We start from the raw sequence: 55,421 nt of genomic DNA, 5'->3' as shown, positions 1-55,421 counted from the left end.
CGCGCGACGGCGGCTTTCGCCTGTTCCCTGACGACCTCATTCGCGCCACGCTCCAGAGCCTCTTGAAACTGCGCGCTCTGCTGCGCGCTCAGAGGCCGCAACAGCCGGACATGATGTCTCGGAGCCTGTCCGAACTCCGCCGCCCATTGCTCCGTCAAACGCTTGGCCGCGCCCGGCAAAGGGCCAAAGGCGCGACCATAGCCCTCCAGCAAGCGACGCAGCATCCATTCGTCGAGCCTTCGCCCCATCTTCTCGACGACCATCAGATCCAGCGGCGTGACGGCCAGACGTCGATCCGAAGATTCGTCGTCCGGCGCGCCGGGCCAGCAGAGAAGGCGGCCCTCCCCCGGAGAAGCCTCTCCCGGAGGATCGGCGTCGAACCATGCGATGGGGATGAAGGTCAGGCTCGCCTCGTCGGAGGCCCGAAGGATCCAATCCTGATCCTGAAGCCGCAGCGCGAATTCGAGTCCGCCCCATGAAAACATGAGCCCTTCAGCCTCCTCGCGCGGATCATAGCGTTCCAGAGCCCGGCGCAGGACGAGCCCGACGTAATCGACATAGGCGCGCTGAGTCTCCAATCGCCGCTCCAGACGCGCCTTAGGAGACTGCGCTTCGCCGGAGAGGCTCTGCGCCTTCTCCCACAGCGGCGGCAGACGCCGGTAATGGGGATCATGCATGAGGATGTTCGTCCGATGCGATTTCGGCGCGGCGGAGGCGGCGGCGGGCAAATGCGGATATAATCCCTCGCGCCGCAAGCCGCGAATCGCGCGGAGCAGGCGCTCCAGTCGATCCGCCGCATTCCGGCCCTGCGTCCGCATGGCCTCCTGATCGATTTGCGCATAGGCCTCGCCCCAGAGGACGCAGACGGCCTCATGGAGCCGATAATGAACCTCGGCGGCGCCTTCGAACTCCAGAGCGCGCCTGATCTCGGCGTTGACGCGCCGGACCTTCGCAAGCCTTCGCGCAAGACGGCGGTCCAGACGATCCAGCAGATGCTTATAGAGGCGGTTCTCGTAAGTCGCGTAATCGTCTTCGCTGAAGCGGGCGAGGATCTTGCGCGGCTCGACGCCGCTCAGCGTCCGGCGCTCCCAGCAATCCGAATGAGACGCCAGATGAGTCAGGGCTCCGGCCGCCAGACGGCGCGCCCGCGCCACGGGCGTCGTCATCGCCTCATAACGAAGATCGATCCGCGGCCGGGCGGAGATCGCATGCAGATGCCCTTCTTCGAGCGTCTCCGCCAGCATCTCCTCCAATTCGTCGAGGGCGAAGCTCTCGGCCATTTCAGGCGGCAGCATCGGAGACGGCCGCTCCGCGCCCGCCCGCCCGATTTTGGAGGCGATCAGCCGGATCGCCTCCTCGGCGACCTCGGCCTCCGCCTGCGCCTCCGGCTTCTGCTGGAGCAAGGCGAAACGGCTGACGCCGCCGCCCTCCCGCCTCACGACGCCCGAACCATCGTCGAGCAGCGCTTCTCCCGGCTGGATTCGGCTCTGGGCGTTCAGCGCGAAGGGCGCCGTCGCGACGTAGCGGCCGGGCGTGAGGCTCTCCGGCAGGGCCTTTAAAACCTCGCCCGTGAAGCGGTCGAGGAAGCTCATGCGCCCCGCTCCTTCTTGCGCAGATCCCCCTCAAGAAGCTCCATGGACAGCTCCGGAAGCGTGCTCCAGCCGCCTGCGGTCCAGAGATCCTCAAGCGCGCGCTCGACCTCCCGCAGATCCTCGACTCCGGCGTCGTAACGCGCCGTCACTTTGCCGCGCCGGAAGACGCGGCTCGCCAGCAGATGGTCGAGGCCGTCGCCCAAGGCGCCGCCCGCGGCCATGAAGACCGGGAGGAACCGCTTCGCCTGCCGCTCGAAGCGGTTGCCCCATCCGAAGCCGAAGCGCTGTCGCAGAACGCCGGAGAGCTCGCCCCCCGCGAGCAGGTCAAGCGCCGCGCCGACCTCCTCGCCGTGATCCTCCACGGCCTTTTGAAAGCGCTGCTCAAGCGAGCGGCGGCTATAACGCGCCGGAGTCTTTTTCTGAATCCGGAAAACCTCTTCATGACGCGGCAGGGTCATGACGTGCGCCCGGTCATAGGTCTTATCGGCGAATTCATTGGTGGTTTCGTCGTGATTGGCGGTGCCGATGAACCAGACGTTTTCCGGAACGCGGAGCTTGCGCCCCTCCACGAGCAGTTTCGGAGCTTGCGGCAGCGCGCTCTCAGACAGGCTGACGAGCCGGTCCTGAGGATCGTTCTTCTCCAGCGCGGAGAGGAATTCGGCGAAATACTGCTCCGGGCGCGAGAGGTTCATCTCGTCGAGCAGAATGATGTTGACGCGATCCTCGAAGGGCCTGGTCTGCGCGCGATAGAGGCCCTGAAGGCAATCGCGCTCATAGAAGCGCTTCTCGAAAGCGTTGTAATGGCCCAGCAGATCGTCGCGGTCGCGCCAGCCGGCCTGTACGGCGATGTCCGTGCAATGGCCGTCCACGGCCTTCGCGAAAGCCTTGGCGAGGCTCGTCTTGCCCGTGCCGCTGACGCCCTGAAGGATGTGCAGGCGGCTCATGGCGAGGCCCGCGAGGAAAATCCGGACGTCTTCGGAGCGGAAGTAAAGCTCCGCCGCGCCCTCCGCCTGAGCGATGCGGTGCCGGAGATCCTCCACGAAATCCCGCAGCTCCGGAATCAGCTGCGGCTTGGCCTGCGGCTCTCCGGTTCTGATCGCCTCTTCGCGCTCTTCGGCGTCCGCGTCCAGCCGGGACATCTCCGGGAAGGGATGAGCCGCTTGCTGTTTCCGCGTCAGATCCTCCACATCCCCCGCCAATTGGTTCAGGCGGGCGCTCAGAAGCTGATTGTTCTTTTCAAGCGCCCTTTTCTCTTGCTCCAGCGTTTGTTTCGCGCCGACGCCCTGACGCAGCGTCGCAAGCTGGCTCTGATCGGCGTTCAATTGCGCCGTCGTCTCCTCAAGCTTCGCCTGCAAGTCCTCGCATGTCTTGCGCAGGGCGGCGTTCTCGACGGCGCCCCCCTCATGACGCGCCCGCGCGGCGGCCTCCTCCAATTCCTCGCATCGACGCTTGAGCGCGCGCCTCTCCTCTTCCCAGTCCTCCGGCGAGCGGCCCGCGAGAAGCTCGGAGAAGCGTCGATGGCTCTCCAGCTTGGTCCTCAGCTCGTCGCGGTCGTCCCAGGCTTTGATCAGGCTTGTGCGCTCCTCGTCGCGGGCGGCCTCCAGACGTTTGATTTCGCGATCCGCTTCCTCGCGCGCGTCTCGCGCGATCTCCTCGCGCTCCTGATCGAGACGCCGCTCGTCGGAGTCCAGACGCTGGCGCTTTTTATCAAGCTCCTTCCTCCTCAGTTCGGCGGCCTCCTCCTTCCGCCTGATCTCCTCCTCGCGTTTGTAGAAGACTTCGCCCCGCTCTCGCTCTTCGCGCTCGATCCGCCGACGCGATTCCTCTCGCCGGCTTTCGAAATCGAGGATCTCCTGCTTCAGCTCGGAGAGCGAATCCTCCCGCTCCTTGCCGAAGCCGAGCCGGGCGTTGAGCTCGCGCGCCTCCAATCGAGTTTCGCGCTCCGCCAGCTGGCTGCGGAGAATCCCGGCCGCCTCGTGATCGGCCTTCAGTTCGTCCTGATCCGCCTTCAGCCGCCGGGCCTGAACGCTCAGCCGCTCGCGCTCCTCCTCGACATCCTTCAGGCGCGCGGATTTCTTCTCCTCGATGCTCCGGAGCCTGCCGCAGGTCTCCTGCGCCGATCCCCACCACGCGCGCAGCTTCGCGATGAGATCCTCAAGATCCTGAAGTCTTTCAGAGAATTCCCGCGCATTCTCCGGAGTCCGCGCCAGCTCCGCGCGGATCTCCTCCGCCAGAGGCTCCAGCTTCGGCGTTTCATGGCCGAAGGGCCCGAGCGCGGCGAGGGCTTGCTCCGCCTCCTCATGTCGCCTGACCAAAGCGCGCAGACTCGCCTCTGGCGAAGAGGGCGGCGGAAGCGGGCGGATCTCCTCCGCCTCTTGGCCGAGAGACCCGAACGCGCTGGCGGGCCGCTCCGCCGCCTCATCCTCCGCGACCAGGACAGAGGCGCTCGCCGTCGACGCCGCCGCTTTCAGCGAAAGGGGCGCCGGGATCTGCGAGCCATATCGCTGCTTATGGTCTTTTTTAGCCATGTTCGATGTCTTCCTTAAAACGGGCGACCCAAGCGAGGACGAATTCGCCATGGTTCAGAGCGTCTTGTTTTGAAATGCGCAGGGCGCTCGCATGCGCCGCCTTGTTGCGCAGGTCGGCCAGATCGAACAGGCGATCAAGCTCCAGACTTCCGGAGGCGCGCTTGAAAAACGGGTGCTCGTCATGATCGGCGGCGGCGATCAGGCCGGCGAAGATCTGCGCCTTCAGAGAAGCCTCTCCATTCCGGACGGCGGCGCGGACCGCAGGCAGCTTCTGCGTGGCGAGCCGATCGATCTCGCTTTTGGACAGCCGGCCGAGGCCAAGCTTCGACAGCGCGGCCTCCGCCTCCTCCCGCGTCCACTCACGCTTGATCCGCCCATCGGGCAGACGCCGCGCTTGCGGCGGATAGGCGCCGAGCATCCATTGCATCAAGCTCTCCGCGAGCTTCTGGCTCTGGATCAGCAGATTCTCCAGATCCTCCCGCGGCGGATTCGCTTCCCGGCCCGCCATGGCGAGGCCGCGCAAAACCGCCCCGAGATGCTCCGCTAAAAGCGGCTCGCGGCGCGCCCAGCCGTATTCTTCGAAGATTCTCCAATCGACCTCCTCCCGGACCCCCTGGCGGGTCTGGTCGGCGGAGGCCCCTGCCGGGGCGAAGCCCGGAATAGTCCTGAGATATTTCTCCAGCCCTGGGTTCTCCGGCAGAACCTCGTCGAGCAAAGGCTTGCGCAGCCAATCCACGGTGCTTTGCCGGTCAAAAGGATCGGCGATCAGCAGACGATGGACGCGGGACGGATCCGGAAGAGCCCAGGTCCAGATCCACATGGGTTCGCTCTCCCCCGCGGCGAAAGAAAAGGCGTGTTCGGCCGTCGCGGAGGCGCCGCGCGCGTCTTCTTCGGAGGAGCCGAACGAACCGCGCCGATCCCGCGAAGAGCGGCTCCAGGCCCTCAAAAGGCCCGCGAGATCCGCGGAGGCCTCTCGGCGCCCCCGCAGGAGGAACGGAGAATCCGTATAGCCGGAATCCCGGCCCAACCGAAAAACCGGATAGCCCTGCGCCTTGCCGTCTTCGGCTTCGATCTCCGACAGGGACTCGGTGAAGCGGGGCAGCCAGTCGCCTGAAATCGCGTCCTGATACGCGTAGACGAGGATGACGTCCGACCGGATGTCCTCGGCGCCGTCCAGGAGCTCTTCGCCCCGTGCGGTCACCGCAAGGCTGGAATCCAGCCAGCCTTTCGGAATCAGCTGCGCGCGGATGACGAAGGCGACCAGATCCCGATCCAATCCCAGCAGCGCCGCCATCTCCTCGACGTTGCGGAGTCCGGCGCGGGCCAAGCCTAAAATCGCCTCCTGAAAGAGATTGGGCTGCGGACGGCGTCTCGGCTGAAACGTCTTCCAGACATGGACGGGCCACAGCAAAGAGCGCGCGCCTCTGGGCCCGCGGGACCGCTGATCGCCGAAGCGAAGATAGCGCTCAAGAGCCATGAACGGACCTCCTCCGCTCTTCGAGGCACAGCCTCAGGAAAGCGGCCAGAGCCGGAACGCCCTCTTCAGCCTCCGCGCCCTCCGCCATGGCCCGGTCGCCGACGACGACGAGCAGCTTCCTCTGACGGCTCATCGCGACGTTCATGCGGTTGGCGAGGCGCAGATGGCCGTATCGCGTCCGAAGCCTGAGCTCCCGCTCCTCCGGATCCGGCGATTCCGAGGAGGCGGGCCGGGCCGAGCGCACGAGGGAGAGAAAGGTCACGTCGAATTCCTTGCCCTGAAAGGCGTCCGCCGTGCCGACGCGCAGGCGCTCGTCTCCGGCGCTGGTGCGGGCGTAGCCCTCCGCGATGCGCAGCTCGCCGTTCTCCCGCGTCGCGAGCCCCTGTTTTTCGAAGGCGCGCAGAATGCAGTCGCTTTGCGCTTTGTAGAAAGAGATCGCGCCGATGCTGAGATCCGGGCCGCAGGCGTCGGCGAGCCGCTTGACCTCGCGGGCGATCTCCCGCGCCTCGACCTCCCGGATCCAGCTGGAGCCGCTGCGGACCGCCCCTTTCTCCCCTTCGCGCAGAGGCGCGTCCAGCCAGGCGGCGCAGCGGCCCTCATAGCCGGGAATCTCATGGGCGAAATCCGAGGCGGGGCGGCCGGAGCGCACAGGATCGAGGCCCTCCGATTCATAGAACTGCGCGCTGATGAAGGCGCCCAAAGTCGGATGCATGCGATATTGCTCGTCCAGCATGACGACGCGCCGCACGCCGTCCGCCCGCTCCTGCGCCCTTAACTGGCCCAACAGACGCTCGAAGAGGCTCTTGCGATAGAGATTGCGCTCGGCCGTCTCCGCCTGCTCGTCCGTCAGCCCGCGTTCGGCGACAAGCTCGTCCTCCAGATGCTGCTGAATGAGCTGGGGAAGCTGGCGATGATCCCCGACCAGCACGATGCGGCGGCTCGCCATGGACATGGGAATGAACAAATCCAGAGGATTCGCGCGGGCGGCTTCATCCACGATCACCGTGTCGAAGGAGACGCCGTCGCGCGGAAGCGCCTGCGCGCTGAGGCTTTTCACGTCGGCCATGGCCCGGCCCGCAGCCTGCTGACAGGTCGCGCCGACCGTGCTCGCATATTCGGTCAGGGCGCGTTTGGCCTCGTCCGGCGCCTGATCGAGCGCCGCGCAATAGGCGTTCAGAACGCCGAAGACCCCTCGCCTCGACCGGCGCAAGGGCGTCTCGATCCCCCGCTCGATCTCCGACAGCATCTTCAGAGCCTCTTCGGTCAGAGCCTGACGGGAAGGCAGGATTCTGCGGTCGGGCGAGAGTTGGTCGATCAGAGCGTCCCGGAAGGCCGCGAGGCCGAGAAGCTCCTCCGGGGCGGCGGTCTCGCGCTCTCCCAAATCCTCCAGTCTCTCCCGATCCTCATGGCCGAGCGGAATCTTCGCGCCTCTCAGTTCGCGCGCGAGGCGGCGCACGCGCTCCGCGCCGTCGTCGGCGAAGCCGGAGGCGCTGGTCCGCAAGGCCCGCGCCGAACGGATCAATCTCGCGTCGCGCGCCTGATCCAGACGCAGAGCCTCCTCCCGCTCGGCCGCAAGAAACCTCCTCCAGTCCAGCGCCGCCGCCCCGGACAGGCGCAGCCCCGCCTGATCCAGCTCCGCGAGACGTCCGTCGATCTCCTCAAAGCCTTTGCGGCGCGCCTCCGGCGCCATGCGCGCCAGCTTCATGGCGGCGATCCGGCGCTCCAGTTCGATCAGCTTCTCGGCGAGCGGATCCTTGCGGCGGATCTCCTCGACGCGCTCGCCGATCTCCCGGCTGGTCTCCATGCGCCATTTGTCGATCTGATCCGCGCGCGCCTCCGCGCCGCGTCTGCGGCCCCCGATCTTCAGGCCGGGCAGTCCGAACACCTTCGAGCGCTCAAGGGCGTTGTCGACGGCGTCATGCTGGAAGCTGCTGACCAGCACCTGATGGCGCATCTCCTCTTCGCCGAAAGTTTCGGCGAGGCGCCGCTGCAAAGCCGCGATCACCTGAGTCTTGCCCGTGCCCGGCGGACCGACGATCAGCGCCAGATCCGGCGTATTGAGGGCGACCTCGAGGGCCAGCTGCTGACGCGGCGTCGGAGGCCCCTTGAAGCAGGCCAGCGCCGCGCGCGAAACGCCCTGAATCTTCGGCCGCGCGGCGCTCGGCGGATTCAGGCCCTCCAGAATATAATGGAGCTGCGGCAGGCGGCTCCCTCGCTGAATGAGCCGCCAGGCGACTTCCCGACGGCTCTTCACGGCGTGGTCGCCGGAGAGGGAATAGGATAAAAAGCCTGTTTGGGGGGGATCGGGGGCGTCGGCCCCTTCGGCCGTCTGGAAGACGACGCCTCCATCCTGAAAGCGGATCGCGCCGAACATGCGTTCTCCCGCTCCCCGGCGCGCAGGCCCCTCCTCTTCGGAAAGCCCGAAGAAATCCGGCATCTCCTCCGTCAGCTCCATGTCGGCGGAGGCTTCCGAAAACCCGGCCTCCCTCCATCTGCGGCGGAAATCCTGAAGCGCCGCCGCTTCGACTCTGAGAAACCAGGCGCCTTCCCGATCCTCCTCGGGCCGCTCGCCACGCGTGAAGGGAAGCGCGCCGAGCGTCTCCGCGCGCCGCCGCGCCTTGCTCCATTCCAGCTCGCCATAGCGCCGCCAGCTCTGCAGATAACCGCCGTCGCCTCGCAGAGCGGCGTCGAGAAGCGCGACCTGATCCGGGCTTTGCAGAACCGCGGCGACGCTGGCGTCCTGAAAGCGGATCGCGCCGAGGATCGCGGCCGGACGCCCGCGCGGCTCGCGCAGCCGACTGACGCGCTTCAGCCGGAGCGCCCCCGCTTCGCGCCGGATCACCGCCTGCCATTTGGCGCCCATCATCTTGAAGCTGTCGGTGGAGGCGTCTTCAAAACCATCGATGAGGACGCGGTTCTTCTCCCCGACCTCCATCACGAATTGCGCCTTGAGCCAGATCAAGGCCCGCTCCGGAGTCGCTTGGGCGATCTCCTGCTTGTCGCGCAGATGCTCGACGACGGCCTCTTCGACGGCGATGGTCAGATCCAGAGCCATCTCCTCGACGAGGCTCAGCGTCTGGAGCAGCAGGACGTCGCCCCGGCGATCCGCCAGAGACCAGAGAGTCGAATCGCCGTGGGCCTGAAGCCTGATCTGCTCGGGCCGCTCCACAGGGGCGCCGACGCAGAGCAGATCGCCCTGACGGATGAGATAACGCCCATCCTGCGGCGCGACCTGAACGGGCTCGCCCTTGCGCCAGCCCTGCGGCGGGCTTTCGCAGGAGAATCGCGCCAATTCTCTTGAAAGATAGGGGAAATCTCCGAGTTTCATTGCGATTTCACCATCTGAAGCGCCACACGAAGCTCTCCTGTTCGCCCTCCGCGAGATGCAGGGAGAAAATTCGGCCGGAGCGGCTTCCGCTTTTCAGGCGCCGCTCATAAGAGATTTCGAGCCTCTTGCCGTCCTCCTCGCTCTCCAGAGCGACCCGCGCGCCCTCGGCGGGAGAGAACCAAAGTCCGTCCGGCTTCAGATGCAGGCGGCAGAGCGCGGATTCCTCCGCATGAAAGGAGCAGCCCGGCGCGGAGCGCCGCACGGCGGCCGGCTCTCCGCCGAGAACCAGCGCCTTGCCCGTGGGAGTCCAGCGCAGCTCCCGCAACAGCTCCTCGGGATGCTCGCCCTCGGCCGTCCGAAGCTCTTGCAGCGGCGTCTGACGGAACTCCCGCAGCAGGAGCCTCCGGCCGGAGGGATGTTCATGGTCGCAAAAGGGGCAAATCTGCGCCTCCCCGGGAAGGAAGGCGCACGCGCAAGCCGAACAAAACGGACGAAGCTCCGTCAGAGAGGCGAATTCGCCGCCCCATTCCTCGCCGCAGGAGGGGCAGGCGCAGAGATGGAGGAAAGACCCGCCGCAGCCCTCGCAAGGCGCGCAGATCGCGCAAGCCGCCTCGAAGGCCTCGGCCCATGCGTTGAGGCTCGGCCGCGCGCCCGGATCCCCCATCCCCGCCCCGAAGCACTCTTCGAAGAGCCCGCGCAGCTCCCGGCTGAGCGTGATCTCGCGCGGCAGGCCCCGCGACAGGGCGTTGCCGCGGTCATGCGGATCGTCGACCCAAGGCCGCTCGCCGCGCAAGGCGGCCTCCTCCAGCTCGGGCGCGCCGTCGAGGATCCCGTCGCCCTTGAGGGGATGGCCGAGGACGAGAAGCTGATAGGCCAAAACCGCAAAGCTCCAGCCGTCCGTCAGAGCGTCGGTTCCGGCTTCGCCGCGGACCACCTCCGGCGCGCCGTAATCGGGCGTATGAAGGCCGGTCTGCGTCCGGCTTGAGATGTTGTCCGCGTCGATCAGCCAGACTTCGGCGTGTTCCTCGCTCTGCGAGACGAAGACGTTCGCGGGCGAAAGATCGCTATAGGCCAGACCGCGCCCATGCAGATCCGCGAGGCTGCGCGCCAGCCGCGCGAGGATCCTCAAACGACGCAGCAGGCCCCCCGTGCGGATATAGGCGGGCAGGGCCTCCGGCGCGCCGAGAACCTCGACCGTCATGAAGGTCAAAGGCTGGAGCCCATCCATCAGATCCATGACGTAGCCGGGCTTCGGATCGACGATCAAAGCCCGGGGCCGCGCGATGCTCAGCCCGTCGAGCGGCTGGCGCATGACGGCGCGGATTCTGCCGCGCCATTCGGAAAGCTCCGCTTCGCCTCTGAGATTCGTCAGCTTCGCCAGAACGCCGGGCTGGTCGGTCGCCCAGACGGCTCCCTGCCCGCCCTCTCCGACGAGGCTGGTCAGCTTATAGCTCTGACCATGTTGATCCTTGACCTTTTCGGCGCTGTCGCGCGGGGCGTCCGGAGGAATCGCGTTCATGGAGAGATCCTGAAAATGGCGGCGAGGGTCTTGTCGTCCCCATGCAGCGGAGTCGGCCAATGCTCCAAGCGATCCTGAAGCCAGAGCTTCGCGCGGCGGCGGCTGCGCGCCCGGATGGTCGCGTAAACCGCGTCCATGAAGCCGCCGAGATCCTCGGGCCGGAGGTCGTCGGCGACGCCGTCCGTGGCGAGAATCACGCCGTCCCCAGGCTGGGAAAGGCGGTCCCGTAGAAGAATCCAGCGCTCCGGGGCGCAATTCTCCTCCAGCGCCCAAGTCAGATCTCCGAAGCTTGAGCGTTCAGGCGTGAGCCGCCGCAAGAGGCCGCCGCATCTCGCGAGCAGCAGGCCGTCGCCCAATTGCGCGGCCATGACCTCCCCCTGAGCCGTCGCGCGGGCGAAGATCAGCGTCGTCGCCGCCTCCTGAGAGGAGAGCGCGCCGAGCTCCTGAAGCCAGCCCGCGTGGATCTTCGGAATCGCCGCGCCCGGATCGGACTCCGCGGGGGCCTCCCTCAAAACGCGCCGGGCGGCCCGGCAGGCGCCGCGCGATCCATGGCCGCTGAGCCTCCGGGACCCCAAGCCGTCGGCGACGGCGGCGATCCACCCGCCCCGACATCCCCCCACCACGAGAGAATCCTGATTAGGCGCGCCAAGGTCGAGATGGCCCGGCCCGACGACGCTGGCCCCGCACACGGCGAATTTCATGTGAAGTCGAGATCCAGATCGCGCCCGTCCCCGTCTCCTGAAGGCGGAGAGAAGCGCGAGGCTTCGTCAGGATTCCGGCTCGCCGTGCGCGTGGAGACGCTCAAAGTCACGGCGCGGAAGAAGCGATGGACGTCCCGCGCGTTGCGCGCCTGAAACAGAGGCGTCTCAGGATCGTTGATGAAACGCTTGAGCATGGCCTCGTCGGCGTCGGAGCCGATGGCCATCGCGATGCGCGTCGCTTTTTGCGCCCGCTCGGAGGCCTCCAGCGCTTTGAGGGGGGCCTCCCATTCGTCGGTCGGAAATCCGTCGGAGACGAGCGCCACGACGGGCCGATAGGCGCGCGAGGGGATCGTCCCCGGATCCTCCAGCATGCGCAGCAGCAGCTCGAAGGCGCCGCCCATCGGGGTCGGCCCGGAAGCCCGCAGATCCGGGAAGCCCGCCTCGGCGAAGCTCTTCGCGGGAATCAATCCCTGATGCAGGCGCGCTCCGTCTCCGCCGAACCCGATCACCGCGATCTGAAGCTCGGCTCTCAGATTGACGTCTTGGGCGAAGCCGCCGAACATGTCGCGCAAAGCCGAGTTCAGAGTCTCGATTTTGCGATGCTCGGACATGCTGCCGCTTTCATCGGCGAGCACGATCACCGGCAGAGGGCGAGGCGATGAAATGATGAAGGTTTTGAGATCGCTTTTGGACATCGCCCACCTTAACGCGCCAAATGTTTCGGACAGGATCCGCATACACATGCAACCATTGCGATAGTCTTGATTTTCAAAAAGCGTTTCTTGTAAAGAGCTCGGGCCTTCTCCCGGCGGCGAGGCCCGCGCTCCTCGTCTCAGGCAAGCGCGGGAAATGAAACGAGCGTCAAAACTCCACGCCCGGCTGAGCCTTGATCCCCGCGCGGAAAGGATGCTTCACCACGGTCATCTCGGTCACGAGATCCGCCGCCGCGATCAGCTCCGGCTTGGCGTTGCGGCCCGTCAGCACGACATGGGTCATGGGCGGCTTTTCGTCGCGCAGGAAGTCCAGAACCTCCGCGAGGTCGAGGTAGTCATAGCGCAGGGCGATGTTGATCTCGTCCAGCAGCACCATGCGGTTCTCTGGATCGCGGATCAGCGCCTTGGCCTTCTCCCAGCCCGCCCGGGCCGCCGCCTTGTCGCGCGCGAGGTCTTGAGTCTCCCAGGTGAAGCCCTCGCCCATGGTGTGGAAGGCGCAAAGATCGCTGAAGCGCGCGAGGATCAGATCGCGCTCTCCGGTGGTCCGCGACCCCTTCACGAACTGCACCACGCCGCAGCGCATCCCATGCGCCAGACAGCGGAAGATCATCCCGAAGGCCGAAGAGGACTTCCCCTTCCCTGGCCCGGTCAGCACGATGATCAGGCCCTTTTCGCCGGTCTTCTCCTGCATCATGCGGTCGCGGGCGGCCTTGATCTTCGCTTTTTTGGCGGCGTGGGCGGCGGCTTCTTCGGAAATCGGGGCCTCGGGGGACATGAAAGCCTCCTTGACAAGAGGGATAGGGCGTGGCTTGGCTCGCGCCATCGCTGGTTCCCGCCGCAAGGCGGGCGAAGAGGGAATAGCGTCAGGGCCTTCCGGCCTCAAGCGCAGCCGCCCCCGCGACCGTGACCGGAAAGGTCGCCCATCACGCCACTGGCCCGCGAGGGCTCGGGAAGGCCGGGCGCCCGTCGGAGCCGCAAGGCTCCTGAATCCGCAAGCCGGGAGACCTGCCAGCCTCCGCCTCCTGTCCGCAGGGGGCTTCCGTCGTCGCGGCCGGGGAGCGCCGCTGTCGGGAGCGAGGCCGCGCCCGATCCGGCGAGCCTTTTTCCGATCCTCTCCCCGCGCCCATGTTCAAGCCCTTCGGGGCGCGCCTTCGCGGGGAGTCGGGGCCGATGCATCTTAACGCGACGCTGGTGGTCTGCTCCACCTGCCGTCTCCCGGATTCGGACCCGGCCGCGCCCAAGCGCGACGGTCTGATTCTGGCCGAGGCTCTGGAGGCCGCGGGCGCGCCCGTGCGCCGTCAGGAATGTTTGTCGGCCTGTTCGCGAGGCTGCGCCGTGGCCTTCACGGGGCCCAAGCGCTGGACCTACGTGCAGGGCGGACTCGATCCCCATCGCGACCGGGAAGCCGTTCTGGCCATGCTGAGCGCCTACGCCTCGGCTCCGGACGGGCTCGTCCCATGGCGCGAACGCCCTGAAGTCATCCGCAAGAACACCGTCGCCCGCGTCCCGCCTCTGGAGGTCTGAACCATGTCGCTTGAAAAAGTTCCCGTCACCATCGTCACCGGCTTTCTGGGCGCCGGAAAGACCACCCTCATCCGCCATTTGATGCGCAATCCTCAGGGGCGGCGTCTGGCGGTGCTGGTCAACGAATTCGGCGACGTGGGCGTCGACGGCGATCTGATCCGCGCTTGCGCCGACGCCGATTGTCCCGAGTCCAACATCGTCGAGCTGACCAACGGCTGCATCTGCTGCACCGTGGCCGACGAATTCATTCCGACCATCGAAAAGCTCATGGCTCTGGAGCCGCGCCCGGACCATATCCTCATCGAGACCTCTGGTCTGGCGCTGCCCAAGCCGCTGCTCAAGGCCTTTGATTGGCCGGGCCTGCGCTCGCGGATCACCATCGACGGCGTGGTGGCCGTCGCCGACGCCGAGGCCGTGGCGGCGGGGCGTTTCGCCCCCGACGAAGAAAACCCCGGCGAGGCGGGCGAAGCGGGCGCCGATCATGAGACCCCGCTCTCCGAGGTCTTCGAGGATCAGATCGCCTGCGCGGATCTGGTGTTGCTCTCGAAGGCCGATCTCGCCGGAGAGGAAGGCGTCGCGGCGGCTCGTCAGATCATTCTGGCCGAAGCGCCGCGTCCTTTGTCCATTCTGCCCATCCACGAAGGCGAGATCGATCCGCGCGTGGTCCTCGGGATCGGCGCGGCGGCGGAGGCGGATCTCGCCGCCCGTCCCTCGCATCACGACGGCGAAGACGAGCACGACCATGAGGATTTCGACACGGCGATCATCGAGATCCCCGAGCAGAAAGACCCTCAGGCTCTGGCCGCCAAGGTCGAGGCCCTCGCCCGGACTCAGAAGATTTTGCGCGTGAAAGGCCATGTCGCGGTCGAGGGCAAGCCTTTGCGTCTGCTGATTCAGGCGGTGGGGCCTCGGGTGCGCCATCAGTTCGACCGCCCTTGGGGCGCCTCGCCGCGCCAAGGACGCCTCGTGGTCATCGCCGAAAAGGCCGATCTCGACGTGGACGCCCTCCGCGCGGCGCTGGCCTGAGGAGCGGCGGCCCATGCATGTGCTCTTTCGCGAAAGCCATGGTCTGGAGGAATCCGAGGTCCCGCAGGATCTCGGTCAGCCTCCGGCCGATCTCGTGGCGCTGTCCTTCTCGGACAGCGACCTCGGGGCTTTCGCGGCGGGCTGGCGCAGGGCCAAAGCGAGCGGCGCGGCGCTCCCCTCCTTGAGGCTGGCGGATCTGGCGGCTTTGCGTCATCCGCTTTCGGTGGACGCTTATCTGCAAAACACCCTCTGCAGGGCGAAGGGCGTGCTGATCCGGCTGATCGGCGGCGCGCCCTATTGGGCCTATGGGCTGGAGCAGGTCGGGATTCTGGCGCGGACTCAGGGAATCGCGCTGGCGGTTCTGTCCGCCGACGGCCGCGAGGATCCGAGGCTGGACGCGGCCTCCACCCTGCCCGTCTCGACTCTACGGCGGCTGACGGCGCTTTGCGAAGCGGGCGGCGAGATCGCGGCTCAGGCGGCTTTGGCGCAACTGGCTCTGGCGGCGGGGCTCTATGCGGGGCCGGTGGCGGGAGAAAAGACCCTCCCGGATTTCGGCTTCTGGCTGCCGGGCGCGGGCTGGCTGCGGGAGGCTCCGGCGCGGGACGGGCGTCCCCTGATCTTCCTGAGCTTCTATCGGAGCTGGCTCGCCGCCGCCGACGTGGAGCCTCTGGAACGGCTGGCCGAAGGCTTCGAAGCGCAGGGATTCCAAGTTTTGGGCGGCTTCGTCCCCTCGCTCAAGGAGCCGAGGGCGGCTCATTGGCTGCGCGAGGCTTTGGAGGAGCTGCGCCCCGCCGCGGTGGTCAACGCCACGGCCTTCTCCGCTCGGACCGGAGCGTTTTCCAGCGAAGCCTCTTCGGCTTCGCGTCGTGAAAACGCGACCAAACAAAAGACCTACGGATCGCCGCTGGACGCCGCCGGGACTCCCGTGTTTCAGGCCGCTTTGGCCACCTCCTCGCGCAAGGCTTGGGCGGAAGCGGCGCGAGGGCTCTCTCCGGCGGATCTGGCGATGCATGTCGTCTTGCCTGAGGTGGACGGGCGCATCAATGCGGGCGTGATCTCCTTCAAGGCTCAGGAGCCGCGCGACCCCGAGCTGCATTTCGCCCGCAGCCGCCATCAGGCCGATCCGGAGCGGATCGCCGCCGTCGTCGCGCGCGTGGCGGGCTGGATCCGCATGGCGGAGACGCCGCCCGAAACCCGCAAGCTGGCGTTGATCCTCTCGACCTATCCCGGCAAGGCGCATCAGATGGCCCACGCCGTGGGCCTCGACGCCCTCGCCTCCGCCGAGGCGATCCTTGAGGATCTCGGCGCCTCCTCCGAGCCTCTGGCGGGGCCGTTGCAGAACGAAAGCCTCGCATGGCCTCTGGCGGATTACCGTCAGGCGTTGAAGACTCTGCCGGAGAAGCTCCGCGCCGATCTCGCCGAGGCTTGGGGCCGACCGGAGGAAGATTCCTCCGCGCAGGCGGGCGCCTTTCGGTTCAGGGCTCTGCGCCGGGGCGGCGTGATCCTCGCCTTGCAGCCCGAACGCGGAACGCCTCATCTGCGCGAGGAGGAATATCACGACCTCGCCCGGGTGCCGCGCCATGGCTACGTCGCCTTCCATCTCTGGCTCCGGGAGGCCGAGCGGATCGACGCTCTGATCCATCTCGGCGCCCATGGGACGCTTGAATGGCTGCCGGGGAAATCGGCGGCCTTGTCGGCGGAATGCTGGCCGGAGGCTCTGATCGGGCCTCTGCCCGTGCTTTATCCCTTCATCGTCAATGATCCCGGCGAGGCCGCCCAGGCCCGCCGACGGCTCGGGGCCGTCACGCTCGGGCATCTGCCGCCGCCTCTGGCGGAAGGCGGCCTGCCCCCCGCCCTCGCGCGGCTGGAGCGGCTGCTCGACGAATACTCCACCGCCGACGGCCTCGATCCGGCGCGGCGCGGGCGGCTCATCTCCTCCATCCGCGCCGAGGCTCAAGACGCAGGCGTCGAGGAGGATCTCGGCCTGACCTCCGGGGCGAGTCCCGCCGAGGCTCTGACCCGCATCGACCGTTTCGTCTGCGACGTGAAGGAAAGCCAATTCGGCGAGGGGCTGCATGTCTGGGGGCGCGGCTCGCCCGACGGGAAAGGCGGCTTCTCCGGAGACGCGGCCTCCATCGCCGCCGAAAGGGCGGTTCTGGCTCAGGCTCTGAGCGGCGCGCGGATCGCGCCCGGAGCCTCCGGCTCGCCTTACCGGGGGCGCTCGGAGGTTCTGCCCACGGGCCGCAATCTCTACGCCGCCGATCCCCGCGCCACGCCCTCGCGGGCGGCTCATGCTCAAGGCGTCAAGCTGGCGGAGGAGCTGCTCCGGCGCCATCTGCAAGACCATGGCGATTGGCCGCGCGGGCTGGTGGTGGATCTCTGGGGTTCCGCGACCATGCGCACCGCCGGAGAAGATTTCGCCATGGCTCTGCATCTGGCGGGCGCCGCGCCGCTCTGGGACGAGGGCTCGGAGCGGGTTTCGGGCTTCGAGATCATCCCGCTGCCGCTGCTGGATCGTCCGCGCATCGAGGTGAGCCTGAGAGTCTCGGGGCTGTTCCGCGACGTCTTTCCAGATCTGGCGGGGCTTTTCGAGGCCGCCGCCGAGGCTCTGGCCGCCCGGGAGGAGGCGCCGGACCTCAATCCCTATGTCGCCGCCCCGCCGGGGCCGCGCGTCTTCGCCCCCGCGCCGGGGAGCTACGGCCTCGCGCTGGACGCCGAGGATTATTCGCCCGAAGGCCGCGACCGGGCGGGCGAGGCCTGGCTCGCGGCCTCCAGCCATTCGGCAGCGGGAGAACCCGCCCGCGAGGCTCTGGAGATGCGGCTGCGCGGCGCGGATTCCTTCGTCCATACGCAGGATCTGCCCGAAACGGATCTTCTGCTGGCGATGGATTACGCCGCCCATGAAGGCGGATTCGCCGCCGCCATGGCGCGGCTGGGCGCGCCGGAGCCCGCGCTCTGGCGTCTGGATGCGACGCGCCCCGACCAGCCCCGCGCCCGCAGCCTGCCCGAGGAGATCGCCCGCGTGGCGCGCGCAAGGGCGGTCAATCCGCTCTGGATCGGCGGCATGTTGCGCCATGGCTTCCGGGGCGCCGCCGAGATCGCCGCCACGCTGGATCATCTGGCGGCCTTCGCCCATCTGACGCGGAAAGTCCCCGCACATCTCTTCGACCTTTATCACGAGGCCACGCTCTCCGATCCGGAGGTCCGGGATTTCCTCGCCCGCGTAAATCCGGCGGCTCTGGCGGCCATGGAGGCCCGTTTCGAGGCTCTGAGGGCGGCGGGAATCTGGATCAGCCGCTCCAATTCTCTGGCGGCGGGGGCGCGCTGAAATGGCCGGAGAGGTGAAAGGCTGGTGTCCGGGCGCGCGGCGGCCCATGGAGAGCGGCGACGGGCTGATCCTGCGTCTGCGGCCCCATGGCGGACGCCTGACGCCCGATCAGGCGCAGGCTCTGGCCGATCTCGCGGAAACCTACGGCGACGGGGCGATTGAACTCAGCGCGCGCGCCCATCCGCATCTCCGGGGCGTGAGACCTGAAGTCCTGCCGGAGATTCACAGGATCCTCGCCCGCCATGGCCTGCTCGACGCCGAGGCCGATATGGAGGCTCGGCGCAACATCCTCGTCGCGCCGCTCTGGCGCGCGGAGGACCATGCTTTAGAGATGGCGGCGGCTCTGGAGGCGGCCCTCGGCGAAGCCCCGCCTTTGCCCGCGAAATTCGGCTTCGCGCTGGATCTCGGGCCGCAGGCGATCCTCGGCGGGGCCTCGGCGGACATCCGCATCGAAAGAAGCCCTGAGGGCCTGATCCTGCGCGCCGAGGGCATGGCTCTCGGCGAGCCCGTGAGCGCCGAAGAGGCTCCCGCCAAGGCTCTGGCTCTGGCCCATTGGTTCGCGGAGAACCGGGGGGAAGCTGGACGCATGGCGCGTCTGATCGGAAGCGGCCTCCGCCCGCCCCTCGCGGCGGCTCAGACGCCGCTGACCGCCGCCCCGCCCGGCCTCGGCCCGCAGGCGCCTGGATTCCATCTCGCCTTTCCCTTCGGACGCGTGGAGGCGGAGGCTCTGCGGTCGCTCGCCCGCGCGCCTTTGCGTCTGACTCCTTGGCGCTCGGCGGTGGTCGAGGGCCTGCGGGAGGCGCCGGACATCCCCGGCCTGATCCTCGATCCGCTGGACCCGCTCTTGCGCGTCTCGGCCTGCGTGGGCGCTCCGGGCTGCGCTTCGGCGGAGGGCGCGACGCGCGATCTCGCCCGCAGCCTCGCGGCTCTGGTCCCGCAAGGCGCGCGGCTGCATGTCTCGGGCTGCGCCAAGGGCTGCGCCCATCCAAGACCCGCCGAGGCCACGCTCCTCGCGCGGCCGGACGGGCGCTTCGACTTCATCCGCGACGGCTCCGCCAAAGCGCCGCCCCATCTCACGGGTCTGGCCTCAGCCGAGATTCCCGCCATCTTGCGAGGCTCCTTTGCCCCATCTTTATGAAACCGACGGCGCCGCCATTTATCGCGCCAGCTTCGCGACCATCCGCGCCGAAGCCGATCTGGCCCGCTTCTCCGGCGCGGAGGAGGTGGCGGCGGTGCGGATGATCCACGCCTGCGGCATGGTGGATCTGGCGCGCCATATCCGCTTTGCGCCGGGCTTCGCGGCGGCGGCTCAGGCGGCTTTGCGGGCCGGAGCGCCCATCCTCTGCGACGCCCGCATGGTGGCCGAGGGGATCACCCGCGCGCGCCTGCCCGCCGAAAACGAGGTGCTTTGCATGCTCGGAGATCCCGCCGTTCCGGAGCTGGCGGCCCAGATTGGAAACACCCGCAGCGCCGCCGCCGTGGAGCTTTGGCGGCCTCGTCTGGCGGGGGCGCTCGTGGCCATCGGCAACGCCCCGACGGCGCTGTTTCATCTGCTGAATCGGCTGGAGGACCCAGAGTTTCCCCGTCCCGCCGCGATCATCGGCTGTCCGGTGGGCTTCGTCGGGGCCATGGAGTCCAAGGCCGCGCTCATGGCGGCTGATCCGGCGCCTTGGTGCGTGGTCGAGGGCCGCTTGGGCGGCTCGGCGATCACGGCGGCGGCGGTCAACGCCCTCGCGGGAGGCCGCGAATGAGCGCTCAAGGCCGCGTCGTCTGCGTGGGGCTCGGGCCGGGAGACCCCGAGCTTCTGACCCTGCGCGCCCATCGCCTCGTGAGCACAGCGCGGGTGGTGGCCTATTTCCGCAAGAAGGGGCGTCCCGGTCTGGCGCGGCGGATGGTCGAGGGGATGCTCGCGCCGGACGTCGAAGAGCTGGCGATGGAATATCCCGTCACCACAGAGATCCCTTTCGAGGATCCCGCCTATAACGGCGCCCTCGCGCCCTTCTACGCCGAATGGGCGGAGCGCCTGAAAGCGCGGGCCGAAGCGGGCGAAGAGGTGGTGGTGCTCTGCGAGGGGGATCCTTTTCTCTACGGCTCCTTCATGCATCTGCATGCGCGGCTCCCGGCGGAGATGGTCGAGGTGGTTCCGGGCGTGACCGGCATGGCGGGATGCTGGACGGCCTCGGGCCAGCCCATAGCATGGGGCGACGACGTGCTGACGGTCATGCCCGCCACGCTCTCCGAAGCCGAGATGGCGCAGCGCATCGCCGCCTCCGACGCGCTCGTGGCGATGAAGATTGGGCGGAATCTGCCGCGTCTGCGGCGGGCTCTGGCGTCGGCGGGAAGGCTTGAAGCCGCATGGCTCGTCGAGCGCGGGACCATGGAGGGTCAGAGAATCCGCAAAATGACCGAGATTCCCGCAGATGAGGAGGCGCCTTATTTCGCCATCCTCCTTCTGCATGGACAAGGGCGCAGGCCATGAAACCGGGAGGTTGGGTTTCCGTGACGGGGCTTGGGCCGGGGGCTGAAGATCTCGTCACGCCGGAGGCTCGGGCGATTCTGGCCGAGGCCACGGACATCGTGGGCTATGGCCCCTACGTCGCCCGCATCCCGGAGCGCGAGGGCCAGATCCGCCACGCCTCGGATAATCGCGTGGAGCTGGAGCGGGCAGCTCTGGCCTTGAGCCTCGCCGCCGAGGGGCGGCGCGCGGCGGTGGTTTCTTCAGGAGATCCGGGAGTCTTCGCCATGGCCTCGGCGCTCTTCGAGGCCATGGAGGCCGGGCCGGAGGCGTGGCGAAACCTTGAAGTGCGGGTCGTTCCGGGCGTCACGGCCATGCTGGCGGCGGCGGCGGCGGCGGGCGCGCCGCTCGGGCATGATTTCTGCGCCATCAACCTCTCCGACAACCTCAAGCCCTTTGGGCTGGTGCTGAAGCGCCTGCGTCTGGCGGTCGAGGCGGATTTCGCCATGGGGCTCTATAATCCGCGCTCCAAGGCGAGGCCCCGGCAATTCGCCGAGGTTCTGACTCTGCTGCGCGAGATCTGCGAGCCGGAGCGGCTGATCCTCTTCGCCCGCGCCGTCTCGACGCCGGAGCAGGAGATCCGCGTGATTCCGCTCCGCGAGGCCGCGCCCGAAATGGCCGACATGCGCACGGTGGTTCTGGTCGGCTCCTCGCGGACGCGCCGCGTCGGGCGCTTCGTCTATACGCCGAGGTCGGCATGAATCCAGTCCATCGCCTCTTCGACCCCGGCGACTCGCGGGCGCTCGGGCGCCTCGGGCCGCGCGACGAGGAGCACGGGCAGCCCGAGCCTCCGCGCGGCGATCAATTTGGCCTCGGCGCCGGAGCCGCCCGCGTTTTTGGCGAGGATCTTCGTGATCCTCTGGCGGCGCAGAAGCTCAAGATCGCCCTCCGGCGTGAAAGGCCCGCGCGCGATCACGATCCCGGCGCGCGGCAAAGGCGGCGGAGCCTCCGGCGGATCGACCAAGCGCAAGAGATAATCATGCTGCGGCGCCTGAGCGAAAAGCTCCAGATTCTGGCGGCCTATGGCGAGGAAGATCCTTTCGGGCGGAAGCTCGCGCAGGGCTTGGGCGGCGGCGGGCAAGTCAGGGACTTCGGTCCAATCGTCGCCCGGAGCGGGGCGCCAGGGCGGACGCTCGAAGGAGAGCAGCGGAATCCCGGCCTGCGCGCAGACTTGGGCGGCGTTGCGGCTGATCCGGGCGGCGAAAGGATGGGTGGCGTCCACCACGCGGCCGATCCCTTCTTCGCGGAGGAAGCGCGCCAGCCCCTCCGCCCCGCCGAAGCCGCCGATACGGGTCGGGAGAGGCTGAGGGCGCGGCGCCTCCACTCTTCCGGCGTAGGAGAAGAGCGCGGGCGAGCCCCGCGCGGCCATGGCGGCGGCGAGGCGCGAAGCCTCGGTCGTTCCGCCGAGGATGAGGGTCGGACGCATGAGTAAGTGGCTCTCCATCGTCGGGATCGGCGAGGATGGACCGGCGGGCCTCTCCGAGGCAAGCCGCCGCGCGCTGGCGGAGGCTGAGATTCTCTTTGGAGGGGCGCGGCATCTGGCGCTCGTGGAGCATCCGGACAAACGCCCTTGGCCCCTCCCCTTCTCCGCGGCGCCGCTGCTGGCTCTGCGCGGGCGGCGCGTGGCGGCTCTGGCCTCGGGAGATCCCTTCTGGCATGGAGTCGGCGGCGCCCTCGCCGAGGCCCTGACTCCGGGCGAATGGCGCGCCTTCCCCGCCCCCTCGACGCCCGCGCTGATCGGGGCGCGGCTCGGCTGGCGCATGGAGGAGGTTCCGGCTCTGGGCCTGCACGCCGCCCCCTTCGCGCGGCTGAGGCCCCATCTGGCGCCGGGCGGCCGGGTCGTCGCCACTTTGCGCGACGGCGCGGCGGCGGAAGAACTGGCCGCATGGCTGACTTCCCAAGGCTTCGGGGAAACGCGGATGATCCTCATGGAGCGGCTCGGCGGGCCTCTGGAGCGCGTCCGCGAGACCCGCGCGCAGGATTTCACCTTCTCTGAGGCGGCCGCCCCCGTTTCGGCGGCGCTCGTCTTCGCGGGAGAAGGCCCGACGCCTCCGCTTTGCTCCGGCCTGCCGGACAGCCTCTTCGACCATGACGGCCAGATCACCAAACGCCCCCTGCGGGCTCTGGCGCTTTCGGCCCTCGCCCCGAGGCCCTTCGAAAGGCTGTGGGACGTCGGAACGGGATCGGGCTCCATCGCCATAGAATGGCTGCTGGCCCATCCCACGACTCAGGCCGTCGGGATCGAGGCCGATCCGGCCCGCGCCGCCCGCGCCCGCGCCAACGCCGCCGGCTTCGGCGTCGAGCGGCTGGAGATCCGCGAGGGCCGCGCGCCGGAGGCTTTGGCGGGGCTTCCCGCGCCGCATGCGGTCTTCGTCGGCGGCGGCGCGAGCGAAGAGCTTGTGCGGGCGCTGTGGAGTTTGGTCCCGCAGGGGGCGCGGATCGTCGCCCACGCCGTGACGCTGGAGAGCGAAGCGCTCTTCACGCGCTGGCGGAGCGAGGTCGGCGGAAGCCTGATGCGGATCGAACTCGCGGAGGCCGCGCCTCTGGGGCGCAAGAGCGGATGGAAGGCGGCCTATCCTGTGGTGCAATGGAGCGTCATGAAATGAGGGCGGCGGGAATCGGATTCCGCGAAGCCGCGAGCCTCGCCTCCCTGCTCGACGCCCTCGCGCGGGCGGGGGCTCTGGAGGCCGGGCGCGTCGGGCTGCCCGCCGCCAAAGCCGCGCATCCCGCCGCGAGGGCTCTGGAGGAGACGGGGCGCCGCCTCGTCCTCATCGCGCCGGAGCTTCTGGCCGCGCAGGAGACCCTCACGCAAAGCGCCGCCTCCCGCGCGGCCTACGGCGCCGGGAGCGTCGCGGAGGCTTCGGCCCTCGCCGCCGCAGGCTCCGGCGCGCGCCTGACCGCGCCCCGCGCGATTTCGGCGGATCGCCTCGCCACGGCGGCCCTCGCCTTCTCAGGAGACCCTTCATGACCGTTCATTTCATCGGCGCGGGCCCCGGCGCGGCCGACCTGATCACCCTGCGCGGACGCGATCTGATCGCGGCTTCTCCAGTCTGCCTTTACGCGGGTTCGCTGGTGCCTGAAGCCCTGCTGAGCCATTGCCCGCCCGGCGCGCGGATCGTCAATACGGCGCCTTTGGACCTCGACGCCATCATGGCCGAGATCTCCGCCGCCCATGCGGCGGGTCAGGACGTGGCGCGGCTGCATTCGGGCGATCTCTCGGTCTGGTCGGCCATGGGCGAGCAGATCCGCCGCCTGAAGGCCCTCGGGATTCCCTTCACCGTGACGCCCGGCGTGCCCTCCTTCGCGGCGGCGGCGGCGGCCCTCGGGGCGGAGCTGACCCTCCCCGGTCTGGCGCAAAGCGTGATCCTCACCCGAACCTCCGGGCGGGCCTCGCCCATGCCCGAGGGCGAGACTCTGGCGAATTTCGCCGCCACGGGGGCGACTCTGGCTCTGCATCTCTCGATTCATCGCCTGAAGGAGATCGCAGAGGAGCTGGCCGCCCATTACGGCCCCGATTGCCCGTCGGCTGTGGTCTGGCGGGCCTCATGGCCGGATGAGCGCGTGGTGCGGGCGCCCCTGTCCGAAATCGCCGAGGCCGTGGGCGAGAGCATGGAGCGCACGGCGCTGATTCTCGTCGGGCGGGCGCTCTCCGCCGAGGATTTCGCCGAAAGCCGCCTTTACGCGCCGGATTACGACCGTCGATTCCGCGCGGGCCGCGCCGAAGCCGTGAAAGGTTCGTCATGATCCCCGGATTGATCGTCTCCGCGCCGCGCTCCGGCTCCGGCAAGACCACCGTGACGCTGGGGCTTTTGCGCGCCTTCGCCGAGGAGGGCCTGAAGGTCCAGCCCTATAAATGCGGGCCGGACTACATCGACCCCGCCTTTCACAAAGCCGCCTGCGGACGGGAATCCTTCAACCTCGACACATGGGCCATGGCGCCGGAGCTTCTGGCGGCTCAGTTGGCGCGGGGCGGAGACCTCGCCTTGGCCGAGGGCTCCATGGGGCTTTTCGACGGCGTGGCCTTCCCCGGAGAATCCGGAAGCGGCGCCACCGCCGACCTCTCCGCCCTGACGGGCTGGCCCGTGGTCCTCGTGCTGGACGTCTCAGGGCAAGCGCAGACCGTGGGCGCTCTGGCGGCGGGCATGGCGGCCTTTCGTCCGGGGGTGCGGATCGCGGGCGTGATCCTCAACCGCGCGGCCTCGCCGCGCCATGAGCGGCTTTGTCGGCTCGGCGTGGAGGCGGCGGGTCTGCCCGTGCTCGGAGCCTTGCCCCGTCGCGGAGACCTCGCCTTGCCCGAGCGGCATTTAGGCTTGGTGCAGGCGGCGGAGCATCCCGATCTCGAAGCCGCCATCGCCGCCTATGCGGAGTTCCTGCGGGCGCATTGCGACCTCGGCGCCATCCGGGCGGCGGCCTCCTCCCATGCGGCGGAGCTTCCGGCTCCCCGCGCGCCGAAGCCCCCCGCCCAGAGAATCGCCCTCGCGCGGGACGAAGCCTTCTCCTTCGTCTATCCGCATCTTCTGGAGGCATGGCGGGCGCAAGGCGCCGAGATCCTGCCCTTTTCGCCTCTGGCCGACGAAGCGCCTCCGGAGGCGGATCTCTGCTGGCTGCCGGGCGGCTATCCCGAGCTGCACGCCGGACGCCTCGCGGCGGCGACGCGCTTTCTCGGCGGGCTGCGGGATTTCGCGACGCGGCGTCCCGTCCATGGGGAATGCGGCGGCTATATGGTCCTCGGCGAGGCTTTGGCCGACGCCAAGGGCGAGCGCCACGCCATGGCGGGACTTCTGGGCCTCGTCGCCTCCTATGAAAAGCGCAAGATGCATCTCGGCTATCGCCTCGCGACCCTTGCGGCGCCCATGCCCGGCTATGAGCCCGGCGCGCGGCTGAGGGGCCATGAATTCCATTATTCGACCATCCTCGCTCAGCCGGACGCGCCTCTGGCCGTCGTCCGCGACGCCGAGGGCGCGACGGTTCCTGAAACCGGCTCCCGGCGCGGGCTGGTCTCGGGAACCTTCCTCCATCTGATCGGAGAAGCCTCATGAGCGCGGGATTCGTCTCCTTCGTCTCCTCCGGCCCCGGAGATCCCGATTTGCTGACCCTCAAAGCGGCGGATCGCCTCAAGCGGGCGGACGTGGTGCTCTTCGACGATCTGGCGGCGGGTCCGATCCTCGGCCATGCGCGCCCGGGGGCGGATCTCGTCGCGGTGGGCAAGCGGGCGGGCCGGGCCTCGCCGAAACAGGATCACGTCAGCCGCCTGCTGCTCGACCACGCCCGCACGGGCGCGCGGGTGGCGCGGCTGAAATCGGGAGACGCCGGACTCTTCGGGCGGCTGGAGGAGGAGATCTCGGCTCTGCGCGCCGAGGGAATCGCCTATGAGGTGATCCCGGGGGTCTCCTCGGCCATGGCGGCGGCCGCGGCGGCGGGAATCCCTCTGACGCGGCGTCTGGCGGCGCGGCGCGTGCAGTTCGTCACCGGGCATGACGTTTCGGGCGAGCTGCCCGAGGGGCTGAACTGGGCCGCCCTCGCCGATCCTCAGGCGGTCACGGTCGTCTTCATGGCGCGGGCCACCTTTCCGGCTCTGGCGGCGCGGCTGATCGCGGAGGGCCTGCCGCCCGAGACTCCCGCCTTGCTGGCGGAAGGCGTCTCGACGCCTGCGCAGAACATCACGCGCGAAGATCTGGCGCGCCTCGCCGCCCGGCTGGAGGGCGCCCCGCGCGGCGAGGCCCCCGCTCTGATCCTTTACGGAGCCCTCGCGCCATGAATTGGATCTTCGTCTGCCGCGAATGCCGGGAGGGCGGCGCGGCGCTCGCCGAGGCCGCCGCCAAGATTCTGGCGGATCGCCCGAATTGGCGCGTGACGCTGGCGGGCTGCATGTCGGGATGCCGGGGCGGGGCTTCTCTGGCGGCGCGGGCGCCGGGCAAGACGGCCTATCTCTTCAGCCCGGTGGAGCCCGAAGACCTGCCCGGACTCGCCGCCTTCGCCGCGCTTTACGAGGCCAGCCCCGACGGCGCCATCGAGGACGCCCGCCCCCTCGGGAGCCTGCGCCTGAAGGCTCTGGCGCGCATCCCGCCCCACCCTTTCGCGCTTGACCCGGAAGCCTGAAAAATGCGACTCATGCCGCATGTGCGAGGCGCTTCGGAGATCCTTTCCGAAGCTCCGGGAACGGGGTGAGAAACCCCGACCGCCCCCGCGACTGTAAGCGGCGAGCCCTCTCCGACGAAGCCACTGGCGCCCTGCGCCGGGAAGGCAGGGGAAGGGCCGCGACCCGCGAGTCAGGAGACCGGCCCCGCATGACCCTCAAACGCCGTCGGGTGGGACGGCAAGGAGCGATCATGACCATTTCGACCCCTGCGGAGCGCGCGGGCTCCGCCGCTTCGTCTCTCGGCGCGATTCTGGCGGCGGCGCTGCTCGGCGCGGCGCTGATCTTCGCGGCGGGCCTCGCCCAGTCCGAGACCCTGCATGACGCCGCCCATGACGTGCGTCACGCCACCGGCTTTCCCTGCCACTGAGCCATGTTCAAACGTCTGATCTCCAGCGCTTTGCTCGCTGGCGCTGCGGCGGGGCTGATCGCGGCTCTCCTGCAGTTCGTTTTCGTGCAGCCTGTGCTGCTCCACGCCGAGCTTTATGAAACCGGCGAACTCGCGCATTTCGTCCCGACGGATCATGGCGAGGCTTCTGGATCCGGCCATGACCACGGCGCGGCGGCGCCGGCTGCGGAGGCTTCGGGCTCTCCGGCCCATGCGGCGCATCCGGGGATCGACTTCGCCCGGGACGGCCTCTCCGTGCTGTTCTCGCTGGTGGTCTACGCCGGATACGGATTGCTCCTGACGGCGGCCATGGCTCTGGCCGCGAGCCGGGGCGCGACCATCACGGCGCGTCAGGGTCTGATCTGGGGCGTGGCGGGATTCGCCGCCGTGCAATTGGCGCCCGCCTTCGGGCTCTCGCCGGAATTGCCGGGCATGTCCGCCGCCGACGTCGTCCAGCGCCAGATCTGGTGGCTTGGAACGGTCGCCGCGACGGCGGTCGGGCTTTGGCTCATCGCTTTTGGCAAAAACTGGGCCTTCTGGGGCCTCGCCGTGGCGCTGATCCTCGCGCCGCAGCTCATCGGCGCGCCTCATCCGGACGAATTCTTCGGGCCGACGCCGCCCGAGCTTGCGGCGCAATTCGCCGGACGCGCCCTCGGCGTGGGTTTGGCGGCCTGGGCCTTCCTCGGTCTGGCCGCCGGATGGCTCTGGTCGCGCGAGCCGGAGACGGCGCTTGAACCGCAAGCGGCCTGAGCTTTCGAGATTCCGGGCGGCATGCGCCCCGGAGAGACGGTCCGGCGGGTCAGGCTCGCTGGGCCGTCTTGCGCATCAGATAAAGATCCATGATCCAGCCATGGCGCGCGCGCGCTTCGGCGCGGGCCTTCAGGATGCGCGGCCCGGCCTCGGCCAGAGGCCCCTTGTCGAGAAGCTGATCCTTCATGCCGAGCCTCGCCCCCCACCAGATGTCGATTCCTTCCGGCGCGAGATTCTGAAAGGCGCATCCGCCGTCGAGCATGACCACGAGGGTCTCGACGCCTTCGGGCCAGCCTTCGTCCCGCAGACGCCGCCCGGTCGTGATCTGAACCGAAGCCCCAAGGCCGTTCAGAGGAATCCCATGGGCCGCCGTGAGCATCTGCATCGAGGTCAGGCCCGGAACCGCCTCCACCTCCAGCGGCCGCCGCGCGGCCAGACGCGCCGCCACCCGCAAGCTGCTGTCATAGAGCGAGGGATCGCCCCAGACGAGCAAAGCCGCGCGCTCGGCCTCAGGATGCGCCGCGAGGGCGGCGGACCATGCTTCGGCGATGGCGTCGTGCCAGTCCTCCACGCCCTCCAGATAATCTTCGCGGGCGACGTCGCGGCGGGGCATGGCGAACTCGACGATCCGCGTTGCGGGATTGCGCAGATGCGCCGCGCAAAGCCCCCGGCGCAGCTCGGCCAATTCGGATTTCTCCTCGCCCTTGGCGGGGATCAGCAGCAGATCCGCCGAATTCAACGCCTTGACCGCCTGAAAGGTCAGATGGTCGGGATCTCCGGTCCCCATGCCGATGAGAAGAAGCCGCATCATGTCCTCTTTCGCGCTTGAAGATTCGCGTTTCTCCGAGAATCGCGGAGAAGCCTCGCGCCGCGTGATGGGGCATTTCGGAGAGCTTCTGCAAGGGCGTCTCGGGCCGGAAGGGCCTCTGGCGCTGATCACTCTGCCCTGCCCCAAACTGGAGGCTCGGGCGAGCCGCGCGCCGGGGGCCTTCGCTCTGGAGCAGGCGGGGCCTCCGGTCCTGACGCCGGATCAGGCGGCGGTGTTTCTGCATCTGCTCGGGATTCCCGTGGAGGGGCGCTTTCGGCTGAGCCTCGGCATGCCGCCCGGCTGCGGCTGCGGCGCCTCGACGGCGGCGCGGGTCGCTCTGGCGCGGGCGGCGGGAATCTCCGACGCCGGGCGGATCGCCGCCGCCTGCCAGATCTCGGAAGGCGCGACGGACCCTCTGACGTTCTCCGCGCCGGAGCGCCGACTCTGGGCTTCGCGGGAGGGCCGGAGCCTCGCGATTCTGCCGCCTGCGCCCGCCTTCGAAGTGGTCGGGGGATATTTCGGGCCGCCCCGGCCCACCGATCCCTTCGACCTGAATTTCCCCGACGCCGCGGATCTCGCGGCGGCTTGGCCGGAGGCTTGCGGCTCGGCGAAGGCGCTGGCGGAATTGGCGACGGAATCCGCCCGCCGGAGCCTCGCCCTGCGCGGGCCTCGGGGCGACCCCACGGCGGATCTCGCGCGCCGGACGGGGGCGCTCGGCTGGAGCATGGCCCATACGGGTTCGGCGCGGGCGCTGCTCTTCGCGCCCGGCGAGGCGCCTGCGCGGACCGAAGACCTCTTGCGCGCGGCGGGATTCGCCGCGCCTCTGCGCTTCCGCTTCGGAGGCGCCTTATGAGCTTCGCCCTCGCCATGATCCTCGCCATGGCCATCGACGCCCTGATCGGCTGGCCGGACCGGCTCTTTCGCCGCCTCGGGCATCCGGTGACTTGGCTTGGGGCGCTGATCGGGGCTCTGGAGCGGCGGCTGAACCGCCTCGACCTCAGCCCTTTGCGGCGGCGCCTCCTCGGGACGGCGGCGGCTCTGGCGGCGATCTCGGCGGCGGCGCTTCCAGCGCTGGCGCTTCAGGCCGCTTTTCCCAAAGGCTGGCTTGGAGTTCTGCTGACGGGGCTTCTCGCATGGCCGCTCGTCGCCACGCGCTCGCTGCATGACCATGTGGCCGCCGTGGCGCGGCCTCTGACGGCGGGGGATCTCGCCTCGGCCCGCGTCGAGCTGGCGAAGATCGTCGGGCGCGATCCGACGCAGCTCGACGAGGCGGGGGTCGCGCGGGCGGCTCTGGAGAGCCTCGCGGAGAACGCTTCCGACGGGATCACGGCGCCGATCTTCTGGGGCGCGCTCTTCGGCCTGCCGGGGATCGCGGGCTATAAGGCGGTCAACACGCTGGATTCCATGCTCGGCCATCGCACGCCGCGTCTGGAGGCTTTCGGCTGGGCCTCGGCCCGCATCGACGACGTCGCGAACCTGATCCCCGCGCGGCTGACCGGGCTGCTCTTCGCTCTGGCGGGGCTGAAGCCGCGCCGAGCCTTCGCCTGCATGCTCCGCGACGCGCGCAAACATCGCTCGCCCAACGCCGGATGGCCCGAAGCCGCCATGGCCGGAGCCTTGGGCGTCCGGCTCTCCGGTCCGCGCGTTTATGAGGGGCGCCTCTCCGACGAGCCTTGGGTGAACGCGGGCGCGCCGGATCCGGGGCCCCGGGAGATCGCGGCGGGCCTGAGTCTGATGCGCCGGAGCATGGGGCTTCTGGCGGGAGTTCTGGCGCTCGTCGCCTTGGTTTGAGGAAGAAGATGCGCGATCACGGCGGAAATCTCGATGCGGCCATGGCGGCCTATGGCGGCGATCCTCGGGAATGGATCGACCTCTCGACGGGGATCAACCGCCGCCCTTGGCCCCTCCCGGAGCTTCCCGCCCGCGCATGGACCGATTTGCCCACCCGCGCCGACATGGCCCGTCTGACCGAGGCCGCCCGCCTCGCCTATGGCGCGCCCGCAGAGGCAGGGATCGTCGCTTTGGCGGGGGCTCAGGCGGCGATCCAGCTGTATCCGAGGCTGGCGCGGCCCGGCCTCGCGCGGGTCCTCGCCCCGACCTATAACGAACACGCCGCCAGCTTGCGCGCCGAAGACTGGCGCGTGGAGGAGGTCGCCGGTCTCGAAGGGCTCGCGGGGGCGGATCTGGCGGTTCTGGTCCATCCCAACAACCCCGACGGCCGGACCTACGCCCCGGAGGCTCTGCTCGCGCTTCTCCCGCGCGTGGGGCGGCTGATCGTGGACGAGAGCTTCGTCGATCCCGCGCCGGAGCTTTCCCTGAGCCCCCATGCCGGAACGAAGGGCCTGATCCTGCTGCGCTCCTTCGGGAAGTTCTACGGCCTCGCGGGAGTCCGGCTCGGCTTCGCGCTGGGGCATCCGGAGGAGACGGCGCCGCTCGCCGCCCTGTCGGGGCCTTGGCCCGTGAGCGGCGCGGCGGTCGAGATCGGCGCGCGGGCTCTGGCGGACGCCGCCTGGCGCCGGGCGACCTCCGCGCGGCTCGCCGCCGAGGCCCTGCGTCTGGACGGGATCGCGCAGGCCGCAGGATGGGGCCTCCTCGGCGGAGCCGCCCTGTTTCGTCTCTATGAGACGGGCGACGCCGCCGAAGCCCAAGACCGCCTCGCGCGCGGCCGCGTCTGGTCGCGGCGCTTTCCATGGTCGCAAGGCTGGCTGAGGCTCGGCCTGCCGGGAGACGAGGAGGAATGGAGCCGCCTCGCCGCGGCGCTCCGCTGACGCCTCCCCGACGGCGCGGGGCGACGCGCGGAGTCAGACCAGCCGCAGCCGCGAATCCTCCGCCGCGCCGCCGATGCTCACGCCCCGATAGCGGCAGGCGCCGATCCGCCGCTGAAAGACCGAGACGCCCAGCAGCCAGACTCGCAGGGCCTTGGTCGCCGGACCTCCGACGAACTCACGGTAATCCTGCGCCAGATTGCGGCTCTCGGAGAGCCATTTCCCGAGATCCTCCCGGCCGCTGCGCTGCACGACATGGGTCTCGATCATGTTCCAGCCCGGCAGAGGGCAACGAAACACCTGACCCTGCGGAATGGCGGCGCTCCACATATAGGTCAGATCCTGCCCGTCGTCGTACTCCACCGCGATGGAGAGATAATCATGGGTCGGAATCTGGTCCTCGGCGACCAGAGAGGGCAATTCCTCCACGATCCAATCCCAGTCGAGGCGCAGATCCTCGGTGAGATCCAGATTCACGTCGCGGCGCAGAATCGCGACCTGCTTTTGGGTCCGGCAATTCATCTCGCTCTCGCCCGCGCGGAAGACCCCGCCCTCGCCGAAATTGAAATGATTGCTCCAGCCTTCCGGCGTGGCGTGCGGAAAGACCGCCCGCTCATGCGCCTGAGCCAAAATCCCCGCCGCGTCGCCCTGAGCCTTCATCCGCGCGAGGCCCTCGCGCGGATCGACGTCCCAGAGGATCGCCACGCCCTCGATGCGGCCCTCGGCGGCCAGATAGGCGTCCATCGGCGTCCAAAGCTCGCCTTCGGGATTCGCCCATTCGCCGCCCGAGCGCGCCAGCTCCAGCGGGCCGTCGCGGTCGGCGGTCATTGTTCCGAAATTCAGCGAGGGATTATACATCGCCCCGCCCGCCGCCCGCGCATGAAACACCACCCCCGGCTCGAACCAGAGATCCAGCTCGCGCAGCAGATGCCAGCGTCCGCTGAGCAGGAAGGTGACCTGCTGGCCCGCCTTGACCTCGGGGAGCTTCGTCTCCCATGGCCGCGTCGAGCCGACGATCGTAAAAGGCGCGATCCGCCCAAGGGAGGCGCCGCCCGCACGCTCATAGGCCGCGCGGATCGCCGCCGTGAATTCGCCGTCGGCGAAGAGCCGCGCGGCGGCGGGCTTCGCGAGCCCGCCCAAACCCGAAGCCAGCCCGGCGGCGCCGAGGCCGAGCAGCGCCGAACGGCGCGAAAGATGGAATCCGTGAAGAGCGCAGGGCATGGCCGATCCTCCCAAAATAAAGCCTTTCCTCCTCCTAGGGCCTGCGGCGCGGCGCTGGGTCAGGCTTGCGTCAGGTTTCGGTCAGAAAGGCGGGGTCTGCGACCAAGGTCTGAAGCCCGCGCGGGGGTCGCCGCGTGCTAGCTTCGCGCCATGAAGCCGAACATAGCGGAATCCGGCCGGGACCGGGGGCGGGATTGGGGGATTTCGGCCCTCGTGGCGGCGCTCGTCGCTTTGCCGGCGGGAGCCCTGACGCTGCTCGGCCTCTGGTTCGCCGAGGCCGAAGGCGCGGTCGCGCTTCAAACCCAGCGTCAGGCGGCGCAGACGGAGGCTCAGGCGCGGGCGGGCGCGGTCGCGGCGGGATTGGAGGCGGAGGCGCGGCGTCTGGCGGAGAGCGTCGGCGCGGCCTTTCTCGCCGGGGGCTCGGACGGGCTGCGGCGCGCTTACCTCACGGAGCCCGTCCTCGCCGCCGTGGCGCTCTTCGGCCCCGCTCTGGAGCCCCTGTTTCCCGCCGGACATGAGGCTTTGCTCTTCGGCGAGGACCGCCTCATGCGGCAGGCGGCGCCGCGTCTGGAGTCTCTGCGCGCGGAGGCTTCGCGCATGGGCTCGGTCTGGTCCGGCACGCCGCGCGACTCCGCCGCTCCGGCGCTGCATTGCCGGGAGGCTCCTCCGGGCGTGGTCTGCCTGCTGCTGCGCCCCGAGGCTCTGGCGGAGGCCGCCGCCCGGCTCGCGGCGCCCGCGCGGCTGGCCGATCTGGAGGCCCCGCAGGAGTCCGGCGCCGAATGGGCTTTCGGGCTTCTGCCCGCGCCTTTCGCGGGCTTCGCTCTGGCTCTGGAGGCGGAGCCCGCCCCGCGCCGCAGCCCGCTCGCGCTGGCGCTGCTGCTGGCGCCGACGCTGCTGGGCTCGGCGGCGGCGGGGCTCTTCGCCGTGCGGGCGCATCGGCTGAAGCTGAGGACGGCGCGGATCCGGCTCGACGCCTTGGCCGAGGTCTCGCATGATCTGCGGACGCCGCTGGCCAATCTGCGCCTCTACGCCGATCTGCTGCGCCGCGCCGAGGGGCGTCCTGAGAAGATCGCGCGCTGCGCGACGGTGATCGAGGAGGAGACGATCCGCCTCTCCCGCCTCGTCGAGGGCGCTTTGACGGCCTTCGCCGCGGAGGCCCCGCCCGCGCCCGCTCTGGAGATCCTCAGCCCGGACGCTCTGGTCCGCGCCCTGCTGGAGCGCTACGGCCCGAGCTTCGGCGCCGCGCCGCTCCTTGATCTGCGCAGCCCCGAGCCCGCCCGCTTCGACGCCCGCGCCTTCGAGCGCGTTTTGCTGAACCTGCTCGACAACGCCCGCAAATACGCGCCCGGCGCCGTGGTCGAGATCGCCACGCGCCGCGCGCCGGGCGAAATCCGTCTGACGGTCTCCGACGCGGGGGCGCGGAGCCCCCCGCCGGAGGGCGCGGGCGGCTTCGGCCTTGGACTCAAAGCCTGCGCGGCTCTGGCGCGTCAGGCGGGCGGCGCGTTCTCGGCGGAGATCGCCCCGCAGGGCGCGCGCTTCGCTCTAAGCCTGCCCGCTCTTCCGGGAGGCCCCTCATGACCGCCGCGCCGCGCCTCCTCATCGCCGAAGACGATCCCGCCCTGCGCGAGGGGCTGCGGGATCTACTGGAGATGGAGGGCTTTTCCTGCCGCCTCGCCGCCGACGGCGCGGAGGCTTGGGCCGCCTTCGCCGAAGAGCGCTTCCCGCTGGTCGTGCTGGACGTGGTGATGCCCGGCCGCGACGGCCTGAGCCTCTGCCGCGAGATCCGCAAGGCGGCGCCGCTCACGCAAATCCTGATGCTCAGCGCGCGGGGGGAATCCTTCGACAAGGCGCTCGGGCTGGAGTTCGGCGCCGACGATTACATGGCCAAGCCCTTCGATCCGGCGGAGCTGCGGGCGCGCGTCGGGGCCATGGCGCGGCGGGCGGCCTGCGCGCCTCCGGCGGAGGCCGCTTTCCTCATGGACGATCTGCGCGTGGATCCTGCGGCCTTCGTCGCGATCCGGGAGGGCCGCAGGATCGAACTGACGCGCCGCGAATTGGCCGTGCTGCGGCTTCTGCATCGCCATGAGGGGCGGCCCGTGGACCGCGACGCCTTGCTCGACGAAGCCTGGGGCCGCGATCATCTGCCCAACAGCCGCGCGCTGGATCAATATGTCTCGGCTTTGCGGGCGAAGATCGAACGCGAGCCGCAGAACCCCCGCATCATCCGCACCGCGCGGGGCTTGGGCTATCTCTATCTCCGCCCGCATGGCGGAGAATGAGCGGGCGGAAGGTCCACAGGCGGAGTTCCGCGGTCTGCGCGCCCGGGGAGAATCCGGCCGTCTTCCGCCTGAGCCCTCAGGCCCGGCTTCTGCGAAGCGCCGGGCCTTGGTCATGCGGATCTTGTGGTTTTCGTCGCCTTCGCCATTCTAGCGCCCCGAATCGCCCGCGCGGGATCTCCGCAGGCGGGCGAAGATCTAGAAAGGCTGCAAAATGGCTGACCCGGTTTCCGCCACGGCCGAGGCGGCGGCGCATCATGGCGTCGATCTGCTCCCGGTCGTGGTTCTTCTGGCGGCGGCGGTGGTCGCCGTCCCGCTTTTCCGACGCCTCGGACTCGGCTCGGTGCTGGGCTATCTGGCGGCGGGTCTGGCCATAGGCCCTTATGGGCTCGGCCTTTTCCATGATCCTCAGGCGATCATCCACGTCGCGGAGCTGGGCGTGGTGCTCTTCCTCTTCGCCATAGGTCTGGAGATGCAGCCTTCGCGGCTCTGGGCCATGCGCGGCGAGATCTTCGGCCTCGGACTGACGCAGGTGGGTCTGGCCATCGCGGTTCTGATCTGGGTGGGAATCGCGCTGGGCTATCCCGTCGCGGCGAGCTTCGTCGCGGGAACCGGCTTCGTGCTGACCTCCACGGCCATCGTCATGCAGATGCTCGCCGAGCGCGGCGAGATGGCCCAGCCCAAGGGGCGGCGCATCATCGCCATTCTGCTGCTGGAGGATCTGGCCATCGTGCCCTTGCTGGCGATGGTGGCTTTTCTGGCGCCGGGCGGCGAGGCCGTCACGCTGGCGGATCGTCTGACCTCCGTGGCCATAGGGCTGGCGGCCATCGCGGCTTTGGTGCTGGTCGGGCGCTATCTGCTCGATCCGGCCCTGCGGCTTCTGGCGCGCTTCGGCGTCCGCGAGATCATGACGGCGGCGGCTCTGCTGGTGGCGCTGGGCGCGGCGGTGCTGATGCAGGAGGGCGGGCTCTCCATGGCGATGGGCGCCTTCCTCGCGGGGGTTCTGCTCTCGGAATCCTCCTTCCGCCATCAGCTTGAGGCCGACGTCGAGCCTTTCCGGGGCTTGCTGCTCGGGCTGTTCTTCCTCGGCGTGGGCATGGCGCTGGATCTGAAGGTGATCGCGGCGAACTGGACCGTGATCGCGATCAGCGTCCCCGCCTTCATGCTGCTGAAGATGCTGGTGATCTACGGCGTGGCCCGGCTCTTCAAGGCGGATCGCGAGGAATCTCTGGAGCGCGCGGTTCTGATGGCTCAGGGCGGCGAGTTCGCCTTCGTGCTTTACGCCGCCGCGACGCAATTCGGCATCCTCACCCCGGTGTGGAACGCCAATCTGACCGCGATCATCATCATCTCCATGGCCCTGACGCCGCTGATGATCATGCTCCACGCCCGCTACGCCCCCAAGGCCGGCCCCTCCATGGAGGGCGTCGAGGAGGCGAAGGGGCTCTCGGGGCGCGTGCTGATGATCGGCTTCGGACGCTTCGGCCAGATCGTCAGCCAGCCGCTTCTGGCGCGCGGACATTCGCTCTCGATCATCGAGACCAATCCGCAGGCCATCCGCGACGGCGGAGATTTCGGCTTCAAGCTCTGGTACGGCGACGGCTCGCGGCTCGACATCCTGCATGCGGCGGGCGCCGGACAAGCCAGCCTGATCGTCGCCGCCGCCGGAGATCCCGCCGCCGTCACCCGCATCGCGGAGCTGGCGCGGCATGAATTCCCGATGGTCCCGGTTCTGGCCCGCGCCTTCGACCGCGAACATGCGCTGGAGCTGGCCAATCTGGGCGTGGCCTATCAGATCCGCGAGACCTTCGAATCCGCTCTGAACATGGGCCGCGAGGCTCTGCTGCGGCTCGGCGAGGCCCCGGAGGAGGTCGCGCAGGTTCTGGAGGAGGTGCGCGCCCGCGACGCCGAACGCTTCGGGCTGGAGGTCGTCGGCGGCATCTACGCAGGGCGCGGCCTGATCCTCGGCAACGCCGGACAAAAGGAGGAAGGCCATTGAGCGAGCCCCTCGCTTCGGCTTCCGAAGTCGTCGGGTTCTGGCGCGAGGCCGGACGCGCGGGAGACTGGTTCTCTCAGCGCTCCGGCTTCGACCGGAGCTTTCGCGCAGGCTTCCTGCCGCTGCATGAGCAAGCGGCGGCGGGCGCCTGCGACGGCTGGGTCTTCGATCCGGAAGGGGCTCTGGCGCTGATGATCCTGCTGGACCAGTTCCCCCGCAACGCCTTTCGCGGCTCGGCGCGGATGTACGCGACGGATCCGCAGGCGCTCGGCTTCGCGCGGGAGGCCGAAAGCCGCGGCCATATGGCCCGCGTCGAGCCGGAGATGCGGCTTTTCTTCGCTCTGCCCTTCGCCCATTCGGAGGACGTCGCGGATCAGGAGGTTTCGGTGGCGCTGAACCGGCGGCTCGGCCAGCCCTGGCTTGAGCACGCCGAAGGCCATCGCGCGATCATCCGCCGCTTCGGACGTTTTCCGCATCGCAATCCGCTGCTCGGGCGCGAAACCACGCCGGAGGAGGCCGAATTCCTGAGAAAAGGCGGCTTCCGGGGCTGATCTTCCTGAAAGGCGCTCAGGGCGCCTTGTCGGAAAAGCCATGTTCGGGCGCGGGGAAGCTCCGCGCGCGGACCTCGGCGGCGTAGGCCGCCACGGCGGCGCGTCCGTCGCGGCCGAATTCGGCGTAGCGCTTGACGAATTTCGGGCGGAAATCCTCGAAGAGCCCGAACAGATCGTCGATCACCAGCACCTGTCCGTCGCAGGCGGCGCCCGCGCCGATGCCGATGGTCGGGACCGGCAGAATCTTCGAAATCCGCGCGCCGAGTTCGGTCGGGATCTTCTCCAGCACCACCGCGAAGGCCCCCGCCTCCGCCAGAGCCTCGGCGTCGCGCAAGACGCGGTCGGCGTCGGCGCCCCGGCCTTGGAGCTTATACCCGCCCAGAGCGTTCACCGCCTGCGGCGTCAGCCCGACATGGCCCATCACCGGAATCCCGCGCGCCACGAGAAAGGCCGCGGTCTCGGCCATATGGAGCCCGCCCTCCAGCTTCACCGCCTGAGCGCCGGTCTCGGCCATGATGCGGGCGGCGTTGCGGAAAGCCTGCCGCGGCCCCTCCTCATAAGAGCCGAAGGGCATGTCCACCACCATGCAGGCCCGCGTTAGGCCCCGCGCCACGGCTTGGCCATGGAGGATCATCATCTCTAGGGTGACGCCCAAGGTCGAGGGCAGGCCGTGCAGCACCATGCCGAGGCTGTCGCCCACCAGCACGAGGTCGCATTCCGCATCCGCGAGCTTGGCCACCGGCGTGGTGTAGGCCGTCAGACAGACGACGGGCGCCGCGCCCTTCAAGGCGCGGATGTCCTGAGGCGTGATCCGTCCTTTGGTCTTCGGCTGCGCGCTCATCCGGTCGCTCTCCCTCGCTTTCGCTCCGCGCCGGGAGGATTAGCACAGGATCGCCGGGCGCGCATGCTTTCAGGCCCCATCAGGCGGGGGCCACGAGGATCTCGCGCTCCGCTTCGAGCCGCATGCCCTGATCGTCGAGCCAAAGCATGCGCAGGGTTCCGCTCTCGCGGGCGGCGAAGGCGAATTCGACGTAGGGATTCTGCGAAATCGAAGGGCCCGGCTCCCATTCGATCAGGAGGGTTTCATTGAGCCGCGCCTCAAAGCGCGTGAGGAGATTGCGCTCCAGAGGCGCGCCGTTCCAGTCGAGGCGGAAGCCGCTCTCCATCACATGCTGCATCTGGGCGCGGACGCGGACGACCTCGCCTTGAGCAGGCGTCGCCGAACTCATCCAGATTCTCGGGGGTCTGCTCATTCTCGCCTCCTCACATGCCGCATCCGCCGACGCCGCTTTCGACCGCGGCGCGGGCCTCCAGCACGCGGCCGTCGCTCAGGCGGGCCAGAGCCCGGATCTCCATGCTTTGAATCAGCCGCACCCGCAGCGCGACCTCGGCCGCGCCCGTCGCCGCCGAAAAGCGGTAGCGGCAGGCCAGAGGCAGAGGATTGCGCTCGGCGATCACGATCAGCTCCTCGCACCAGAGGTCTTCCGCGAGCGGCTCCGTCACGACGACGTGCAGCGGCACGGCGGCGGGGTTGTCGGCCGTCTCCGGGGCCTCCAGCTTCAGCCCCGAAGCCTGCGGCGCGACGCCGCCGAGGAACTCGGCCGCGATGCGGTCGGCTTCGGCGGAATCAGGCTGGGCCTCGGCGGTGGTGGCCAGCTCCTGGGCGCGGGCTCCGGAGAGCGGCAGAGCCGCCCCCAGAGCCGCCCCCGCCGCCCCGAGCAGAATCCGGCGCCGGTCGGGCTCAGACGAGGAAGTCATCGAACATTCCTTTGATCCAGACGAAATCCTCATCCATCAGATCGGGCGTGCGCACGTCGATGTCGATTTGAGTCTGACGCACCAGCCCGTCCGAGCCGACGTCATAAAGGAATTCCACGGAAATGGCCTCCAGCGGATCGCCGTTGACCAGCATATAGCAGAGATTATCCGGCAATTCGGCCACGACCTCCTCGCCGCGCACGCGCTGGGCGATGTTGCGCGAGACGATTTTCGCAATGTAATTCGCGACATGGCCGCTTTTCGGGTAATGCCCGAAATGCGGCGAGATCGCGCCCATGCTGTCGCCGACGATATAGACGTCTTCATCGGAATTGGCGTGGTAGAGGCGGGGATTCATATCGGCCCATCCGGTGGGCTTGCCCTCGGCGTCCTTGCCGATGAGATCCGCCCGCCAGACGAGATCCGAAGCCTGATGCGGCGGCATGAGCACGGCGTCGTCGAAATCGAAGTCTCCGGCCTCGGTGCTGATGCTCTTGTTGAAGGGATCCACCGATTTCACCTTGGCGTTGGGCACATGGGTGATGATGTCGGGATACAGCTCGTCGAAGGCGGCCTTATAGCCCGCCCCGATGGGCGCGATCCGGGGCTTCGGATCCAGAATCAGGATCTTGCCGGGGATGTTGTTGGTCTTGATGTGCCAAGCCATCAGACAAGCCCGCTCATAGGGCGAGGGCGGGCAGCGATGGGGCGGCGGCGGCAGGGTCATGACGATGGTCCCGCCCTTGAAGTTCTTCAGCTTATTCTTGAGCGCGATATGCTCGGAGCTGGGAATATAGGCCGAGGGGAAATTCCGCCGCGTCTGTTCGATGGCGGTCTGGTCGTTTCCAAACCACGCCTCATAATCGTTGCGGATGCCGCCCGATAGGATGAGATAATCGTAATCCACCACGCCCTTGGAGGTGCGGACCTGCTTCTTATCGCGCTCGATCTCGGTGATCTCGCATTGCACGAGCTTATAGCCGTGGGCTTGGGCCGGCGCGAGCATGTCATGGGTGAGGAAGCTGGTGTCCACCACGTCGATGAGCCATTTATTGCTCATCGGGCAGGACCAGAAGAAGGGATTGCGCTCCAGCAGGATCACGTCGGCGTCGGGGATCTCCTCGCGGAGGTGGCGCGCGGCGGTCAGGCCGCCCCAGCCGCCGCCGCAGATCACGATGCGCGGCGCCGAGCCCTCGCGCGGCATGAGCTGAACATTGGAGCTCAACACCGAGGGCGCCGCCAGAAGACGGCCTCCGTTCAGACTCAGAACGCCCGCCCCGGCGGCGGCTCCGATCAGAAAGCTGCGACGTTTGATCATGACGGCCCTCCCGCAGGGTTTTTTATGGGAGCCGGTGGACGACCGCGACGCCGACGGGAAAGACATGCCGAGGAGCGCGGCCGAACCGGCCAGCAAGATCCCGGACGCTTATCTGGAATCCTCACAAGCTTTGCCTCATCATGCATGAGAAGGCAAGCGCGCCCGCCCAAGCCGCGATCGCCGGAGCTGGACGGCGGCGCGGAGTCGCGGCGTCGAGAATCTTCACGCCGCCTGTTCAGGGAGCCTCGTCATGCAGATCCTTCGCGAAGAAACCGACCCCCGTCACGGCCGCTACGTCGCCCGCATCGAAGGCGTCGAGGGCGAGGGCGAGCTGACCTTCACCCATCGCGGCCCCGGCCGCCTCAGCGCCGACCACACCGGCGTCCCCGAGAGCATGGCGGGCGAGGGCGTCGCCCGCGCCCTGCTCGACGCTCTGCTGGCCGACGCCCGCGCGCAGGGATTCCGCATCATTCCCTCTTGCCCCTATGTGCGCGGCCAATATGCGCGCCATCCCGAATGGGCGGAGCTCTTCACGACGGCGCCGGGCGAAGATCCCGCGCGGGGCTGAGGGGCCCGGGTTTCAACTTTGGTCGCAATGCGCCGGGGCGGGGATTGGTCCATGGTGGCCTCCAAGCGCGCCGCCTTCGCCGCATCCGACGCGCCGCCACCCCATAAAGCGGCCCCGGAGGAGACCCCCCATGCAGGATTCGCTTCGGCGGACCGCCCCTGCGGAGACCGAGGTTCAAGCCGCCTTCGCCCAAGCCCGCGCCGAGCTTCTGCGCAAGCTCGTCGGGCGCGAGGCTTTGATCGACCGGCTGCTGATCGCCTTGCTGGCGGGGGGGCATCTGCTCGTCGAGGGCGCGCCGGGACTCGCCAAGACCCGCGCGGTGAAGCTCTTCGCCGAAACCCTCTCGACGCGCTTCGCCCGCATTCAGGCCACGCCGGATCTGCTGCCCTCCGACCTCACCGGCGCCGACGTGCTGCGGCCGCAAACCGGAAGCTTCGAATTCTCCGAAGGGCCTTTGTTCAGCAACGTCGTTCTTGTGGACGAGATCAACCGCGCGCCGCCCAAAGTGCAGAGCGCCCTGCTCGAAGCCATGGCGGAAGGCCAGATCACCCATGGCGGCGTCACGCGCAAACTCGCGCCGCCCTTCCTCGTGGCCGCGACGCAAAATCCTCTGGAGCATGAAGGCGTCTATCCTCTGCCCGAGGCGCAGCTGGATCGCTTCCTCTTCTATGTGACGCTGGAGATGCCCGACGCCCTCGAAGAGCGCGCCATTCTCGACCTCGCGCTGGAGGAGCGCCACGGCGAAGCCGAAAAACCCAAAGCTCAGCCCCTGATCGGCCTTGAGGCGGTGCTGGCCGCCAAGGCGGCGGCGGCGGAGGTGCATGTTTCGCCCGCCGTCCGCGACTTCATCGTGCGGCTGGTCGCCGCCACGCGCGGCGCGGGCGCCGCCGGAGAAGCCGCCGCGAAGATCGCCCATCCGGCCAGTCCGCGCGGCTCTCTGGGTCTGGCGGCGGCGGCTCAGGCGCGGGCCTGGCTGCTCGAGCGGGACCACGTCCTGCCCGCCGACGTCGAGGAATTGGCTCTCGACGCGCTGTCCGGCCGCATCGGGCTGAGCTATCGCGCCCGCGCCGAAGGCGAGACCGCGCGGGGCGTCATGGCCGAGATCCTGCGGCGGACGCCGGTCCTCTGAGCCGCGGGAGGGCCTCGGCATGTGGGGATTCGGAAGAGAGAACCGGGAGGCGGAGACGGCGGAGGCCGTCGCCTTGCCGCTGGATCGGCTGATCGGCCTGCGCGCCGAGGCCGCGCGGATCGATTCCCGCAGCCTGCGCGCCATCACTCAGCTTTCGGGCGAAACCCGCACCCGACGCCGGGGACAGGGGCTCGAATTCGACGATCTGCGCCTCTACGCCCCCGGCGACGATCTGCGCCGCATCGACTGGAAGGCCACCGCCCGCACCGGAGCGCCCCATACGCGCATGTATCGCGAGGAGCGTCAGCGCGGGGCCACGGTGGTCGTGGATCTCCGCGCGAGCATGTTCACCGGCTCGCGCCGCCTGCGGGCCGTGACGGCGGGAGAGGCGGGCGCCGCTTTGCTCTGGGGACTCGCCGCCGCGCGGGACCGGACCGCCGCCGCCGTCTTCACCGATCTCGATCTTGAGATCTCGCCCGCCCGCAACGGCGAGCAAGGGGCTTTGGCGGGCGTCCATCTGCTCGCGGAGGGCTTCGCTCTGGGGCTGCGCCGCCGCGCGGAGAAGCCGCCCGCCCGGCCGCTCGCGGAGGTCTTCGGGCGGATGCTGAACCGCGCCGGACGCGGCTTCGGAGTCTTCGTTCTGGTCACGGGGATGGACGATCCCGGCGAAGGCTTCGAAGCGGCGCTCGGCGAGGCGGGCGAGCGGGGGCGTCTGGCGGCGGTCCTGATCGAGGATCCCGTCGAGCGCGAGGGGCTGGAGTCCGGCCTCTATCGCTTCAAAACCCCCGAAGGCGAGGAGCGCGTCGCGCGGCTCGATTCCCGCGCCCGCGCCCTCCTCCGCGAGAAGCTCGCGGCCCGGGGCGAGGCTCTGAGGACGGCTTTGCGGCGGGCGGGGACGCCTTTCGTCGCGCCTGAGACGCCGCAGGAGGTCTACGCCGCCCTCGTCGCGCAAGGCGCCCTGTGATGAATCTGCGATGAGGGGGGCCGCGTGATGGAGACCGAAGAGCTTCTGGAGCGCATGCGCGACCTCGCCGCGCCGCCCATCCCCACGGCGGCGCCCGTCCCATGGGGCTTTCTGCTGCTCGCGGTTTTGGCTCTGGCGGCGCTGGGCCTGCTGCTGGCGCTGCGGCTGCGCGCCCGCGACTGGCGGCGCGAGGCCCGCGCCCGATTCGCCGCCCTCGCCGCCCAAAGCGAGCGGCCCGGCGATCCGTCGGAGGCTCTGACCGAGGCGGCGCGGCTGTTGCGGCGCGTGGCGCTGAGAAGCGCGGGGCCGGAGGCCGCCAAACTCACGGGCGAAGCTTGGCTGAAGCGCCTCGACGAGATTTTCGGCGCGGATTTCTTCACGGCGGGCGCGGGGCGCGTCTTCGGCGCGGAGCTTTACGCCGCCGATCCGCCCCCCGCCGGACCGATCCTCGCAGGGCTGGCGAAACTGGCTCAAGGGAGGATCGCGCGATGAACCTCAGCTTAGCATGGCCTTGGGTCTTTCTGCTGGCGCCCTTGCCTCTGCTGTTTTTGCGGAGGCTGTTTCTGGGGGGCGGCTCCGGGGCCGAAGCGCGCGGAGAGCCGGGAATCGAACCCCCGCCGCGTCTGCGCGAGGCTCTGGAGGAGATCGCCCCCAGCGCGCCCTCCGGCGGACGCCTCGCTTTGATCCTGCTTTGGGCGGCTTGGCTGGCGCTGCTGGCGGCTCTGGCTCAGCCCTCGCGGATCTCGGGCGCGGTGATCCAGCCCGCCACGGGCCGGGCCATGATCCTCGCTCTGGACCTCTCCTTCAGCATGGAGCGCAAGGATTTCCAGCTCGACGGAAGGGCGGTGGATCGTCTGACGGCGGTGAAATCCGTGGCCACGGAGTTCGTCCGCGCCCGCGAGGGCGACCGCGTGGGGCTGATCCTCTTCGGAGACCAAGCCTTCTCCGCCGCCCCGGTGACTTATGATCTTTCGGCGGCGGCTCAGGCGGCGCAAGAAGCTCAGATCGGCATGGCGGGCCGCACCACCGCCATCGGCGACGCCATAGGACTGGCCATCCTCAAACTGCGCGAGGATCCGGCGTCGCGCAAAACCCTCGTCCTGCTCTCGGACGGCGCCAATAACGCCGGAGAAGCCGAGCCGGAGGACGCGGCGGCCCTCGCGCGGAGCTTCGGCCTTCGCATCCATACGATCGGCCTCGGCAGCGAGCGCGACCCGAATTCCCGCGATCCCATCGACCCTTCGGCGGATCTGGACGAAGCCGCCTTGCGGCGCGTCGCGGAGGCCGGGGGCGGAAAATTCTTCCGCGCCCGCACCACCGGCGAATTAAGCGCCGTCTATGACGAGATCGGAAAGATCGAGGCCAGCGCGGCCGAGGCGCCGCCTTTCACGCCGCGTCAGGATCTGCGCAACTGGCCTTTGAGCCTCGCGGCGGGGCTGCTCCTCGCGCTGGGCCTCGCGCATCTGCGCGCGCGGAGGCCCGCATGACGGCGGCTTTTCTTGCGGATTTGGCCTTTCTCCATCCTTGGCTTCTGGCGGCGGCGGGGCTTTCTCTGCTGCGCTGGCTGATTCCGAGCAGGCTCCTGCGCGGCGACGATTGGCCGAAGATCCTCTCGGCGCCGGTTCTGAGCTTCCTGCGCCCCGGCGCCCGGCCCGGCGGGGGACGCGATCCGACATGGCTGGTTCTGGCGCTGCTCTGCGCCGCTCTGGCGAGTCCCGCCCTGCCCCGCTCCGAAGAGGAGAGCGAGGCTTATAAGCCCGCCGAGGGCGTGATTCTGATGATCGACCTTTCGCGCTCCATGACTCTGGAGGATCTGCCGCCGAGCCGTCTGGCGGCGGCGCGCTCGGCGGCGGAGCGGGTGATCGACGCAGCCGGAGCGCGCCCCGCCGCGCTGATCCTCTACGCCGGAGACGCCTATCTCGCGCAGCCCCTCGCGCTGGAGCGGACGCAGATCCGCAATTTCCTCGCCGCGCTGAAGCCGGAGCTTCTGCCCACCGAAGGCTCCGACCTCGCGCGGGCCTTGGCTCTGGCGCGCGGTCTGGTCGAGCGCAACGCCCTCTCCTCCGCCCGGGTGGTTCTGATCGGCGACGGCGGGGGCCTCTCGCCCGCAGCAGAAAGCGAGGCCCGGATTCTGGCGGCGGCGGGCGCGCGTCTGGACGTTCTCAGAACGGCGGCGGCGGGGACGGTCGATCCCTCGCCCGTGGAGCCGGCGCGGCTGGAGGCTCTGGCGCAAGCGGGCGGCGGCGTGACGCTGAAGCCCGACGCGCTCGGCGCCTTCGACCTCAGGGCTCTGGCGCTGGACGCCCCGCCGCGCGGCGACTTTCTGCGGCTGGCGGTCGGCGTGGGGGGCTGGCGCAATCTCTCGCATTGGCTGCTTCTGCTGGCTCTGCCTCTGATTTTGCTGCTCTTTCGGAGGGCCCGCGCATGAGGCTCCACAGGATTCTTCAGGCGGCGCTTCTGGCCGCATGCGTCTCCGGGCCTCTGGCCGCCGAGAGCCCGCGCCCCGACGACGCCCGCGCCTATCGGCTTTTGCTCGAAGGGCGGCCCGCCGAAGCGGCGGAGCTCTTCGGAGATCCCGCCTGGAAGGCCGTCGCCTGGTATCGGGCGGGGGAATATTGGCGCTCCGCCGAGATCTTCGCGGGGCTTCCCGGCGCCGAGGCGGCTTATAACCTCGGCAACGCCTATGCGCGGCTCGAATCCCTGCAACTCGCTTTGGAGGCCTATGAGCGCGCCCTGAAGCTGAAGCCCGATTTCGAAGACGCCGCCTTCAACGCCGAACTCGTGCGGGCGGCCCTCGAAGAGCGCGACCGCTATGACCCGCTGACCATCGACAAACAGGCCCGCGAGATGGAGCAGATGGAGGATCGCGGCCAGCGCAGCGCCGAAGAGGCCCGCGGCGAAGGCGAGGATTCCCCCGAATCCGAAGCGCGGGCGGGCGGCGAATCTCAGGCGGGCTCCCAAGACCCCGGCGAGGCGGCCCAGCGCGGCGGCTCGGAGGAGAAGGCTTCCGGCGAGGAAGGCGGCGAGCGCGGCGAAGACGGCGGCCAGCAAGCCGAACGCGGCGAGGAATCGCAAGGCGACGCTCAGGACGCCCAAGCGGGCGAAGCCTCCGAAAGCGGCCGCGAGGAGGAGCTCGACGCTCAGGCCCTCCGCCAGCGGCTGGAGGCGCATCAGGCGACGGAGCAATGGCTCCAGCGCATCACGGATGATCCGGCGCAGTTCCTCGCGGCGCGGATCGCGCGGGAGTTCCGCCGCCGCAAGGCCGTCGGCGAGGCCCCCCCGGATTCGGAGGACCCATGGTGATCCGGCTCTTCAGATTTCTGGCTCTGGCGCTTCTGGTCTTCGCCGCCCCTACGCGGGCGCAGGAGCATGAGATTCCCCCCTCCGCTTTGCGCGAGGCCTTCATCGAGCTCGCCCTCCCCTCCGACGCGATTTATCAGGGCGAGGCGGTGATCCTTCAGATTCAATATGTCGGGCCGGAGAAGGAATCCCTCGACCTCTCTCCGCTGGAGAAGATCGGCGCCTTCGGCCGCGAGACCTTCGGCACCCGTCTGCGGGTGATCAACGGCGAGGTGGTGGAGCTGCACACCCACCGCATCGAGATCACGCCCTATGAGGCCGGACCGGCGGTCTTCGGCCCGCTGGAATATGGCGGAATCGTCTCGAACCGGCTGGCGGTCGAGATTCTGCCCCCCTCGCGCGCCGCCTGGCGCCCCACGGATCAGGACATCGGCTTCACGCAGAAGCTCTCCAATCCCAATCCTTGGGTCCAGCAGCAGATGATCCTCGATCTGGAATTGGCCTATCGCTATCCGCTCTCCGACGAAAAGCTGGAATTGCCGGATTTCTCGGGATTCCGCGTGGCGCCGGTCTTCGTCCAGCAGCGCGCCCAAGGCCGCGACGCCGCAGGGAATCCGCGCGCGACGATCTCCTGGCGCTATCTGCTCTATCCGCAGCGCTCCGGGCCGCAGGTTCTGGGCGGGGCGCGCTTCACCGGAATCGTGGCGAAATCCCGCGTGGAGCGCGCCATCGTCGACCTCATCGGCGCGGAGACGGCGCTTGCGGTGAAGCGGGCCGAATTCGCGCCCTCGCAATGGTGGCTGGTCGCCGAGGGCCTGACGATCTCCGAGGAATGGGTCGGGGGAGATCCGGCCGCCTTCTCCGCCGGAGAGGAGATGGAGCGTCAGATCCGCGTCACCGCCCGCGACGCCCTCGCCGAGCAGATCCCCGACGTCGAGATGCCCCGCGTCCCCGGATTGGAGGTCACGCGCATCGGCCATAAGCGGATCAACCGCATCGGCGAAGAAGGTTCGGAGGCTACGGCGATCTTCCGCTATCGGCTGCGGGCTCTGCGGCCCGGTCCGGTCGTGCTGGAGACGATCCGTCTGCGCTGGTGGGACGGCGACGCGGGCCGCGCCGGAGAGGCCGTCCTGCCGCCGCGTCGGCTGGAGATCGGCGAGGCGAAGATCGCCGCCGCCCGCGAAGCCATGGATCCGGGACTCGCGGCGGGGGCTTGGAGCCGGACCGGGCTGCTCGGCGGCCTGAGCCTCAAGGCTCAGGCGGGGATCGGGGCGGGGCTGCTGGCGGCTCTGGGGGCCTTGCTCTGGCCGATCCTCAGACGGCGGCGCGCGCTGGCCGGGCCGCCGGATCTGCGCGCCCGTCTGAACGCGCTCCGGGCCGCGCTCCGGCGCCGGGATTCCGCCGCGCTGCATGAGGCCCTCCGCGCCCTGAGCCGCGATCCTCAGGCCGGAGCCGGAGCGGGCGCTCTGCGCGCCGCCTTCGAGGAAAGCGCCCATCGGGGCGAGCCGCCCGACTGGCCGCGCCTGCGCGCGGAGGCCGGGGCTCTGGTCCGCGCCCTCAAGGCCCGCGCCCGCGCCGCCGAGCCGGGGCTTCTGCCGCCGCTGTGAGAGGAAGCGCCGATCTTCGCGGCCTCCCTTGACTTTTCATGGGTTTAAGATCATTCGTCGCGGCGGAATCTCCCCATGATCTCCTCTCGTGAGGCTTCTTCATGCCCGCCCCTTCGTCCCGCTCCGCCGCGCGGAGGCCCTTCGGCCTGCGCGCCCTTCGGCTTTCCCTCATGGCGAGGGCTTCGTGATGGCCGTCGCCGATCCCGCCGCGCCGCCTCCGGCCTCCGGCCCTTTCCGGCTGAGTCCGCAAGAGATCGCGCTGATCGTGGTCACGGTCGTCTGGGGCTCGACCTTCCTCGTCGTCCAGCACGCCATGACGCTGAGCGGGCCTTTCTGGTTCGTGGCGCTGCGGTTTTCTCTGGCGGGGCTGCTGCTGGCGGGGGTCTATTGGCGGAGCATGCTCGGCCTCACGCGCCATGAGCTGATCGCCGGATGCGCCATAGGCGCGGCCATCTCGGTGGGCTATAGCCTCCAGACTGTGGGGCTTCAGACCATCCCGAGCAGCAAATCCGCCTTCATCACGGCGCTTTACGTGCCCATCGTGCCCTTGCTGCAATGGGCGATCCTCGGGCGTCCGCCGAGCCTGATGAACTGGCTGGGCGTGGCTCTGGCCTTCTTCGGCCTGACGCTGCTCGCCGGGCCGGAGGCGGGGAGCCTCTCGCTCGGCTATGGCGAGACCGTGACTCTGATCGGCGCGGCGGCCATCTCGCTGGAGATCATCCTCATCAGCCGCTACGCCCCCTCCGTGGACGCCCGGCGCGTGACGGCGGTTCAGCTTCTGGCGGCTGCGGTCTTCTCGGGCTTCGGCGGCCTCGCGACGGGCGAGCCCCTGCCGAACCTCTCTTGGATGCTGATCGGCATAGCCGCCGCCATGGCCCTCGCCAGCGCGGTGATCCAGCTCACGATGAATTGGGCGCAGAAATCCGTCTCGCCGACGCGGGCCACGCTGATCTACGCCGGAGAACCGGTCTGGGCCGGGATCTTCGGGCGGCTCGCGGGCGAGCGCCTGCCGGGCCTCGCGATTCTGGGCGCGGCCTTCGTGGTGGCGGGGGTGATCGTCGGAGAATGGCGGCTGAAGCGGCGCAAATCCTCCTGACCGCCCGCCCCTGCGGCCAGACCAAGGGCGCGGTTGCGCCGCGCCTCCCGGCGACTGATATAAGAGGGCGACCGCGCCCCGCCCTTCCCGGAGACTCCATGCCTTCCGAAGCCCCCGCCCCCCGCCCGGAGACCTCCGGCTTCTGGAGCCGCGCGCGGACCTTGCTTCCTTACGCTTTGGCGGCGGGGCTTTTCGCTCTGGGGCTTTACGCGCTTTATAAGCTTCTGGCGCCGGTGGATTTCGTCCAAGTCACGGCGCAGATCCGCGCCACGCCCTGGAGCACCCTCGCCGCCGCCTTCGGCGCGACGCTCTGCGCCTATCTGGCTCTGGCGGGCTACGACTGGTCGGCGCTGCGCTACATCGGCAAGCCTCTGCCCGCCCCCGTGGTGCTGACCGGCAGCCTCATGGCCTACGCCTTCGGCAACACCATCGGGCTTTCGGCGGTCTCGGGCGGCGCCGTGCGCTGGCGGGTCTATTCCGGCCTCGGCCTCGACGGCTACGACGTGGCGGCGGTTTCGGCCTTCACGGCGGTCTCCTTCGGGGTGGCGGCCACGCTGGTGGGGCTTTTCGCTCTGGGCGCCCATCCGCAGGCTCTGGCGGCGGTGCTGCCGCTCGCGCCGGAGATGGTGCGCACGCTCGCCGTCGCCTCCATCGTGGCGGTGGTCGCGCCTTTGGTCTGGGCCTCGCTCTCGGGGAAGTCCCTGAAGCTCTGGCGCTTCGATCTGCGGGCGCCTTCTCTGCCGATCCTTGGCGGACAGGTGCTGTTCAGCCTCGGAGACATCGGCTTCTCCGCCCTGACGCTCTATCTGCTGCTGCCCGAGACGGGCCTCGGCTTCTTCACTTTTCTGGCGATCTTCGCGGCGGCGACCATGGCGGGGGTGGTCAGCCATGTGCCGGGCGGCGTCGGAGTCTTCGAGACGGTGATGCTGGCCGCCCTGCCCTCCGGCGCCCCGACCGAGCAGGTGGCGGCGGCTTTGCTGCTCTATCGGCTGATCTATTATCTGCTGCCCTTCACGCTGGCGCTGATCTTTCTGGCGATCTACGAATTCTGGCGCTCTCTGGGGCGCTCGGCGGAGACGCGTTCGGACCGCGCCCTCACCGCCGTGGAGCCCGCCATGCGGGCCTTGGCGCCTTTGGCGCCTCTGGTTCTGGCGGCGATGATCTTCGGCTCGGGCGTCTGGATGAGCGTCTCGGCGCTGATCCCCCCCGCCAGCGAGGCCGCCGAAGCCGCCGAGACGCTGTTTCCCCTCGCCTTTCTGCCGGGAGTCCCGGCTTTGCTCTCCAGCGTGCTGGGGGCGGGGCTGATCGTGGTCTCGCTGGGGGTGGCGCGGCGGAGCCTCGGGGCCTTTTGGATGGCGGTGGGCGCCATGGCGCTCGGCGCCGTGGTCGAGATCGCCCGCGACGGCGACATGGAGCGCGCCGCCGCTCTGATCCTCGCGGTGGCGATCCTCACGCCTTTCCGGAGCGTCTTCCGGCGCCGCGCCACCCTGACCCACGCCGCGCTCACGCCGGGCTGGATTCTGCTGGTGGCTTCGGCGGCGGCCTCCTTCGCCTTCGTGATCTTCCTCGTCAACCGCAGCGACGCCTATGAACGCGAACTCTGGTGGCAGCTGGCCGCCAATGAAGGCGCGCCGGATTCTCTGCGCGCGGGGCTGGTGGGGGGGCTGACCATCGGCGTCTTCGCACTGATCCTGCTGCTGCGGGCGCCGCGCTTCCGGCCGCGCGCGCCGAGCGGCGCGGCTCTGGAGAAGGCGGCGGAGATCGTCGCGGAATGGGGCGAGCCGGAGGCGGCCTTCGCGCTGACCGGCGACAAGACCCTGCTCTTCTCGGAGGATGAGCGGGCCTTCGTGGCCTTCGGCGAGTCGGGCGGCTCCTGGATCGCCTGGGGCGGGCCGGTGGGCGAGCCGGGCGCCGCCGCCGAAGCCGCCTTTCAGTTCCTCGACGCGGCGCGGCGGGCGGGCGCGCGGCCGGTCTTCTACGACTATGGCCCTCAGGACGCCCCGCTCATGTGGGAGCTGGGGCTGACGCCGCATCTCCTCGGCGAAGAGGCCCTCGTCGAGCTTGCGGATTTCCAGCCGCAAGGCGAATTGGCCGCGGCCTGCCGCCGCGCCCGCGAGAAGGGCCTCGCGCTGGAGATCCTGCGCCCGCCCCACGACGCCGCCCGCATCGAGATTCTGCGCGGCGTCTCCGCTCTCTGGCTCTCGGCGCGGGGACAGAGGGAGAAAGGCTTCTCCATGGGCCGCTTCTCGCCGCTCTGGCTGGAGCGCTGGCCGGTGGCTCTGCTGCGGCTGGAGGGGCGGCCGGTCGGCTTCGCCAATCTGATCCACGGCCGCCCGGAGGAGGCGGCGGCGGACATGCTCCGGCTGACGCCCGAGGCCCCGCCCGAAGCCCTCGCCTTCCTCTGCGCGGAGGTCATGATCCGGCTGAAGCCGGAGGGCGTGAAAAGCTTCTCCCTCGGCGGCGCCCCCGCCCCGCCGCCCGGCGGAGCCCGGGAGGCCGAAAGACGCAAGCGGCTCTGGGACCGCTTCGGCTCCCGCATCTATCGTCTGGGCGCCCATCACGCGACCATGGCCGAATCGCGCGCCTTCAAGGCGGGCTTCCATCCGGTCTGGCGTCCCCGCTCCTACGCCGCCCCGCCCGAGGCGCCGCCGCTTTCGGCCCTCGCCGACGCGGCGCGGCTGATCGGCGGAGATTCCGGCCCGCGCGAGGGCGGAGCTTAGAGCGCTTTCCAGCGAAACCGACCAGATTTCGCGTCGCGAAAGCGCGACAAAATAAAGCCTTGGAGCGTTTGAACGACCCAATTCGGTCGGAAAACGCTCTAAGCGCCGGACTCAGGCCCGGCCGAAGCGTTTGCGGTAGTCGCCCGGCGCGAGGCCGGTCATTTTGGCGAAGACCCTCCGGAAGGCGCCCGCGTCCTCGTAGCCCACGTCATGGGCGATCTGAGCGATGGGACGGGCCGTGGCTTCAAGGCTTTCGCGCGCCTCCTCCACCCGCAGGCGCTGGCGATATTCCGTCGGACGCAGGCCCGTGGCTTTGCGGAAGCGGCGCAGGAAGGTCCGGGTCTCCAGCCCCGCCCGCGCGGCCATGGCGGCCACGTCGGCCTCCCGGGCCTCAGGGCGGCGCAGCCAGCGCTGCACCCCGAGAATCGCCGCGTCGCCATGGTCCAGACGCGGCGCGAAGGCGCTGTAGGGAGCCTGCTCGCGCCCCGGAGGATCCACCAGCAGAAAACGCGCCGTCTCGCGCATCGCCGCCGAGCCTAAGAGCCGCTCCACCAGCCGCAGCCCGAGATCCGTCCACGACATGAGCCCCCCGGCGGTGATCACGTCGCCGTCGTCGATGAGCAGGCGCTCCGCCTCCACCCGGATCTTCGGATAGCGCGCCGCGAAGCGCTCGGCGTAGATCCAGTGGGTGGTCGCGCGGCGCCCGTCGAGGAGCCCCGTCTCCGCCAGCCCGAAGGCCCCCGCGCAGACCGAAGCCAGAGCCGCGCCCGCCGCATGGCTGCGCGCCAGATGCCCCGCCAGACCGCCAAGGGTCTCGGCGGTGGGCGGCGCCCCGAGGCTCGGCGGCAGAACCACCACCGCAGGCGCCGGATTGCGCGGAGCCTCGGGCGCCGTGTCGAAGATCCGCCGCGCGCCGCCGCCCGCCTCCTCGCTCCCCGCCTCCGCGCCCCCCGCTTCGTCGGCGCGGGCGAGATGGGTCACGCGCAGCAAAACCCCCGCCTCCGGCGCGGTCTCGCGCCTTTCGCGGGCCAGAAGATCGGCCACCAAAAACAGATCCGTCAGACCCTGCACGGCTGCGGCCTGAGCTCCGGGATAGACCAGAATCGCGATCTCCGGAGGTCCGGTCTGAGAGCCATGGGGTGAAGCTTGCGTCATTTGTCGCTTTCGCCCCGCTTTTTGTCGCTTTCGCCGATTGCATCCTGAGCCCCCGCAGGCGAGCCTGCAACCTTCACAGGCCGTAATAAGACTAAATATGGAGGATACGAATGGGCGACCGCGCTCTGATCGTCATCGACGTGCAGAATGATTATTTCCCCGGCGGCAAATTCACGCTTTCCGGCATGGAGGCCGCCGCCGCCAACGCCGCGCGCGTTCTGGAGGCCGCCCGCGCCGCCGGAGACCTCGTCCTGCATGTCCGCCATGAATTCGCGAGCGAGGACGCCCCCTTCTTCACGCCCGCCTCCGAAGGCGCGCGCATCCATCCGAGCGCCGCGCCGCGCGAGGGCGAGCCGGTGATCCTCAAACATGCGGTCAATTCCTTTCAGGGCACGGATCTCAAGGCCCGGCTCGACGCCGCAGGAATCAAGAGCGTCGTGATCGTCGGCGCCATGAGCCATATGTGCGTCGAGGGCGCCGCCCGCGCCGCAGCCGATTTCGGCTATGCGGTCACGGTGGTGCATGACGCGGTGGCCACGCGGGATCTGGAGTTCGGCGGCGTGGTCGTGCCCGCCGCTCAGGCCCATGCGACGGCGCTCGCGGCCATAGGCTTCGCCTACGCCGCCACGCCCTCGACGAAGGAATGGCTTTCGCAGCGCGAGAAGGCCGAAGCCTGATCTTCGGTCTTGTGGGCGCGCGTGAGGAGACATCTCTCCTCCTCCGCGCGCTCCTTTTTCGCCCTCTCCGCAAGATCCCTGAACAAGATCCCTGCAAAGGTCGAAGACGCCGCAGGCGGGCTGCGGCGTCTTCGGCTTCCGCCGTTTTCGTCTTCGGAAGCCCCGTCCCGATCGGGCGGCGAGGGAGATTCGCCGAAAAGGGACGGAGGCGGCGCGCTGTTCGGGGGAGGACCTTTGCGAACGCCTTAAGGGAAAGCTAACGCCGGGCGGCGGCCGGACGAAGCGATTTGATCGCCTGAGGTTTTGCGCCCGGCGCATATGCCAGAAACGACGAAAGGCCCGCTCGCGCGGGCCTTTCCCGATTCCCCGGAGGACGGCCTCAGACCGCCTTGCGCAGAGCCTCGGCCAAATCGGTCTTCTCCCAGGAGAATCCGCCGTCGGCGTCCGGGGCGCGCCCGAAATGGCCGTAAGCCGCCGTGCGCCGATAGATCGGCTTGTTCAGGCCCAGATGGGTGCGGATGCCGCGCGGAGTCAAAGACATGCTCGCGCGGATGGCCGCCTCGATCTTCTCCGGCGAGACCTCGCCGGTGCCGTAGTCGTCGACGTAGATGGACAGAGGCTCGGCCACGCCGATGGCGTAGGCCAGCTGCACGAGGCAGCGCCGCGCCAGACCCGCCGCCACCACGTTCTTCGCCACATAGCGCGCGGCGTAGGCGGCGGAGCGGTCCACCTTGGTCGGATCCTTGCCCGAGAAGGCCCCGCCGCCGTGAGGCGCCGCGCCGCCATAGGTGTCGACGATGATCTTGCGGCCGGTCAGGCCCGCGTCGCCGTCCGGCCCGCCGATGACGAAACGCCCGGTCGGATTCACATGCCAGACGGTGCCCGAATCGATCCAGCCCTCCGGCAGAGCCTTGCGGACATAGGGCTCGACCACCGCCCGCACGTCGGCGGAGGTCATGTCCTCGTCGAGATGCTGGGTCGAGAGCACGATGGTGTGCGCCCGCACCGGCTTTCCGTCGCGATATTCGACCGTGAGCTGGCTTTTGGCGTCCGGCCCGAGCATCGCCGCCGAGCCGTCGCGCCGGGCCTCGGAGATCAGCCGCAGCATCTTATGGGCGTAGAGGATCGGGGCGGGCATGAGTTCGGGCGTCTCGTCGGCGGCGTAGCCGAACATGATGCCCTGATCGCCCGCGCCTTCATCCTTGGCGCCGCTGGAATCCACGCCCTGCGCGATGTCCGCCGATTGCTGATGCACGAGGCATTCGATCTGGCAGCTGTCCCAGTGGAAGCCTTTTTGCTCATAACCGATGTCGCGGATGGTCTCGCGGGCCGTGGCGATCATCTCCTCGCGCTTCACATGGGCCCGGACCTCGCCGAGCAGCACCACATGATTGGTCGTCGCCGCGACCTCGACGGCCGTGCGGGCCTCGGGCTCGCGGGCGAGGATCACGTCGATGATCGAATCCGCGATCTGGTCGCAGATCTTGTCCGGATGGCCCTCGGAGACGGATTCCGAGGTGAAGAGGAAGTCTTTCCGCATGACGCGACTCCGACGAATGGGCTCAATACCGATAATGATCGGGCTTGAAGGGGCCTTCGGCCGGGACGCCGATGTAAGCCGCCTGCTCAGGGGATAACACGGTCAGCTTCACGCCGAGTTTCTCCAGATGCAGCCGCGCGACCTTTTCATCCAAGGTCTTGGGCAGCACGTAGACGCGGTTTTCATAAGCCTCGCCGCGGGTCCAGAGCTCGATCTGCGCGAGGGTCTGATTGGTGAAGCTCGCCGACATGACGAAGCTCGGATGGCCCGTCGCGCAGCCCAGATTCACAAGGCGTCCCTGAGCCAGCAGGATGATCCGTTTGCCGCCCGGAAAGACGATCTCGTCCACCTGCGGCTTGACGTTGCGCCATTCGAGATTGCGCAAGGCCGCCACCTGAATCTCGGCGTCGAAATGGCCGATGTTCGAGACGATGGCCCGATCCTTCA

The 55,421-nt window shown here is 69.2% G+C and carries 51 protein-coding genes and 2 riboswitches (2 of these 53 only partly in view); of the genes, 33 read left to right on the top strand and 18 right to left on the bottom strand.

Annotated features, from left to right (window positions below):
• From B161_RS18955 to cobO, 8 genes are all read right to left on the bottom strand, one after another.
• On the bottom strand, window positions 1-1,592 hold the 5' portion of the coding sequence (locus tag B161_RS18955; protein WP_018633623.1) for a DUF2357 domain-containing protein. Its footprint begins 223 nt before the window's first position; 1,592 of the gene's 1,815 nt are visible here — the first part of the coding sequence; it begins with the start codon at window positions 1,590-1,592; its stop codon lies off the left edge, out of view.
• Window positions 1,589-4,120 carry an AAA family ATPase gene (locus B161_RS17925; protein ID WP_018633622.1) on the bottom strand — a complete coding sequence of 844 codons (2,532 nt, stop codon included), beginning with the start codon at window positions 4,118-4,120 and terminating at the stop codon, window positions 1,589-1,591. The genes B161_RS18955 and B161_RS17925 overlap by 4 nt, the downstream gene beginning before the upstream one ends.
• Window positions 4,113-5,597: a hypothetical protein gene (locus B161_RS0111825; RefSeq protein ID WP_018633621.1), complete on the bottom strand. Its 1,485-nt coding sequence runs from the start codon at window positions 5,595-5,597 to the stop codon at window positions 4,113-4,115. The genes B161_RS17925 and B161_RS0111825 overlap by 8 nt, the downstream gene beginning before the upstream one ends.
• Window positions 5,587-8,925: a DEAD/DEAH box helicase gene (locus B161_RS17920; RefSeq protein ID WP_018633620.1), complete on the bottom strand. Its 3,339-nt coding sequence runs from the start codon at window positions 8,923-8,925 to the stop codon at window positions 5,587-5,589. The genes B161_RS0111825 and B161_RS17920 overlap by 11 nt, the downstream gene beginning before the upstream one ends.
• Before the next feature lie 7 nt (window positions 8,926-8,932).
• Entirely contained in the window at window positions 8,933-10,444 is a 1,512-nt protein-coding gene (locus B161_RS18950) for a protein kinase domain-containing protein (RefSeq protein WP_018633619.1), read from the bottom strand.
• Window positions 10,441-11,145: a PP2C family serine/threonine-protein phosphatase gene (locus tag B161_RS0111810; protein ID WP_018633618.1), complete on the bottom strand. Its 705-nt coding sequence runs from the start codon at window positions 11,143-11,145 to the stop codon at window positions 10,441-10,443. The genes B161_RS18950 and B161_RS0111810 overlap by 4 nt, the downstream gene beginning before the upstream one ends.
• Window positions 11,142-11,840, bottom strand: coding sequence for a vWA domain-containing protein (locus B161_RS0111805; RefSeq protein WP_018633617.1), 699 nt, complete (start codon window positions 11,838-11,840; stop codon window positions 11,142-11,144). The genes B161_RS0111810 and B161_RS0111805 overlap by 4 nt, the downstream gene beginning before the upstream one ends.
• A gap of 166 nt (window positions 11,841-12,006) precedes the next feature.
• Window positions 12,007-12,633: a cob(I)yrinic acid a,c-diamide adenosyltransferase gene (gene cobO / locus B161_RS0111800; protein WP_018633616.1), complete on the bottom strand. Its 627-nt coding sequence runs from the start codon at window positions 12,631-12,633 to the stop codon at window positions 12,007-12,009.
• Between the two features lie 34 nt (window positions 12,634-12,667).
• Window positions 12,668-12,885: riboswitch (cobalamin riboswitch) on the top strand.
• A gap of 143 nt (window positions 12,886-13,028) precedes the next feature.
• On the opposite strand from cobO, the gene B161_RS0111795 reads away from it, so the two are divergent.
• The 7 genes from B161_RS0111795 to cobJ are packed head-to-tail and all read left to right on the top strand — an operon-like array spanning window position 13,029 to window position 20,952.
• Entirely contained in the window at window positions 13,029-13,382 is a 354-nt protein-coding gene (locus B161_RS0111795) for a DUF1636 domain-containing protein (RefSeq protein ID WP_018633615.1), read from the top strand.
• 3 nt (window positions 13,383-13,385) lie between these two features.
• Window positions 13,386-14,408 (top strand): cobalamin biosynthesis protein CobW, encoded by a 1,023-nt coding sequence (gene cobW, locus B161_RS0111790; protein ID WP_018633614.1) that lies wholly within the window; start codon window positions 13,386-13,388, stop codon window positions 14,406-14,408.
• A 13-nt stretch (window positions 14,409-14,421) separates the two neighbouring features.
• The gene (cobN, locus tag B161_RS0111785; RefSeq protein ID WP_018633613.1) at window positions 14,422-17,736 is read left to right on the top strand and encodes a cobaltochelatase subunit CobN; all 3,315 of its coding nucleotides are present in this window, start codon (window positions 14,422-14,424) and stop codon (window positions 17,734-17,736) included.
• Window position 17,737: 1 nt separating this feature from the next.
• The gene (locus B161_RS0111780; RefSeq protein WP_018633612.1) at window positions 17,738-18,874 is read left to right on the top strand and encodes a hypothetical protein; all 1,137 of its coding nucleotides are present in this window, start codon (window positions 17,738-17,740) and stop codon (window positions 18,872-18,874) included.
• Window positions 18,858-19,487 (top strand): precorrin-8X methylmutase, encoded by a 630-nt coding sequence (locus B161_RS0111775; RefSeq protein WP_018633611.1) that lies wholly within the window; start codon window positions 18,858-18,860, stop codon window positions 19,485-19,487. The genes B161_RS0111780 and B161_RS0111775 overlap by 17 nt, the downstream gene beginning before the upstream one ends.
• Window positions 19,484-20,215 carry a precorrin-2 C(20)-methyltransferase gene (locus B161_RS0111770; protein ID WP_018633610.1) on the top strand — a complete coding sequence of 244 codons (732 nt, stop codon included), beginning with the start codon at window positions 19,484-19,486 and terminating at the stop codon, window positions 20,213-20,215. Before B161_RS0111775 ends, B161_RS0111770 begins: the two co-directional genes overlap by 4 nt.
• A complete protein-coding gene (gene cobJ / locus B161_RS0111765; protein ID WP_040789563.1) occupies window positions 20,212-20,952 on the top strand; it encodes a precorrin-3B C(17)-methyltransferase in 741 nt (246 codons plus the stop codon). Before B161_RS0111770 ends, cobJ begins: the two co-directional genes overlap by 4 nt.
• On the opposite strand, the gene B161_RS0111760 is transcribed toward cobJ, so the two are convergent.
• Entirely contained in the window at window positions 20,931-21,677 is a 747-nt protein-coding gene (locus B161_RS0111760; RefSeq protein WP_018633608.1) for a cobalt-precorrin-6A reductase, read from the bottom strand. The genes cobJ and B161_RS0111760 overlap by 22 nt on opposite strands.
• Here B161_RS0111760 and cbiE point away from each other — a divergent pair.
• From cbiE to B161_RS0111720, 8 genes are all read left to right on the top strand, one after another.
• Entirely contained in the window at window positions 21,676-22,857 is a 1,182-nt protein-coding gene (cbiE, locus tag B161_RS0111755; RefSeq protein ID WP_018633607.1) for a precorrin-6y C5,15-methyltransferase (decarboxylating) subunit CbiE, read from the top strand. The two genes, B161_RS0111760 and cbiE, sit on opposite strands and share 2 nt — an antisense overlap.
• On the top strand, window positions 22,854-23,219 hold the full coding sequence (locus B161_RS0111750) for a cobalamin biosynthesis protein (protein WP_018633606.1): 366 nt from the start codon (window positions 22,854-22,856) through the stop codon (window positions 23,217-23,219). Before cbiE ends, B161_RS0111750 begins: the two co-directional genes overlap by 4 nt.
• The gene (gene cobM / locus B161_RS0111745) at window positions 23,216-23,995 is read left to right on the top strand and encodes a precorrin-4 C(11)-methyltransferase (protein ID WP_018633605.1); all 780 of its coding nucleotides are present in this window, start codon (window positions 23,216-23,218) and stop codon (window positions 23,993-23,995) included. Before B161_RS0111750 ends, cobM begins: the two co-directional genes overlap by 4 nt.
• Window positions 23,992-25,290 carry a cobyrinate a,c-diamide synthase gene (locus B161_RS0111740; protein WP_018633604.1) on the top strand — a complete coding sequence of 433 codons (1,299 nt, stop codon included), beginning with the start codon at window positions 23,992-23,994 and terminating at the stop codon, window positions 25,288-25,290. The genes cobM and B161_RS0111740 overlap by 4 nt, the downstream gene beginning before the upstream one ends.
• Entirely contained in the window at window positions 25,287-26,009 is a 723-nt protein-coding gene (gene cobA / locus B161_RS0111735) for a uroporphyrinogen-III C-methyltransferase (RefSeq protein WP_018633603.1), read from the top strand. The genes B161_RS0111740 and cobA overlap by 4 nt, the downstream gene beginning before the upstream one ends.
• Complete coding sequence (locus tag B161_RS0111730; RefSeq protein ID WP_018633602.1) at window positions 26,006-26,350, top strand: DUF1636 family protein; 345 nt, start codon at window positions 26,006-26,008, stop codon at window positions 26,348-26,350. Before cobA ends, B161_RS0111730 begins: the two co-directional genes overlap by 4 nt.
• A 9-nt stretch (window positions 26,351-26,359) precedes the next feature.
• A riboswitch (cobalamin riboswitch) is annotated at window positions 26,360-26,551 on the top strand.
• A gap of 29 nt (window positions 26,552-26,580) precedes the next feature.
• A complete protein-coding gene (locus B161_RS0111725; RefSeq protein ID WP_018633601.1) occupies window positions 26,581-26,757 on the top strand; it encodes a CbtB domain-containing protein in 177 nt (58 codons plus the stop codon).
• A gap of 3 nt (window positions 26,758-26,760) precedes the next feature.
• On the top strand, window positions 26,761-27,525 hold the full coding sequence (locus tag B161_RS0111720; protein ID WP_018633600.1) for a CbtA family protein: 765 nt from the start codon (window positions 26,761-26,763) through the stop codon (window positions 27,523-27,525).
• Window positions 27,526-27,574: 49 nt separating this feature from the next.
• Here B161_RS0111720 and cobF read toward each other — a convergent pair whose 3' ends face one another.
• Window positions 27,575-28,336, bottom strand: coding sequence for a precorrin-6A synthase (deacetylating) (gene cobF, locus B161_RS0111715; protein WP_018633599.1), 762 nt, complete (start codon window positions 28,334-28,336; stop codon window positions 27,575-27,577).
• Here cobF and B161_RS17910 point away from each other — a divergent pair.
• Genes B161_RS17910 through cobD form a run of 3 tightly spaced genes read left to right on the top strand, consistent with a single transcriptional unit; the run spans window position 28,335 to window position 31,101 of the window.
• Window positions 28,335-29,186, top strand: coding sequence for a hypothetical protein (locus tag B161_RS17910; RefSeq protein ID WP_018633598.1), 852 nt, complete (start codon window positions 28,335-28,337; stop codon window positions 29,184-29,186). The genes cobF and B161_RS17910 overlap by 2 nt on opposite strands.
• Window positions 29,183-30,124: an adenosylcobinamide-phosphate synthase CbiB gene (gene cbiB / locus B161_RS0111705; RefSeq protein ID WP_018633597.1), complete on the top strand. Its 942-nt coding sequence runs from the start codon at window positions 29,183-29,185 to the stop codon at window positions 30,122-30,124. Before B161_RS17910 ends, cbiB begins: the two co-directional genes overlap by 4 nt.
• Window positions 30,125-30,132: 8 nt before the next feature.
• Entirely contained in the window at window positions 30,133-31,101 is a 969-nt protein-coding gene (gene cobD, locus B161_RS0111700) for a threonine-phosphate decarboxylase CobD (protein ID WP_018633596.1), read from the top strand.
• A 33-nt stretch (window positions 31,102-31,134) separates the two neighbouring features.
• Here the strand turns inward: cobD and B161_RS0111695 are convergent, their stop codons facing one another.
• Window positions 31,135-32,319 (bottom strand): DUF3047 domain-containing protein, encoded by a 1,185-nt coding sequence (locus B161_RS0111695; RefSeq protein ID WP_018633595.1) that lies wholly within the window; start codon window positions 32,317-32,319, stop codon window positions 31,135-31,137.
• Between the two features lie 150 nt (window positions 32,320-32,469).
• Here B161_RS0111695 and B161_RS0111690 point away from each other — a divergent pair, with 150 nt between their 5' ends.
• The 4 genes from B161_RS0111690 to B161_RS0111675 all read left to right on the top strand — a co-directional run bounded on the left by B161_RS0111690 (window position 32,470) and on the right by B161_RS0111675 (window position 37,142).
• Complete coding sequence (locus B161_RS0111690; protein WP_157755614.1) at window positions 32,470-33,897, top strand: sensor histidine kinase; 1,428 nt, start codon at window positions 32,470-32,472, stop codon at window positions 33,895-33,897.
• Window positions 33,894-34,598, top strand: a complete 705-nt coding sequence (locus tag B161_RS0111685) for a response regulator transcription factor (protein ID WP_018633593.1) — start codon at window positions 33,894-33,896, stop codon at window positions 34,596-34,598. The genes B161_RS0111690 and B161_RS0111685 overlap by 4 nt, the downstream gene beginning before the upstream one ends.
• A gap of 211 nt (window positions 34,599-34,809) precedes the next feature.
• On the top strand, window positions 34,810-36,594 hold the full coding sequence (locus B161_RS0111680) for a monovalent cation:proton antiporter-2 (CPA2) family protein (protein ID WP_018633592.1): 1,785 nt from the start codon (window positions 34,810-34,812) through the stop codon (window positions 36,592-36,594).
• Window positions 36,591-37,142, top strand: coding sequence for a DUF924 family protein (locus tag B161_RS0111675; RefSeq protein ID WP_018633590.1), 552 nt, complete (start codon window positions 36,591-36,593; stop codon window positions 37,140-37,142). The genes B161_RS0111680 and B161_RS0111675 overlap by 4 nt, the downstream gene beginning before the upstream one ends.
• 16 nt (window positions 37,143-37,158) lie before the next feature.
• Here B161_RS0111675 and panB read toward each other — a convergent pair whose 3' ends face one another.
• The 4 genes from panB to B161_RS0111655 form a co-directional block, all read right to left on the bottom strand.
• Window positions 37,159-37,983, bottom strand: coding sequence for a 3-methyl-2-oxobutanoate hydroxymethyltransferase (gene panB, locus B161_RS0111670; RefSeq protein ID WP_018633588.1), 825 nt, complete (start codon window positions 37,981-37,983; stop codon window positions 37,159-37,161).
• Between the two features lie 79 nt (window positions 37,984-38,062).
• The gene (locus tag B161_RS0111665) at window positions 38,063-38,395 is read right to left on the bottom strand and encodes a thiosulfate oxidation carrier complex protein SoxZ (protein WP_026310392.1); all 333 of its coding nucleotides are present in this window, start codon (window positions 38,393-38,395) and stop codon (window positions 38,063-38,065) included.
• Window positions 38,396-38,405: 10 nt separating this feature from the next.
• Window positions 38,406-38,900, bottom strand: coding sequence for a thiosulfate oxidation carrier protein SoxY (locus B161_RS0111660; protein ID WP_018633586.1), 495 nt, complete (start codon window positions 38,898-38,900; stop codon window positions 38,406-38,408).
• Window positions 38,884-40,218 (bottom strand): FAD-dependent oxidoreductase, encoded by a 1,335-nt coding sequence (locus tag B161_RS0111655; protein WP_018633585.1) that lies wholly within the window; start codon window positions 40,216-40,218, stop codon window positions 38,884-38,886. The genes B161_RS0111660 and B161_RS0111655 overlap by 17 nt, the downstream gene beginning before the upstream one ends.
• Window positions 40,219-40,468: 250 nt before the next feature.
• Here B161_RS0111655 and B161_RS0111650 point away from each other — a divergent pair, with 250 nt between their 5' ends.
• The 10 genes from B161_RS0111650 to mprF all read left to right on the top strand — a co-directional run bounded on the left by B161_RS0111650 (window position 40,469) and on the right by mprF (window position 51,602).
• Window positions 40,469-40,786: a GNAT family N-acetyltransferase gene (locus tag B161_RS0111650; protein ID WP_018633584.1), complete on the top strand. Its 318-nt coding sequence runs from the start codon at window positions 40,469-40,471 to the stop codon at window positions 40,784-40,786.
• A 130-nt stretch (window positions 40,787-40,916) separates the two neighbouring features.
• Window positions 40,917-41,915: an AAA family ATPase gene (locus tag B161_RS0111645; protein WP_018633583.1), complete on the top strand. Its 999-nt coding sequence runs from the start codon at window positions 40,917-40,919 to the stop codon at window positions 41,913-41,915.
• Between the two features lie 19 nt (window positions 41,916-41,934).
• Entirely contained in the window at window positions 41,935-42,879 is a 945-nt protein-coding gene (locus B161_RS17905) for a DUF58 domain-containing protein (RefSeq protein WP_018633582.1), read from the top strand.
• A gap of 27 nt (window positions 42,880-42,906) precedes the next feature.
• Window positions 42,907-43,371 carry a DUF4381 domain-containing protein gene (locus B161_RS17900; protein ID WP_018633581.1) on the top strand — a complete coding sequence of 155 codons (465 nt, stop codon included), beginning with the start codon at window positions 42,907-42,909 and terminating at the stop codon, window positions 43,369-43,371.
• Complete coding sequence (locus B161_RS0111630; protein ID WP_018633580.1) at window positions 43,368-44,366, top strand: VWA domain-containing protein; 999 nt, start codon at window positions 43,368-43,370, stop codon at window positions 44,364-44,366. The genes B161_RS17900 and B161_RS0111630 overlap by 4 nt, the downstream gene beginning before the upstream one ends.
• Entirely contained in the window at window positions 44,363-45,307 is a 945-nt protein-coding gene (locus B161_RS0111625; protein WP_018633579.1) for a VWA domain-containing protein, read from the top strand. Before B161_RS0111630 ends, B161_RS0111625 begins: the two co-directional genes overlap by 4 nt.
• The gene (locus tag B161_RS0111620; protein ID WP_018633578.1) at window positions 45,304-46,182 is read left to right on the top strand and encodes a tetratricopeptide repeat protein; all 879 of its coding nucleotides are present in this window, start codon (window positions 45,304-45,306) and stop codon (window positions 46,180-46,182) included. Before B161_RS0111625 ends, B161_RS0111620 begins: the two co-directional genes overlap by 4 nt.
• Complete coding sequence (locus B161_RS0111615; RefSeq protein WP_018633577.1) at window positions 46,176-47,786, top strand: BatD family protein; 1,611 nt, start codon at window positions 46,176-46,178, stop codon at window positions 47,784-47,786. The genes B161_RS0111620 and B161_RS0111615 overlap by 7 nt, the downstream gene beginning before the upstream one ends.
• Window positions 47,787-47,973: 187 nt before the next feature.
• Entirely contained in the window at window positions 47,974-48,882 is a 909-nt protein-coding gene (locus tag B161_RS0111610) for a DMT family transporter (RefSeq protein WP_051085766.1), read from the top strand.
• A gap of 98 nt (window positions 48,883-48,980) precedes the next feature.
• Window positions 48,981-51,602, top strand: coding sequence for a bifunctional lysylphosphatidylglycerol flippase/synthetase MprF (mprF, locus tag B161_RS0111605; RefSeq protein WP_018633575.1), 2,622 nt, complete (start codon window positions 48,981-48,983; stop codon window positions 51,600-51,602).
• Window positions 51,603-51,713: 111 nt separating this feature from the next.
• On the opposite strand, the gene B161_RS0111600 is transcribed toward mprF, so the two are convergent.
• A complete protein-coding gene (locus tag B161_RS0111600; RefSeq protein WP_018633574.1) occupies window positions 51,714-52,757 on the bottom strand; it encodes a GlxA family transcriptional regulator in 1,044 nt (347 codons plus the stop codon).
• A 110-nt stretch (window positions 52,758-52,867) separates the two neighbouring features.
• On the opposite strand from B161_RS0111600, the gene B161_RS0111595 reads away from it, so the two are divergent.
• Window positions 52,868-53,434, top strand: a complete 567-nt coding sequence (locus B161_RS0111595) for a cysteine hydrolase family protein (RefSeq protein ID WP_018633573.1) — start codon at window positions 52,868-52,870, stop codon at window positions 53,432-53,434.
• Window positions 53,435-53,813: 379 nt separating this feature from the next.
• Here B161_RS0111595 and metK read toward each other — a convergent pair whose 3' ends face one another.
• Together metK and ahcY are read right to left on the bottom strand one after the other, a co-directional pair.
• The gene (metK, locus tag B161_RS0111590) at window positions 53,814-54,974 is read right to left on the bottom strand and encodes a methionine adenosyltransferase (protein ID WP_018633572.1); all 1,161 of its coding nucleotides are present in this window, start codon (window positions 54,972-54,974) and stop codon (window positions 53,814-53,816) included.
• Between the two features lie 22 nt (window positions 54,975-54,996).
• Window positions 54,997-55,421, bottom strand: partial view of an adenosylhomocysteinase gene (gene ahcY, locus B161_RS0111585; RefSeq protein ID WP_018633571.1) — the 3' portion only. Its footprint extends 967 nt past the window's final position; only the last 425 of its 1,392 coding nucleotides appear in the window; its start codon lies off the right edge, out of view — the gene reads right to left on this strand; its stop codon occupies window positions 54,997-54,999.

The organism is Neomegalonema perideroedes DSM 15528 (assembly GCF_000374145.1).
GTDB classification, from domain to species: Bacteria; Pseudomonadota; Alphaproteobacteria; order Rhodobacterales; family Rhodobacteraceae; genus Neomegalonema; species Neomegalonema perideroedes.
Note: the sequence above shows the minus strand (reverse complement) of the source record. Positions and strands in the feature narration are given on the sequence as shown.

Coding starts and splice junctions, on each gene's coding strand:
- cobO (WP_018633616.1), bottom strand. CDS start 12,633: ATGTCCCCCGAGGCCCCGATTTCCGAAGAAGCCGCCGCCCACGCCGCC.
- B161_RS0111600 (WP_018633574.1), bottom strand. CDS start 52,757: ATGACGCAAGCTTCACCCCATGGCTCTCAGACCGGACCTCCGGAGATC.
- B161_RS0111730 (WP_018633602.1), top strand. CDS start 26,006: ATGAATTGGATCTTCGTCTGCCGCGAATGCCGGGAGGGCGGCGCGGCG.
- B161_RS17910 (WP_018633598.1), top strand. CDS start 28,335: ATGTCCTCTTTCGCGCTTGAAGATTCGCGTTTCTCCGAGAATCGCGGA.
- B161_RS0111780 (WP_018633612.1), top strand. CDS start 17,738: ATGGCCGGAGAGGTGAAAGGCTGGTGTCCGGGCGCGCGGCGGCCCATG.
- cobD (WP_018633596.1), top strand. CDS start 30,133: ATGCGCGATCACGGCGGAAATCTCGATGCGGCCATGGCGGCCTATGGC.
- cobM (WP_018633605.1), top strand. CDS start 23,216: ATGACCGTTCATTTCATCGGCGCGGGCCCCGGCGCGGCCGACCTGATC.
- B161_RS0111750 (WP_018633606.1), top strand. CDS start 22,854: ATGAGGGCGGCGGGAATCGGATTCCGCGAAGCCGCGAGCCTCGCCTCC.
- B161_RS0111630 (WP_018633580.1), top strand. CDS start 43,368: ATGAACCTCAGCTTAGCATGGCCTTGGGTCTTTCTGCTGGCGCCCTTG.
- B161_RS0111620 (WP_018633578.1), top strand. CDS start 45,304: ATGAGGCTCCACAGGATTCTTCAGGCGGCGCTTCTGGCCGCATGCGTC.
- B161_RS17905 (WP_018633582.1), top strand. CDS start 41,935: ATGTGGGGATTCGGAAGAGAGAACCGGGAGGCGGAGACGGCGGAGGCC.
- B161_RS0111805 (WP_018633617.1), bottom strand. CDS start 11,840: ATGTCCAAAAGCGATCTCAAAACCTTCATCATTTCATCGCCTCGCCCT.
- B161_RS0111740 (WP_018633604.1), top strand. CDS start 23,992: ATGATCCCCGGATTGATCGTCTCCGCGCCGCGCTCCGGCTCCGGCAAG.
- B161_RS0111650 (WP_018633584.1), top strand. CDS start 40,469: ATGCAGATCCTTCGCGAAGAAACCGACCCCCGTCACGGCCGCTACGTC.
- cbiE (WP_018633607.1), top strand. CDS start 21,676: ATGAGTAAGTGGCTCTCCATCGTCGGGATCGGCGAGGATGGACCGGCG.
- B161_RS0111660 (WP_018633586.1), bottom strand. CDS start 38,900: ATGACTTCCTCGTCTGAGCCCGACCGGCGCCGGATTCTGCTCGGGGCG.
- B161_RS17920 (WP_018633620.1), bottom strand. CDS start 8,925: ATGAAACTCGGAGATTTCCCCTATCTTTCAAGAGAATTGGCGCGATTC.
- B161_RS17925 (WP_018633622.1), bottom strand. CDS start 4,120: ATGGCTAAAAAAGACCATAAGCAGCGATATGGCTCGCAGATCCCGGCG.
- cobA (WP_018633603.1), top strand. CDS start 25,287: ATGAGCGCGGGATTCGTCTCCTTCGTCTCCTCCGGCCCCGGAGATCCC.
- metK (WP_018633572.1), bottom strand. CDS start 54,974: ATGCGGAAAGACTTCCTCTTCACCTCGGAATCCGTCTCCGAGGGCCAT.
- panB (WP_018633588.1), bottom strand. CDS start 37,983: ATGAGCGCGCAGCCGAAGACCAAAGGACGGATCACGCCTCAGGACATC.
- B161_RS0111615 (WP_018633577.1), top strand. CDS start 46,176: ATGGTGATCCGGCTCTTCAGATTTCTGGCTCTGGCGCTTCTGGTCTTC.
- B161_RS0111770 (WP_018633610.1), top strand. CDS start 19,484: ATGAGCGCTCAAGGCCGCGTCGTCTGCGTGGGGCTCGGGCCGGGAGAC.
- B161_RS0111760 (WP_018633608.1), bottom strand. CDS start 21,677: ATGCGTCCGACCCTCATCCTCGGCGGAACGACCGAGGCTTCGCGCCTC.
- B161_RS0111690 (WP_157755614.1), top strand. CDS start 32,470: ATGAAGCCGAACATAGCGGAATCCGGCCGGGACCGGGGGCGGGATTGG.
- B161_RS0111695 (WP_018633595.1), bottom strand. CDS start 32,319: ATGCCCTGCGCTCTTCACGGATTCCATCTTTCGCGCCGTTCGGCGCTG.
- cobN (WP_018633613.1), top strand. CDS start 14,422: ATGCATGTGCTCTTTCGCGAAAGCCATGGTCTGGAGGAATCCGAGGTC.
- mprF (WP_018633575.1), top strand. CDS start 48,981: ATGCCTTCCGAAGCCCCCGCCCCCCGCCCGGAGACCTCCGGCTTCTGG.
- cobF (WP_018633599.1), bottom strand. CDS start 28,336: ATGATGCGGCTTCTTCTCATCGGCATGGGGACCGGAGATCCCGACCAT.
- B161_RS0111665 (WP_026310392.1), bottom strand. CDS start 38,395: ATGAGCAGACCCCCGAGAATCTGGATGAGTTCGGCGACGCCTGCTCAA.
- B161_RS17900 (WP_018633581.1), top strand. CDS start 42,907: ATGGAGACCGAAGAGCTTCTGGAGCGCATGCGCGACCTCGCCGCGCCG.
- B161_RS0111655 (WP_018633585.1), bottom strand. CDS start 40,218: ATGATCAAACGTCGCAGCTTTCTGATCGGAGCCGCCGCCGGGGCGGGC.
- B161_RS18950 (WP_018633619.1), bottom strand. CDS start 10,444: ATGAACGCGATTCCTCCGGACGCCCCGCGCGACAGCGCCGAAAAGGTC.
- cobJ (WP_040789563.1), top strand. CDS start 20,212: ATGAAACCGGGAGGTTGGGTTTCCGTGACGGGGCTTGGGCCGGGGGCT.
- cobW (WP_018633614.1), top strand. CDS start 13,386: ATGTCGCTTGAAAAAGTTCCCGTCACCATCGTCACCGGCTTTCTGGGC.
- B161_RS0111810 (WP_018633618.1), bottom strand. CDS start 11,145: ATGAAATTCGCCGTGTGCGGGGCCAGCGTCGTCGGGCCGGGCCATCTC.
- B161_RS0111610 (WP_051085766.1), top strand. CDS start 47,974: ATGGCCGTCGCCGATCCCGCCGCGCCGCCTCCGGCCTCCGGCCCTTTC.
- B161_RS0111645 (WP_018633583.1), top strand. CDS start 40,917: ATGCAGGATTCGCTTCGGCGGACCGCCCCTGCGGAGACCGAGGTTCAA.
- B161_RS0111595 (WP_018633573.1), top strand. CDS start 52,868: ATGGGCGACCGCGCTCTGATCGTCATCGACGTGCAGAATGATTATTTC.
- B161_RS0111720 (WP_018633600.1), top strand. CDS start 26,761: ATGTTCAAACGTCTGATCTCCAGCGCTTTGCTCGCTGGCGCTGCGGCG.
- B161_RS0111795 (WP_018633615.1), top strand. CDS start 13,029: ATGCATCTTAACGCGACGCTGGTGGTCTGCTCCACCTGCCGTCTCCCG.
- B161_RS0111825 (WP_018633621.1), bottom strand. CDS start 5,597: ATGGCTCTTGAGCGCTATCTTCGCTTCGGCGATCAGCGGTCCCGCGGG.
- cbiB (WP_018633597.1), top strand. CDS start 29,183: ATGAGCTTCGCCCTCGCCATGATCCTCGCCATGGCCATCGACGCCCTG.
- B161_RS0111685 (WP_018633593.1), top strand. CDS start 33,894: ATGACCGCCGCGCCGCGCCTCCTCATCGCCGAAGACGATCCCGCCCTG.
- B161_RS0111680 (WP_018633592.1), top strand. CDS start 34,810: ATGGCTGACCCGGTTTCCGCCACGGCCGAGGCGGCGGCGCATCATGGC.
- B161_RS0111725 (WP_018633601.1), top strand. CDS start 26,581: ATGACCATTTCGACCCCTGCGGAGCGCGCGGGCTCCGCCGCTTCGTCT.
- B161_RS0111625 (WP_018633579.1), top strand. CDS start 44,363: ATGACGGCGGCTTTTCTTGCGGATTTGGCCTTTCTCCATCCTTGGCTT.